The sequence below is a fragment of the Pseudomonas sp. NBRC 111139 genome (assembly GCF_001753955.1).
Lineage (GTDB): Bacteria > Pseudomonadota > Gammaproteobacteria > Pseudomonadales > Pseudomonadaceae > Aquipseudomonas > Aquipseudomonas alloputida.
Genome location: NZ_BCBP01000017.1, coordinates 114316 through 168502, shown reverse-complemented (window position 1 = coordinate 168502; position 54187 = coordinate 114316). Strand labels below are relative to the sequence as shown.

The window sequence follows — 54187 nt, the reverse complement described above, 5'->3', positions numbered from 1 at the left end:
CTCGGCGAGCTTCTCCGAAGCGCCGATGATCAGGCCGCCGACGATCGCCCCGCTGATCGAGGTGAAGCCGCCGATGATCAGCACCGGCAGGGCCTTGAGCACCACCAGCGAGAGCGAGAACTGCACCCCCAGGCGCGCGCCCCAGAGCAGCCCGGCGACCAGCCCGACGAACCCGGCCACCGCCCAGACCACCGCCCACACCCTCGGCAGGCGGATACCGACGCTCATCGCCGCGCGGGGATCGTCGGCCACCGCACGCAGCGCCAGGCCGATGCGCGTGCGGTTGAACAGCAAGGACAGTAGCACCACCAGGGCCGCCGCCGTTGCGGCGGCGAACAGGTCGAACTGCGACAGCAGCAAGCCACCCAGTTCCAGCGGCGCGTCGCTGATGGCCAGCTCCAGGCCGTGAACCTGGGCGCCCCACAGGGCCTGGGCGGCGCCCTCGATGATGTAGGCCAGGCCGAGCGTGGCCATGAACAGGGTAATCGGCGAACGCCCGACCAATGGCCGCAGTACCGCCCGTTCGATCAGCAGCGCCAGGGCAATCATCGTCGCCAAGGTGACGAGAAAGGACAGCCAGAACGGCACGCCGCGCTCCAGCAGGCTGACGAAGGTCAGCGCGGCGAACAGTACCATCGCCCCCTGGGCGAAGTTGAACACACCGCTGGCTTTGTAGATCAGTACGAAACCGATGGCCACCAGGGAGTACATCACCCCGGCCAGCAGGCCACCGATCAGCACTTCGAAAAAGAATGCCATGTCGCGCTCCTGTGTGGGAACAGCCCCGAAGCTGCCGCCGGGCGGACACCCAGATAGGCCGCGATCACGTCGGGGTTGCGGCGAACCTGCTCGGGGGAGCCGTCGCCGATCTTGCGGCCGTAATCGAGCACCACCACATGGTGGGAAATGCCCATGACCACGCCGATGTCGTGCTCGATCAGCACCACCGTCATGCCGAACTCACGGTTGATCTCGACGATGAAGCGGCTCATTTCGCGCTTCTCCTCGGCATTCATCCCGGCCATCGGCTCGTCGAGCAGCAGCAGGCGCGGCTCGGCGGCCAGCGCACGGGCCAGCTCGACCCGCTTCTGCAGGCCATAGGGCAAGGTGCCAACGATTTCGTCACGCCACGGCTGGATGCGCAGAAACTCGATGACCCGCTCGGCGGCGGCGCGTTGGCGATCGTCCTCGCCCGGCGCGCGGCCGATGCGCAACGCCTGCTCCAGCCAGGAACTGCGGCGCTTGAGGTTGCGCCCGGTGAGCACGTTGTCGAGCACGCTCATGCCCTTGAACAGCGCGATGTTCTGGAACGTGCGAGCGATGCCGTCGCGTGCCGCTGCATGTGGGTGCATCACCCGACGCTGCTGCCCGGCAAAACGAATACGCCCCTGCTGCGCCCGGTAGACGCCATTGATGATGTTCAGCAGCGAGCTCTTGCCCGCGCCATTGGGCCCGATCAGCGCACAGATCTCGCCTTCGGCGACGCTGAAGCCGATGTCGCTGATGGCCTTCACACCCTTGAACGACAGGCTGATGCCCTCCAGCTCCAGCAACGGGGAATTCGACATGAACGCTCCTCAGACGGGCTGAACCCGGCTTTGCGACCGAGCAGCGAGGGATGAACGAGGGCTGCGCACGGCCTGCCAGCGGGGCGCCTCCCGCCAGATACGCGGCGCCACCCCAAGGGCGGCGAAGAACGCCTGCACCTCGCCCGGCAGGGCCTCACCGACCAGCAGCGGCACCCGGGTGCGGCTCAGGCCCAGCACATCGCGCAAAGGCCGACGCAGCAACACGTGGCCAAAGCCGTTGCGCAGCAACCCACCGCGCGCGTCAAGCGCCCAGTCCAGCCCGCGCCGCAGCAGGCTGCCCGGCAGCGGTAGACGCTGCTGCGCCAGTGCATACAGGCGGCCGTAGCTGTCGTGGGTGCCGAGTACCAGGGTCGGGCCGAGTTCACGGCGGTCGGTGTCGCGGGTCGCCAGGCTCTCCGGAAAATTCATCCGAAAGCCTGCCAGCAGCCAAGGCGCCAGCAGGTAGCGGGCCTGGCCGCTGGTGGCGAAGTTGCGGGAGGCCAAGGCTTCCTCGGCCGCCGTCAGGCGCTCCTGTTCGACCAGCCGACGCCCCTCGCCCAGCACCTCGGCATGGCTGAGCCCGTGCTGCTGAACCTGGCCATCGGCATCCAGCCGGTGAAAGCTGAAGGCTGGGCGCTCGCTCTGCGCCTGCACCGGCAAGGCAGGATCGGGCAACTGCGCGGCCAGGCGAGCGTAATTCGGCAACCCGGAATCCGCCAGGCCACGGCCATCGGCGTAAAACAGCAATGCCGGCACATGACCGCTCGCCAGCACCCGCTCGACCTCCTCCTGACCTTCGGCAAAGACGAACCCGGCCTGCAGTTCACGCAACAGCGTCAGTTGCTCCGCGTCGGGCATCAGCGGGTCGAGCAGTGCCGCGACGCCGCCCAGCCACTGCGCCGCCAGGCTTGCCAGCAGCGCCTCAGGGCGCGGCCGGCTGACGATCAGCAGGCTGTCGCCGGCCGCGAAGCCGGCCTCGCGCAGCCCGGTGGCCAGGCTCTGCACCTCGGCCAGCAGTTGCGCCCAGCTGCGCGCCTGCCACAGGCCTAGACGCTTGTGGCGCAACGCAACGTCCGCCCCACGTTGATGTGCCCGGGCCAGCAAGCTGGCCGGCAGGTTGTCCGCGAACGCCTCATGCATGGCCGCGCACCTCAGGCCACAGCGAGGGAGGCATGCTGCTCCTGCTCCAGTTCGCGCACCAGCGGCAACACATGCTTGCCGAAGTATTCGACCTCTTCCTGGAAGTGCAGGAAGCCGGAGAGGATCAGGTCGACGCCGACCGCCTTGAGCGCGACGATGCGCTCGGCGATCTGCCGTGGCGTACCGATCAGGTTGGTCTTGAAGCCGTCGTTGTACTGCACCAGGTCTTCGAAGGTCGACTTGGCCCAGTTGCCCTCGCCTTCCGGGCTGGCCGCACCGGCGTTCTTCACTTCACTGCCAAAGCCGTTGACCGCCTCCGGGTCGGCCTTGGCGATGATCTCCGCCAGCACCGCGCGGGCCTCTTCTTCGGTGTCGCGGGCGATGATGAAAGCGTTTACCCCGACCTTCACCGAATGCCCGTTGGCCGCTGCCTTGGTGCGGATATCGTCGACCTGGGTCTTGATGCCCTCGACACTGTTGCCATTGGTGAAGTACCAGTCGGAGACCCTCGAGGCCATGTCGCGCGCGGCCCGCGAGCTCCCGCCCTGGAAGATTTCCGGGTGCGGTTGCTGCAGCGGCTTGGGCTTGAGGGTGTAGTCGTTGAAACGGTAGAAATCACCGTGGAAGCTGCAATTGTCCTGCGTCCAGATACCCTTCAGCGCACGAATGAACTCCTCGGATCGGCGATAGCGCTCATCATGGTCCAGCCATGGCTCGCCGATGGCGCGAAACTCGCCCTTGAACCAGCCGGACACCACGTTGATGGCGATGCGGCCCGCGGTGAACTGGTCGATGCTTGCCAATTGCTTGGCTGCCAATACCGGCGTCCAGGGTCCGGGCAGGATCGCGGCGATCACCTTGAGTTTTTCGGTGGCGGCCAGCAGCGCGTGGCTGATGGTTACCGACTCGTGCTGGTTGTCAGCGCCATAGCCGGCGGTGAAGCGGATCTGCGAAAGCGCGTACTCGAACCCGGAACGCTCGGCAATCTGCGCCAGCTTGCGGTTGTAATCGATGTCCCAGCTGGTGCGTTGTTCGATCTTGCTGACAACGAGGCCACCGCTGACGTTAGGAACCCAGTAGGCGAATTTGATCGGTTGGCTCATGGCGATGTCTCCTGTAACTCGGAAAGTCAGGCCGCGCGGGCGACCGGGATATGAAAGAAGGCGCCGACGGTATCGAGTACCCGCTCGATCCGTTCGAACTGCGCAGGGTCAGCCAGGCGCTGATCGTCGAAAGACTCGACACTGGCGTACAGGCCGTACGGCAGGGTGTGGGCCTGGAAGAAAGCGAATAGCGGGCGCAACTGGTGATCGATCATCAAGGCATGTCGCTCGCTACCACCGGTGGCGGCAAGCACCACGGGCACGCCCTTGAGCGACTGGTGATCGACCAGGTCGAACAGGTGCTTGAACAAACCGGTGTAGGACGCGCGATACACCGGGCTGCCGACCAGTAGCAGGTCGGCTTGCTCGATGGCCTGCAAATGCGGTTGCAGGTCAGCCGAGGCGCTATCGCGCTCCAGCGAACCGGCCAGGCTGGCGGACAGTTCGGCGATGCGCACCCAGTGCACCTCCAGCTTCGGCAACACAGCCGGCAGCCGCTCCACCAGGGCCTGCAGCAGACCATGGGTGCGTGATGGGGCCCGCAGGCTGCCGGACACCACCACGACCCTGATAACACGTGCGTTCATGCTCATCCCTCCTTGCCCAGCGGGCATTACCTGAGGAAGCTTGAGCAGCAACCGTGCCAACCCATAAAAACCTTTAAATTCAAGTACTTGAACGCTAGCGCTAGCAGCCTGAACTGTCTTTCGGCCAACAAGCTGTTGAACCACTGACCCTCGGCCAACAGTTGCCCCGGAAAACGCAATTGACCGCCCACCAACAGTCATTCAGCAAGCTGTCGGCGAGCGAACAGCCCGCCCCACCAGAATGATCACAACCCGTTGATTTAAAAGGCATTCACTGCAAGGCACGAAGTTTGCGAGAGCGTCACCGTCAGCAATCGCATCAATCGAGGAGAACTGCGATGACCGCCCAAGCCCCACTGCCCCACCTGTCTACCGGTACCCACTACGAATCCCTTGCCGCCCGCTTCCGCCCCATCTTTGCCCGCATCGCCGAATCCAGCGTGGCACGCGAGCGCAACCGCACCCTGCCCCATGAGCCCATCCAGTGGCTCAAGGAAGCCGGCTTCGGCGCCGTGCGTGTACCCGTCGAACAGGGCGGTGCCGGCGCTTCCCTGCCACAGTTGTTCCAGCTGCTGATCGAACTGGCCGAAGCCGACTCCAATGTGCCGCAGGCACTGCGCGGGCATTTTGCTTTCGTCGAGGACCGCCTCAACGCCCATGCCAGCACACCACAGGACGTCTGGTTCAAACGCTTCGTCGACGGCGATCTGGTGGGCTGCGCCTGGACGGAGGTGGGCGCAGTGAAGATCGGCGACGTCAGCACCCGGGTGTCGCGCCAGGGTGATCAGTGGGTGGTCAATGGCACCAAGTACTACAGCACCGGCAGCCTCTTCTCCGACTGGATCGACCTGTTCGCCCGCCGAGACGACACCGGTGGCGACGTGATCGCAGCGATCCGTACCCGCCAACCCGGCATCACCCAGAGCGACGACTGGGATGGTTTTGGCCAGCGCACCACCGGCAGCGGCACCTCGGTGTTCGAGAACGCGGTGGTCGAGGAAGAGAACATCATCGACTTCGCCACCCGCTTCAAATACCAGACGGCCTTCTACCAACTGGTGCTGCTCGCCGTCATCGTCGGTTCCGGCCGCGCCGCCGTGCGTGACTTCAGCCAGGAAACCAGCAAGCGCACGCGCGTGTTCAGCCATGGCAATGGCGCAGCGGTAAGCGAGGATCCACAGGTATTGCAGGTTATCGGCAAGGCCTCCGGCCTGATCTACGCCGCCGAGGCAGGCACCCTGCGCGCCAGCGAGGCCGCGCAGCAAGCCTACCTGGCGCGTTTCGGCAATGACGAGAACGCCGAGCGCAAGGCCAACATCGCCGCCGAACTGGAATCGGCCCAGGCCCAGGTGGCGGCCATCGAATGGGTGCTGCGTGCCACCAGCGACCTGTTCAACACCCTCGGCGCCTCCGGTACCAGCACCACCAAACAGCTCGATCGCCACTGGCGCAACGCCCGTACTGCCGCCTCGCACAACCCGGTGATCTACAAGGAACGCATCATCGGCGACTGGCACGTCAATGGCAGCGAACCGCCCTATGTCTGGCAGATCGGTGGCGGTGCCAAGCAGTCCTGAAAGCATGGCCTGGGGCAAACCCCCAGGCCTCGTCACGGCACTGGCGTTTCGCCCGGAACGCCAGAACTAGCCAGCGCCGAGCCGCCGACTGGCAAAACTGAACAGCAGAACCGAGAGAATCAGAACGCCGGTGGCCACCTGCTGCCAGAAGAAATTCCAGCCGATCAGCAGCAGACCGTTGGCCGTGACGTTGAGAAATAGCACACCGAGCAGTGTACCGGGTACGTTGACCCGGTTGTGCAGGCTCAGCGTGGCACCGATGAAGACCGCACCGATGGCATTCATCAGGAAGGCATTGCCGGACATCGGCGCGTAGGCGTTCACCGTGGCCGGCAGCAGGATGCCCGCCAGCGCGCTGGCAAAGGCACTGGCGATGAACACCAGGGCAGCGATACGTCGCTGCGCCAGGCCCGAATAACGCGCCACCAGTGGCTGGCTGCCAAGGACGATGATCTCCCGGCCTAAGCGGCCACGCGCCAATACCACGCCATACACCAGCGCCAACAGTGCCACCAGCAGCAAGGGTAGCGGCACGCCGAGCAAGCGCTCACTGGCCAAGCCGCTGCGCACCTGCGCCTCCAGGTAGATCGGTTGTCCGCCATCGGAAAGCAGCTTTTGCACGCTGCTGCCAATGAACAGCGTGCCAAGGGTGGCCAGAAAAGGGGAAATACGCAGCCCGGCGATCAGCCCGGCATTGAACAACCCGGCCAGGCTGCCAGCCAGCAGCCCACCGGGAATCGCGACATAGAGCCCGAAGCCGGCATTGAGCAGCAGGACGAAGGTCAGCGCCGAGAAGTCCAGCGCAGTGCCGACTGACAGGTCGATGCCACCCGCAGCGATGGCGTAGGTCATGCCGATGGCGACGATGGCCAGCAGCACGAAATTGTTCAATAACAGGCTGGACAGGTTGCCGACGGTGAGAAAGCCGGGTGCCTTCAACGCAAAGAACAGTAGAACGGCGGCGAACAGCGTCGGCATGACCAGGCGCAGCAACGCCCGGCCAGAGAGCCCGGTCAGACCGGCAGGCTGCGGGGCGGATAACGAATCGGACATCTCAGGCCTCCTTGTTGCGCAAACCGGACAGGGCCACCACCAGCAGGATCAGGACACCCTGCACGCCGTCGACCCAGAAGCTGGAAATATTCAGAAGCTGGAAGCCGTTGATCAGCACCCCGACCAGCAACGTTGCCAGCAGCGTGCCGCCGATGCTCGGCTGCAGACGCTGGGAGAAGATCACCCCAAGAAAAGCAATGGCCACCACCGACAACAGCATCTCGCCGGAACCGGTGGTGCTGCCGCTGAACCAGGCCGCCGAACAAAACGCGGCCAGGCTGCCGCACAGACCGCTGATCAGGTAGCTGGCGAACACGTAGCCACGCACCGACAGCCCAGCGGCATTAGCCGCCTCCGGGTATTCGCCGATGGCGTACAGGCGCAGGCCGAATGGCGTGTACTGCATCAACACGATCAGCACGCCACCGACCGCCAGCAGCACCCAGGCCAGGGCTGGCACGCCGAGCCAACTACCGAAGGCCAGCCCTTCCAGCAACGGCGAAGTGCTGGGCAGGACGGTGTTTTCGGTCAGCACCAGTTCCAGCCCGGCCACCAGGTTCATCGTGGCCAGGGTTGCCAGCAGCGGCGGCAAACGGAAACCGACCACCACCAGCGCATTCAGCGTGCCGATGGCCAGGCCAGTGCCAAGCGTCGCGGCGATGCTGACAACATCGCCGAAACCGGCGTTGTTCAGGCTGGCATAGACCGCAGCGGACAACCCGAGGTTGGCCGCCAGCGACAGATCAAGCCCACCGGACACCACGTTCGAGCCGCCGCCGATGATCACCGTGGTCAGGCCAAAGGCAAGGCTGCCGAGGATCGCCGACTGGGCCAGCACATTGACCAGGTTGCTCGGGGTGAGGAAGTTCGGCGCACTGAGGGCGAAGGCCAACAGGATCGCGGCGAAGGCCAGCAGCGCGCCACGGCGCAGCAGCCACTGCGCGAATCGCGGGTGGAAGGCATCAGATAGCAATGGCATAGGCATAGAAAGGTCGTTCCTCGTTCTGCGCGCGTTGCGCGCCAGTAGCCACCGCCAGCAGGCGGTCACTGTTCGCCTCGCCAGCGGCGAAACGTGCGGCGATGGCGCCGCGGTGCATGACATGAATGCGGTCGCAGAGGCCGATCAACTCCGGCAGGTCGGACGAGAGGATCAACACCCCGGCGCCCTCCTTCACCAGTTCACCGATCAGCCGATAGATCTCCACCTTGGCGCCAACATCGATGCCAACGCTGGGCTCGTCCAGCAGGTACAGGCTGGAACATCGCGCGAACCACTTGGCCAGCGCCACCTTCTGCTGATTCCCGCCGCTGAGCTGACGCACCTTGGCATGCGCGCCAGGGGCCTTGATCCTTAGGCGCTCGATCAGCTCCAGGGTGGTATGCCGCTCGCGCGCCGGCGACAGCAGCCCCAGGCGGACGAAGCGCGACAGTGCCGCCAGGGTGGTGTTCTCCTGCACGCTCAGGTCGAGCGCCACGCCTTGCCGACGGCGCTCCTCGGGCATCAGCGCGACGCCCTGGGCGACAGCCTCGCGCGGGCTGCGCAAGGACAACGGTTGCCCGTCCAGGCGCACCTCGCCGCTGTCCGGTGGCGCCAGGCCGAACAGGCTGCGTAGCAACTCCTTGGCGCCCGAGCCCACCAGCCCGGTGAGGCCGACGATCTCGCCACGGCGCACCTGCAGGTCGATGCCCTGGTAGGCCCGTGCCCGACCCAGCCCGCGCACGTCGAGCAACAGCGCACCGGCAGGCACCGCTACCTTGGGGTACAGCTCGCCGACTTCGCGGTTGACCATCAGGCGGGTGATCTGCTCCAGCGACGTGTTGCGCGGGGAGACTTCAGCGACATCGCGACCGTTGCGCAGTACCGTCACGCGGTCGCACAGGGCCTCGATTTCCTGCAGGTAATGGGAGATGTAGACGATCGCCAGGCCATCGTCACGCAGGCGCTGGACGATCCGCAGCAAACGCTCCACCTCACGCTGCACCAGGGCCACGCTGGGTTCGTCGAACACCAGCACACGCGGTTTGATCAGCAGCGCGCGGACGATCTGCACCATCTGTTGCTCGGCGCTGCTCAGTTCACCGATCAGCGCATTCGCCGGCAGTCGCAGGCCGAAGTAGTCGTCCAGCAGACGCGCGGCCTCGCGCTGCTGGGAGCGGCGATCGAGCAAGGGCCCGAATCGCCGTTCGTGGCCGAAGAACAAGGCTTCACCCACGGTGAAACGGGCCGGCAACAAGCGTTCCTGGTGGATGAAGCCAATGCCCAGGCGCTCCACCTGGCGCGGGCTGAAATGCCCGTGCGGCTGGCCGTCGAGCAGCAGGCTGCCGGCGTCCGGGCGGTGGATGCCGGCCAGCACCTTGATCAGCGTAGACTTGCCGGCGCCGTTCTCGCCCACCAGACCGTGCACGCTGCCCGCCGCCACCCGCAGGCTGGCGCCGTCGAGCGCCCGGGTGGCACCGAAGGTCTTGACGATGCCACGCAGCTCCAGCACCGGCGTACTCATGCGTCGCCTCGAATGCGTTTGACGTCATCGACGTTGCCCGCCGTGGTCAGCAGGGTCTCGACGAAGGTTTCGGGCGGCAGATCGTGCTCGCCGGCCAGGTAGCGGGCGACGTTATGCACCGCCGTCCGGCCAATCAACGCAGGCTGCTGCGCCACCACTGCAGCCACCGGGCTACCGGGCTGGCGCAGCAGTTCCAGCACCTCGGGCGTACCGTCGACGCCATAGGTGCGCACTTCATTGCGCCCGGCTTCGATCAGCGCCTGGCTGGCACCGAGCTGCGGCAGATCCCAGGCCGCCCAGATCGCGTCGAGCTCACCCTTGGGGTACTTGTTGAGCAAGGCGGCAACCTGACTGCGGGCATCCTGCACGGTGTTGGGAATCACGTCGCGCAACTCCGGCTGGATGAACTCGATCTGCGGGTAGAACTTGCTCACCAGCTTCAACTGGTCATAGCGAATGCCGCAGCTCGGCACGCCATAGAAGCCATTGAACAGCAGCACCCTGCCCTTGCCGCGCAGATCGGCCACCAACTGCTTGGCCAGCAGCAAACCCGTGCTCCAGTTGTCTGCGGAAATCGTATTGACCGCGTACTGCGACGGCACCTCGATGGTGAACAGCGGGATGCCGGCGGCGCTGATGCGCTTGAACCAGGGCTCGATGATGCTCAGCGTGCCGAGGGTGTGAATCACTGCATCGGGCTTCTGCGTCACCAGATTCTGCAACTGGGTCACCATGGCCTTGTCGTTGCGCCCGGCATCCAGGGTGATCGGCGTGCCGCCCAGGCGCTGTACCTCCTCGACCTGCACCTTGAAGGCCCGGCTGTCGAAGTAGATGCTGGTGCCCACGGTGCTGATGGCGATGCGCTTGCCCTTGAGCGAAGGCACTGTGGCACTGGCCTCGGCACCGCTGTCGGCTCCAGCCGCCATGGTGCGGGTCAATGGTGCGGCAAGCCCGAGAGCGAGCATCGCCGAAGACGCGCCGAGCAGGCCGCGCCGGGAAATGCCGGAGCAGTCGTTGTCCCTCATTGGTCACCTCGCAGGTGCTTGACCTGAGCCAGGTTGTCGCGGGTCGTCAATAGCGCGGCGACATGGGTTTCCTTCGGCAGATCACGCTGGCCGGCCAGGTAGCGGGCAACGTTGCGCACGGCGGTGCGGCCAATCAGGTCGGGCTGCTGCGCAACCACCGCGCCGATGGGCGAGTTGTCAGGGGCGAGCAGCTCCAGTACCTCCGGCGTGCCGTCCACACCATAGGTGCGGATCTCACTGCGCCCGGCGTCGATCAGCGCCTGGCTGGCGCCGAGCTGAGGGATGTCCCAGGCCGACCAGATGGCGGCGATATCGCCCTTGGGGTACTTGTTCAGGAGCGCGGCGATCTGGCTGCGGGCGTCCTGCACGGTGTTGGGAATCACATCACGCAGCTCCGGCTGGACGATCTGCAATTGCGGATGATCGGCCAGTACCTTCTTCAACTCGTCGTAGCGGATCGCACAGACCGGCACCCCGTAGAAGCCGTTGAACACCAGGATGCGGCCCTTGCCGCCGGTGTCGCGCACCAGCTGTTCGGCCAACGCGCGGCCGGCCGCGACGTTGTCCGAGGTGGTGTTGTTGAGGCTGTACTGTGATGGCACATCAATGGTGAACAGCGGGATGCCTGCTGCCTGGATGCGCTTGAGCCAGGGGTCGATCACGCTCAGGGTGCCGAGGGTCTGAATCACCGCATCGGGCTTTTGCGTGACCACCGTGTTCAGTTGTGTGACCAGATTGCGGTCGTTGCGCCCGGCGTCGAGGGTGATCGGCGTGCCGCCCAGGCGCTTGATCTCATTGACCTGCGCCTGGAACGCCTTGATGTCGAAGTAATGACTGGTGCCAGTCATGCTCACGGCAATGCGCTTGCCGGCCAGCGACGGCACGGCCTCGCCCTCCTCCTCGGCTTGTGTCAGGCCGCCCGCCAATGCCAGCACCAGGGCGGTGAGCAACGTCAGGATTCGACTCATGCTTGCACCCTTTGCTGATCTGCCAAGGCGGCGCCGTTGAGGTAGTGGTCGCCGAGCAGTCGCCGTTGAGTGGGCAGTGCCGGTTCGGCGCTGCCCGGCTGTGGACGCGGCAGACTACTGCCCACCAGTTCGAAATGCGTCTGCGCGGCCAGGCGCGCGGCCTCGGCGGCGCCCAAACGAAAAGCGATGGCGGCCGACTGCGAGGCGTCGGCGCGTGCCAGCAACGCGTCGGCGGCGTCGATACGGATGCGCAACTCGCCGACTGCAGCGATGACCAGCGCTTCATGGCGAGCACTCTGCCCGCGCAGGTAGTCAAGCAGAGCTGCCTCGACATGACGGGCGTGGGCCAGGTCACCCCGGCCTTGGGAATGGGTGTTGGACATGGCGTGACCTCAGTTCCAGGAATGACGTTGCGGCTTGATGCCGTTGAGCAGTTGATTGCCGACCAGGTGGTACTTCCAGCGCACCGGGTCATGCAGCGTGTGGGTGCGCGCATTGCGCCAGAAGCGGTCCAGCCCCTGGCTGGCCGAGACGCTGCGCGTGCCGCCCAGCTCCAGCAGGCGACTGGACGCCTCAAGGGAAATCTCGGTAGACAGCACCTTGGCCTGGCCGACCACCACTGAGGCTTCAGCAACGTGCTCTTCGCCAGGCTCGGCGACGGCGCGATCGACCGCCTCGGCAGCGCGCTGCAAGATCGCCTCGGCCGCCTGCAGGCGCCAGGCCAGCTCGCCGATTAGCGCCTGGCCAAGTGGATCCTGCCAGCCGTGCTGCAAGCCGCTGTCGACCCAGGGGCGTGCCTGACGCGCCACGCGCAGGGTTTCGGCAAAGGCGCCACGGGCGATGCCGGTGTCCACGGCGGCCTGGATGATCTGCGAGATCGGGCCATCAGCGGTTGGCTGGTCGTAGGCCTTCCAGGCCGGTATCACCTCGCTCGCTGGCACCCGCACGCCTTCGATACGCACCTGGCCGCTGGCTGTGATGCGCTGGCCGAAGCCATCCCAACTGTCGATCACCGTCAGGCCAGCTGCATCGCGTGGCACGAAGGCGATGTGCGGGCGGCCCTCCTCGTCGACACCCGCGACCGGGACGATGTGGGCGAACAGCGCCCCCGTGCAGTAGGCCTTCTCGCCATCGAGCACGGCGCTGTCGCCGTCGAAGCGGATCTGCGTCTGGAAGGTGGTGACGTACTGGCTGCGCGCTTCGGAAAAGGCGTTACCGAAACGGTAGCCTTGCAGCACCTTGGCGTAGTAGCGGCGCTTCTGCGCCTCGCTGCCGGTCAGGCCGAGGTTGCTGAGCACACCAAAGTGGTTCTGCGGCAACTGGCCGAGCGATGAATCGGCGGCGGAGATGGTCGCGATCACCTCGCTGAGGGTGACATAAGATACCCCGGCGCCGCCGTGCGCCTTGGGCACGCTGATTGCCCACAGACCGCTTTCGGAGAAGCGATCCAGTTCCTCCCAGGGCAGGCGCCGCTCGCGATCACGCCAGGCTGCCTCACGGGCAAAATCCTCGGCCAAGCGCTGCGCCACCTCGATGGCTTCGGCGTCGCTACGGATGATCTGTGCCGGGCGCCGAGGCGCCGAGCTGACCTGCTCGCGCAGATCGGCGGGTTGTGACTGAGTCATGTGTTGCTCCAAGCGTGATGGATTCTCCAGGGCTACTGCACAGCCCGTACCAACCTGGAAAATCCTTCATATTCAATGACTTGATGCGCAATCCAGATAATTGGAAAAGCACCTGTGGCGGCAAACTGTGGATTGGCTGTTGCCGGGCGGACACTTGCCTCAGACCTGTTCACGACCTGCTGCGCGTCGGCCCTCCTGCGTTAAAAAAGGCTGGAGCGCCAGCGTGGTCGGACTGCTCATTTACAGCGGATGAAGTCGAGCGCGACTCCGACCGCGCCTCGCCTGTTTTTGCGGGGCCGCCATCGGTGTTGCATGGCGTTATCTCGCGAGATCGTGAGCAGGTTCTCAGAGGCTGATATCCAGCGGGTACTGGACGATCAGGCGCAGTTCGTCGACGTTGGACTCGGCGACGTGATCGCCACCGACGCGGTGGGTGGCCTGCATCAGGTTGAACGAGAGGTCCTTGGCCGGCCCACTCTGCAGCACGTACTTCAGCCACAGGTTGCGCTCCCAGTGGCGGCCGTCCTCGGTACCATTGAAGTAGCTGTAAGCGCCCCCCGCGCGCGTACCGTCGATGTCGGTACCGCGCACGTAGCGGGCCGTCAGGCTCAGCCCAGGCACGCCAAGCGTGGCGAAGTCATAGTCGTAACGGGCTTCCCAGGCTCGCTCATTGGGGTTGTTGAAGTCGGAAACCTGCGAGGCGGCATCCAGTTGCAGGTCATAGGTGTTCCACACGTAGTCGAACGGCGTGTCGCCATCGATGCGTGTGTAGGACAGCTTGAAGCCATGAGCGCCGGCAGCCAGACCGGCATGCACGCTCCATGAGTCGTTGTCGATCTGGCCGGCCAGCGCCTGGCCGCTGTCACGGGTGCGGTAATAATTGAGGCCGGTCTTCAGGCTCAGCTCGCTACCCAGCGGCTGCACATGGTCGACGCTGAAGAACGACTGGTTCCATACGTCGTCGAGGCGGCTGCTGTGCAGGCGCAAGGTGAGCTGGTCGTTGAACAGGTAATCGCCACCCAGGTACACCACATCGTTGGCGCCCTTGATACGCCCGGCATAGACGGTGCCGAGATCACCACGGTGGTTGCTGGCGTTGCGGTCACTGCTCGACTCCAGCTTGCCGCCCTGCAGGCTCAGGCCATCCAGCGAGTTGTTGTTGAAGATGAAGCCGCGCAGAGTCTGCGGCAGCAGGCGAATGTCGCTGGCGTGCAGCACCGGGCTGGTCGGGCTGACGTCGCCATAGCGCAGTTCGGTGTCGAAGGCGCGCACCTTGAGCGCGGCGCCAACCTTGCCGTAGCTGTCCTTGGGCTCGCCATCGAAGTTGCTCCCCGAGCGCGACACGATGCCGGGCACGCCGACACCATTGCCGACTGCCCCATTGCCGCCATCGAGCTTGAGCCCGACCAGCCCCTGCACATCCACGCCGAAGCCGACAGTGCCACGGGTGAAACCGGATTGCAGATTGGCGATGATGCCGTGGCCCCATTCACGATGCAGGCTCTGCCGCTCACCCTTGTTGGGGTTGAGGGTGAAGTCGCCGTTGCGATAGTCCTGGCTGAAGAAGAAGTTGCGGTTGAGCACATGGATCTGCGTGCCGTCGATGAAGCCTTCATCATCGCTGTCGGCAAACGCGGGGCCGGCCAGCAGGATGGCCAGAGAAAGAGCTGTTCTGTAGCAAGCGGTAGAGCGCATGGCAGTGATCCTTGGAATGACGAGGTAGGCGCCTTTCCAGGCGCTGCAAATCCAGTTGTTCCAACAACCATGCCAACAGAAAAAATCATTGTTATTCAATCACTTGAACAATCTACTCAACACTATGATGCACCGTCTGCGGAGCAATCTGCACAACTGCTGTTGCCGGCGCCACAGCGCTTTCGTCAGGACAAAAAAACGCGGCCTGGGCCGCGTTGAATGGAACATCACCTACTCAGTAAAAGGCGGTATGACCACAGCGTTCCACAGCCGTCGCCACCGCTCAGTCAGCCTTGCCGCCCAGGTAGAAATGCTGAATATCTTCCCGCGCGGCCAGCTCGGCAGCACTGCCCTCACCCACCACCCGGCCGTTCTCCAGGATGTAGGCATGGCTAGCATGGCGCAGGGCAACGTTGATGTTCTGCTCGGCCACCAGAAAGCTCACGCCCTCCTGCGCATTGAGCTGGGCGACGATGGCGAAGATCTCCTCGACGAGGATCGGCGCCAAGCCCATCGAGGGCTCGTCGAGCAGCACCAGGCGCGGTTTGGTCATCAGCGCGCGGCCGATGGCGAGCATCTGCTGCTCACCGCCGGAAGTCAGCCCAGCCTGAGTCTTGCGCTTGGTCTTCAAGCGCGGGAACCAGGCATAGATGCGCTCCAGATCCTGCTCCAGTTGGCGCCGCGTCGGGTTACGCAGGAAGCCGCCACTGCGCAGGTTTTCCTCGATGGTCAGGTGGGCGAACACATGCCGTCCTTCCAGCACATGGACGATACCCTGGCGTGCCAGCAGGTTGGCCGCGACACCGGCGGTGTCCTGCCCCTGGAAGCGGATATGGCCACGGCTGACCTGCGCCCGGTCGGCCTGCACCAGGCCGGAAATAGCCTTGAGTGTGGTGCTCTTGCCAGCACCGTTGGCGCCTAGCAAGGCGACGATATCGCCCTGCCCGACCCGCAGGGATACACCGGCCACGGCGAGGATTGCGCCGTCGTAGATCACTTCGATGTCCTCCACTGCCAGCAGCTCGCTGCTGACGGCGGCTGGAAGAGTCGCACTGGTCATGGATTGTTGCCCTCTGGTCGTCGTTCAGCGGGCGGCGCCTGCCGCCCCACAGCCTTGAAATGCGTTGCCCGTGCCGGTCGCGGCTAAAGCCCCTGCCACAGGTGAAAAGCGAGCGTTCACGGCGCGTCACACGCACGGGGGGTCACGCCTTTCTCTTTCGCGTACTCGGCAGCCTTGGCGTCAATCAGGGGGCGCAGGGTGACATGATCGGCCTGCACCCAATCGGTGATCAGCTTCCACTGCTGGCCATCCCACTGCTGCACCTTGACGGCACCGCCCCCCTCGTGGTCGCTGCACGACAGCTTCAGCGGCTGCATCAGCCCCAGGAAACCGATCGCCTTGAGCCGCGCATCGTCGAGATCGAGGTGTTCCAAGCCCCAGCGACCTTCCTCGCCATTGAGCGGCCGCGCTCCGAAGTGCTTCTGCGCGGCGCGGATCGCCTCAACGGCGATGGCGGCATTCACCAGGCCGGAGTTGTAGTAGACGCTGCCGAAGCTCTTCGGATCCTTGAGGTCGCTCTTGCCCTTGTCGAGGATGTGTGCCTTGATGCGCTGGTGGATGTCGAAGTCGGCACCGCCCGGATAGGGCGTCAGGGCCAGATAACCCTTGCCCGCCTCGCCGGCCGGCAGCACGTCTTCATTGGAGCTGGCCCAGATGTCGCCAACGATGCGATCGACCGGAAAGCCGAAGCGCGCCGCAGTCTTGATCGCCACCGGGGTGGACACGCCCCAGGTCCGCAGGAATACCCAGTCCGGCTTGAGCTGGCGCACCTGGCGCCACTGCGAGGCCTGCTCGTTACCCGGGTCGGCGACGGGAATCTGGATGTTCTCGAAGCCGTACTTCTCCGCCAGCAGCTTCAGCGGCCCCTGGGTTTCCCGGCCATAGGCGGAGTCGTGGTAGACGGTGGCGATCTTCTTGCCCTTGAGCTTGTCCAGCCCACCCTCGCGCTCGGCCACGTAGTTGATGAATGCCGAAGCCTCGCTGTAGAAGGTCAGCATCACCGGGAAGTTGTAGGGAAAGACGCGGCCATCGGTGGCCTCGGTACGACCATAGCCGAGGGTGATCAGCGGGATCCGGTCGGCCTCGGCCTTGTCCGCCAGGGCATAGGCAGCCGGCGCACCATTGGGCTGGTAGACCGCTACCGGAGCGCCATTGAGGCCGTTCTTGAAGCGCTCGTAGCACTCGATGCCCTTCTCCGCCGTCCACTCGGTCTCACACTCCTGCCAGACCAGCTTGACGCCATTGATGCCGCCTTCGACGTCGTTGATGTAGCGCAGGTAGTCGATCATCCCGGCCCACACCGGAATGCCGCTGGAGGCATAGGCACCGACTCGGTAGGTGGCTAGCGGGAAGAATTGTTCATTGGCCGCCTGGGCCGCCGACGGCATCGCGGCGTAGCTCGCGAGCGCCAGGCCAAAGGCGGCGACACCGCGTTTGAGCGTTGCATGCATGGTCTTTCTCCTCAGGCGCCCGGCCCACGCGACGGTGGCCGGGCGCAGGTCATGGGGGTTTATTGCTCGTTGGCGCAATTACGCGGGGTGATGCCCTTCTCCTGGGCATAGGCGGCGGACTTGGCCTCGATCAGCGGACGCAAGGTGGTGCGGTCAGCCTGGATCCAGTCGGTCACCAGCACCCATTTCTCGCCGTCCCACTGCTGAACGCGGGCCGCACCACCGCCCTCGTGATCAGAGCAGGACAGCTGCAGCGGTGGCAGCAGCCCTTCGAAGCCACTGGCCTTGAGGCGCGCGGCGTCGATATTCAGGTGCTCGAAGCCCCAGCGCGCTTCCTCACCATTGAGCGGGCGGTTGCCAAACTTGCCCTGGGCGGTGCGCAGCGCCTCGACGGCAATCGCGGCATTGATCAGGCCGATGTTGTAGTACACCTTGCCGAAGTAGCGCTTATCCTTCAGGTCGCTCTTGCCAACATCGAGGATGTGCTGGCGCAGGCGCTGGTGAATCTCGAAACCGTCGCCACCGGGGAACGGCGCCAGGGCCTGGTAGCCCTTGGCCGCCGTGCCGGCTGGGAGCACGTCGGCCTCGGAGCCGGCCCAGACGTCGCCGATGATGCGCTCCACCGGGATGCCGAAGCGTGCGGCCGTCTTTATGCCAACCGGAGTGGACACGCCCCAGGTACGCAGGAACACCCAATCTGGCTTGATCTGCCGCACCTGGCGCCACTGCGCCGACTGCTCATTGCCCGGATCGGCCACCGGGATCTGGATGTTCTCGAAGCCGTATGTTTCCGCCAGCAGCTTCATCGGCGCTTGGGTTTCCCGGCCATACGCCGAGTCGTGGTAGACGGTGACGATCTTCTTGCCCTTGAGCTTGTCGAAGCCGCCCTCGCGCTCGGCGATGTAGTTGATGCCCACCGAGGCCTGCCCGTAGTAGTTCAGCAGCAGTGGGAAGGCATAGGGGAACACGCTGCCGTCGGTAGACTCGGTGCGCCCGCCGGCACCATCGATCAGCGGGATGCGGTCGGCCGCGCCCTTCTCCATCAGCGCATAGGAGCCCGGCGTGCTGTGGGTGAAGAAGAACGCCGTCGGCGCGCCATCCTTGCCATCTTTGTAGCGCTCGTAGCACTCGACGATACGGTCGACGTTCCACTCGGTCTCGCACTCCTGCCAGACCAGCTTGACGCCGTTGATGCCGCCTTCCACCTCGTTGATGTAACGGAAGTAGTCGATCTCTCCGGCCCACCAGGGAATCCCGCTGGAGGCATAGGCGCCGACCCGGTAGGTGGCCATGGGAATGAACTGCTGGTTGTCGGCGGCCTGGGTGACGACCGGAGACAGGGCCTGGGCGCCGAGCACAAAGAGGCTGACGAGCAGGTGACGATGCAAGGGTTTGCGCATGGTGTGAACTTCTTGTGCTGGGGTGAAAACCTCCTTTCCCGCGGTCGGGTCAAGGTTCATGGAAAGAGGCGGTCGTGCTCAGAATCGCAGCGGCCAGACCCTGATGCGTTCGCGCAGGTCGCCGAGCAGGCGCACCAGGCCTTCCGGCTCCTTGATCAGAAACCAGATGATCAGGCTGCCGAAGAGGATCTTCTGCAGGTTCTGCAATTGCCCGGCATCGACGTTGCCGCCGAACAGCCACTGCCCGGCATGGCTGAGCAGAATCGGTGTGAGGCTGATGAAAGCCGCGCCGATGAAATTGCCGGCGATGCTGCCCATGCCACCGATGATGATGATGAAGAGGATCTGGAACGAGCGGTTGATATCGAAGCTGCCGGCACTGGACGTGCCCAGGTAGGCGAAGGCCCAGAGCGCCCCGGCGATGCCCAGGTAGAAAGAGCTGACGGCAAAGGCCAGGCGTTTGTAGCGCTCCACCGGAATGCCGATCACCGAGGCGGCGGTGTCCATGTCGCGGATCGCCATCCAGTTGCGCCCGACCTGGCTGCGCACCAGGTTGACCGCGACCCAGGTCAGCAGCACCACACAGCTCAGGGTCAGCAGGTAGCGACCTACCGGCGAGGCCAGGCTGTGGCCGAACAACTCCAGGCGCGGTGCGCTGATGGTGCCGGACGAGGCATGGTTGTAGAACCAGGGAAACTTGGCGAACACCCATTCGAGGAAGAACTGCGCAGCCAGCGTGGTGACCATCAGGTAGAAACCCTTGATCCGCGAACTGGGTATGCCGAACAGCAAGCCGACCAGGCCGGCAATCAGCCCGCCGCCGATCAGCGCCAGCGGCAACGGGAGCCCAGGCACACGCAGCAGCAGGCCGTAGGTGGCGAAGGCGCCCACCGCCATAAAGCCGGCGGCACCGACCGAGGTCTGCCCGGTGTAGCCGGTCAGCAAGTTCAGCCCCAGCCCGGCCAGCGACAGCACCAGGAAGGGAATCAGGATCGCGTTGAGCCAGTAGTCGTTGCCCAGCCAGGGCAAGCCGACGAAGGCCACCAGCAGCAACAACGGCAGGCCCACTGGCCAGCGACGGCGCACCAGGGTCAGCGGCGCCTCGTCGAAGCCGGCGCCCAAGCGTGAAACGGTAGCGGTCATTGCGTCATACCCGTTCGGTGGCCCGGTCGCCGAGCAGGCCGGCCGGACGGATGTAGAGGAAGATCAGGGCAAGGAAATACGCGAACCAGGGCGTGATGCCGCCGCCGATCAGCGGGCCTATGTAGGCTTCGGCGAGGTTCTCGGCGGCGCCGACGATCAGCCCGCCGACGATGGCTCCGCCAATCGAGGTGAAGCCGCCGATGATCAGCACCGGCAGCGCCTTGAGCACGACCAGCGAGAGCGAGAACTGCACGCCCTGGCGCGCCCCCCAGAGCAGCCCGGCCACCAGCCCGACCATTCCGGCCACGGCCCAGACGATCTGCCAGATGCGGTTGAGGTTGATCCCCAGCGACAGCGCCGCGCGGGTATCGTCGGCCACCGCCCGCAAGGCCACACCGATGCGGGTCTTGTTGAACAGCAGCGCCAGCACCGCCACCAACAAGGCGGAAACGCCGGAGGCAACCAGGTCGAACTGGCTGATCATCAGTTCGCCGACGAACAGCGGGACGTCCTCGATGCCCAGATCCAGCGCGCGTACCTGGGCGCCCATCAAGCCCTGGGCCAGGCCCTCGATGATGAACGACAGGCCAAGGGTGGCCATGAACAGGGTGATCTGCGAGCGATTGACCAGGGGCCGCAGCACCAGGCGCTCGATCAGCAGCGCGCCGACGATCATCACCAGTACGGTCAGGGCCAACGCCAGGGCGAACGGCAGGCCCTGCTCGTGCAGGCTGACGAAGGTCAGCGCAGCAAACAGCAGCATCGCGCCCTGGGCGAAGTTGAACACGCCGCTGGCCTTGTAGATCAGCACGAAGCCGATGGCCACCAGCGAATACAGGGTGCCGGCGAGCAAGCCGCCGATCAAGGTTTCCAGGAAGAAGTTCATCCGTGTGGCGCTCCCAGGTAGGCGGCGATCACATCGGGATTGGCCTGCACTTCGGCCGGTGTGCCATCGCCGACCTTGCGCCCGTAGTCCAGCACCACCACGTGGCTGGACAGCCCCATGACCACCTGAATGTCGTGTTCGATGAGAATCACCGTGGTGCCGAGATCACGGTTGATATCGGCGATGAAGCGGCTCATGTCCTGTTTCTCTTCGGCGTTCATCCCCGCCATCGGCTCATCGAGCAGCAGCAGGGTCGGCTGCGCGATCAGCGCACGCCCCAGCTCCACGCGTTTCTGCAGGCCATAGGCCAGGCTGCCCACGGCAACGTCGCGCCAGGGCTGCAGCTCGAGGAACTCCAGCACCTGCTCGGCGCGCTCGGCGAAAGCCCGGGCCTCGCGCCGGGCACGTGGCAGGCCCAGCGCCTGTTCGAGAAAGAAACTGCGCTGGAAACGCGACAGACCGGTAAGCAGGTTGTCCAGCACACTCATCTTCTTGAACAGCGCATTGTTCTGGAAGGTACGGCCGATCCCCAGCCGCGCCGCCTGCAGCGGGTGCGGCCGGCGCAACGGCTCGGTGGCGAAGAACAGCTGGCCGGCATCGGCCCGGTAGACGCCATTGAGGATGTTCAGCAGCGAGCTCTTGCCGGCGCCATTCGGCCCGATCAGGGCGCAGATCTCGCCGCGCCTGACGCTGAAGGACAAGTCGGAAATCGCCTTCACGCCCTTGAACGACAGCGACACGTTGCGCACCTCCAGCAAAGCACTCATGCCGCGCGCTCCAGATATTCGTGCAGCCATGACAAGCGTGCCGGGCCTTGTAGCGCCACGCTGGCGGACGCACTTGGCACCTCGATCCGGCGCAAGCGATGGAAGCCGAGCAGACGCCGCACCCGCTGCTTCAGCCAGCGACGCAAGCCCTGGTGTGGATTTTCCAGCGTCCAGTCACACAGACGCCGTCGCCAACTGTCTGGTGGCGCCAGGCGGGCATCGATTTCGCCCGCCAGCGCCTCGACCCCCGCAGCGGACAACAACAACCCGGTCGGGGCGATTTCGCGACGGTCGCGACCAGCAGACTCGCTCGTTTCCGGGAAGGCTAGACTTTCGCCATGGTGCAACCAACGGCTCAGCAAATGCCCCAGTCCCTCACGCCATTCGGTGCCCTCATCGACCCACAGCACGTCATCTTCGGCGACCTGCGCCCAACCCTGACGCTGCGCCACCGGCGCCTCGCCGACAAACAACGTCGACAGCGGCTGCACCTGCCACAAGCCGTTGCTCACGACATTGGCCTGGGCGGAAAACAAACGCAGTGGCCACAGCTCGGCAAGGCCGCTGCCCAACCAGTGCGACACGTCTTCACGGCGTTGGACGAAGGCGAACGTCGGACGCGCCTGGCGCAGTTGCCGTTGCAGCTCATCGCCACGGCTGTCGCGGCCAATCACCAGACTCTGGCCGCCAAGCGGGTGGGCAGCCAACGCCAGAATCAGCAGGCTCGGCTCGAAGGCGCCACTCAATGCCAGGCGCTGCCCGGGGCCGAACCCCTGCTGGCGCAAGCCGTTGGCAACCCGCTCGACCTCGTGCTGCACATCGATCCAGCGCCAGGCCTTCCACACACCAAGACGGCGATGACGCAGGGCGATTTGTGTCGGCCGTTCTCTGGCCCAACGCTGCAGCGCCGTCAGGGCGCTGTCGGCCACTACGTCGGGCAACGGCAGATAGCGTTCATGAATGCTCATGCAATGACTCCTCTGCCGATTCAGGCCGGCTCGGCCAGGTTGACACCGACGTTCTCGCGCTGCTGGCTGAGGTCGCGATAGCCGGCGCCAGGATGGTTGGCGGGCAGTCGCGGGCCATCCCCGAAGAGCTTCTCGCGCAGGGTTCCGGAACGATATTCGGTCTTGTACACACCGCGTTTCTGCAACTCGGGCACCAACAGCTCGACCACATCGCGGAAGGTTTCGTGGGCCAGGACGTAAGCCAGGTTGAAGCCGTCCACGTCGGTTTCCTCGACCCAGGCCTGCAGCTCGTCGGCGACGGTCTGCGCACTGCCGACGATCAGCGGGCCGAAGCCGCCAATACCCACCCAATCGGCCAGTTCCTGCACCGTCCATTGCTTATTGGGGTCGGCGGTGGAAAAGGTTTCCACTGCCGACTGAATGGCATTGGTATGGATATGCTTGAGCACCTGGTCGGGCCGGTACTGGCCGAAGTCGATACCCGTCCATCCCGAGATCAGCGCCAGCGCACCTTCGTAGCTGGTATATGACGTGAGCTCCTGCCACTTGGCCTGAGCCTTGGCGTCGGTCTCGTCGACGATCACTGTCTGCAGGTTGAAGATCAGCACCTTGCGTGGATCACGCCCGGCCTCGGCAGCGCGACGGCGGATGTCGGCCACGGTTTTCTTCAGGATCACCTTGGACGGTGCGGCGACGAACACGCACTCGGCGTGTCCGGCTGCGAAGTCCTTGCCACGGCTCGACGCCCCCGCCTGATAGAGCACCGGCGTGCGCTGCGGCGAAGGCTCGCAGAGGTGGATGCCGGGCACCTGGAAGTGCTTGCCCTGGTGGCGGATCTCATGAACCTTGCTGGGATCGCTGAAAATGCCGCGCTCGCGATCACGCAGCACAGCGCCCTCTTCCCAGCTCCCCTCGAACAGCTTGTAGAGCACTTCAAGATATTCGTCGGCGTAGTCGTAGCGCGCATCGTGGTCGCTCAGCGCCTTCTGCCCGAGGTTGCGCGCGCCGCTGTCGAGGTACGAGGTAACGATGTTCCAGCCGATGCGCCCCTTGGTCAAGTGATCCAGGGTCGACAGGCGCCGGGCGAAAGGATACGGGTGCTCGAACGTCAGCGAGGCGGTGAGGCCAAAACCGAGGTGTTCGGTAACCAGCGCCATCGGGGTGATCAGCGCCAGCGGATCATTGACCGGAACCTGGGTCGCCTGGCGGATGGCCGCATCGCCATTGCCGCCCAGCACGTCGTAGATGCCGATCACGTCGGCGATGAAGATGCCGTCAAACTTACCGCGCTCAAGCAACTTGGCCAGATCCGTCCAGTACTCCAGATCCTTGTATTGCCAGGCGCGATCCTTGGGGTGCCTCCAGAGTCCGGGCGACTGATGGCCGACACAGTTCATCTCGAAGGCGTTCAAACGAATTTCACGTGGCATGGGGGCTCCTGATCGATAGGCTCGGCACCCTGTTTCGGCGCCTCTCAATGCTCTATCAACACAATCCATGCCAATAAATATTTTCTTTATTTACAATGACATAGAGATTGCTCGAAGCAGCTTTAATGCCTGGAGGACGACATCACTGCTGATCAGCTGTACAACAGCGAACAGTGTTGATGCGCAGCGAGAAACATGCCGAGCTCTGCGACCCGGTCATGAGTACACCGCATTCAGCCAATCTTGATAAATATCAAGGTCATCGAGCCCCACTGCGTCACGCTTGGCCTGAACCGGTGGGCCTTCATCGAGGCTGCCACCGCGGTGGAGGCCATCATGAATACTTACTCAAGACTGCTGCTGATCTGCCATCCAGACCTGCACCCTTCGCCTGCCCTGACGCGTGCTCAAGCGCTGAGCAGTGCGACAGGTGCTACCTTGCACCTGGTGGCGCTCAGTCAATTGCCCTCGCGCCTGGCAACCCTGGACCAGGTGCTACGCAAAAACGCCCGCAAGCAGGACGCCGAGCATCGCAAGGCTTGGCTCGCTGAGCAGGTCAAGGCGCTGGGCGAGCTGGGCATTACCGCCTACGCCGAGACACTGGACGATCAAGACCCGCTCAAGGACTTGATCCGGCTGGCCCAACTGCACCGGGTCGGGATGGTGATCAAGGACATCCAGCACGAAACCGCCTTGAGCCGTGCCCTGCTCACGCCATTGGACTGGCAATTGCTACGCCGCTGCCCGATCCCGCTGCACCTGGTAGCCCAGGCTGAAACGAAGCTGCCAGCGCGCATACTGGTCGCCGTTGATCTGGTCGAGCACGACCCGGTGATCGACAAGCTCAACGACCACATCCTGCAATCGGCACAGGCACTGGCACAACGCTGCAAGGCGCAGCTGCATTTGCTGCAGGCCTACGAACCCAGCGCCAGTTTCGTCGCCTATGCCGCCGCACCCGTGGCCTGGACAGACAAACTGGTCGAGGAAATGTCAGGTCGTGCGCGCGAGCGCATGGCGACGTTCGGCGGCCACTATGGCATCAAGCCAGACCACCTGCACCTGGTGCGGGGCGCTGCCCGTAACGTGGTCAGCGAGTACGCGAACCAGCAAGGCTTCGATGTGGTGGTGATGGGCACGCTCTACCACGAGGGGGTGAGCAAGGTCGTCGGCAGTACTACCGAGCAAACCCTGTACAAGGTTCACTCCAGTATTCTGGCGATTCACGGTTGAACGGTCGCCCACTGGCTATGCTCGACTGGATACTCATCAAACCGCACAGTGCCATGCAGCTCATGTCGCTGTGAACGACCTCTGGAGCGCAGGGCATGAATGACACCTCGCCGTTGCTGTTCGCCCTGCAAGGCAGCCAGGCCTATGGGAATGCCGTGGCGCAACGCCTGGGCAGGACACTGTCTGCACATGAAGAGCGCGACTACGAGGACGGAGAGCACAAGTGCTGGCCTGGCGAATCGGTGGACGGTCGATCGGTCATCGTCTTCCACTCGCTGTATGGTGACGCGCACCACAGCGCGCATGACAAGCTATGCCGGTTGTTGTTCTTCTGTGGCGCGCTCAAGGACGCTGCTGCCCGCCAGGTGACGGCAGTCACGCCTTACCTCTGTTATGGTCGCAAGGACCGCAAGGTGGAGTTTCAGGACGCTATCATCACTCGCCATGTGGCTCGGCTGATGGAAAGCTGCGGCGTGGACCGCATTGTGGCGCTGGACGTGCACAACCCCAGCGCCTTCGACAACGCCTACCGAATCCCGAGCTGGAACCTGCAATGTACCCCACTGTTCGCCCAACGCCTGGCCCCGCTCCTCGGTGAGCAGGCGGTCACGGTGGTGTCGCCGGATATCGGTGGCGTCAAACGTGCGGAGCAGTTTCGCCAGGTCCTGGCGCACCTGCTGGCGCGCCCGGTCTCGGTGGCCATGATGGAAAAACACCGCCAGCAGGCAGGCCTGAGCGGCGAACACCTGGTCGGTAACGTGGCAGGCAGCACCGTCATCGTGTTCGATGACCTGATCAGCACGGGGCAGACGCTGCTACGCGCTGCCCAGGCCTGCCGGCAGGCCGGAGCCAGCCGCCTACTGGCTGCGGCCACCCACGGCCTGTTCACCACCGGTGGCGAGCTGTTCGACAGCGGCGCGTTCGAACGGGTACTGGTGGCCGACAGCATCGCCCCCTTTCGCCTGCCCGTGCGATGCCTGGCGCAACTGGATATCGTCGATACCAGCGCCTTGGTCGCCGAGTTGCTTGCCGACCGCCCGGGCACTGGCGCATGACCCCAGTGCAGGTGGCGCCGGCGGAGCGTCCCTACTCCTGAAATCGGTCGGGCCATGAGGCGTGTCGCAGGCCATGCTGATGGTGTTCGCGCAGAGCATCATGGGAACCGCTATAACCGTCTACCCTGCCTCCCTGCCAAAGGCGTAGCCCTTGAAAACTGACCCCCGGCACCATGGGAGCACTGTGCATGCCTATCGACTTCAGACCCGCTCAAGTCTCGGACGCGCATGATATTGCGCGCTTCTTTCAACTGACATCGGAGGGCATGGCCGATTACATATGGAGCAAGCTCGCCGCACCTGGAGAAGCCTTGCTGAGTGTCGGTGCGTCTCGCTATGCCAGAGAACAGGGCGACTTTTCATACAAGAACTGCCTGATGGCCACTTTTGAAGGGCGCGTCATCGGCATGATGCATAGCTATGCCTTGCGCGCAACGCCTGACAGGCCAGTCGAGACCGACCCCGTCCTCGCGCCTTATTCCGACATGGAAATACCCGATACCTTGTACATATCCAGCCTGGCGCTGGATGAGGACTGGCGGAGCCAGGGGCTGGGCGCCCAGTTTCTTCACCACGCCCAGCAGCGCGCTGACGACGCGGGCCTTGATGGGTTGTGCCTGATCGATTACGCAGAAAACCACGGTGCACGCCGCTTCTACGAACGTCATGGTTTTCAAATTGTTAAAACCTGCCAGATCGTTCCGCACCCGATGCTGGGCGTCACCGGTGAAGCCTATTTAATGTATCGCCCTACTCACAACGTGCTCGAGAAACAGCCATGAACCAGAAACTGACCGTGTTCCGCGAACTGGATATCCAACCGCTGCGCGACCTTCCGTTCTTTGAAGAAGTCCTGGAAGGCAGCCCTCACACGCTGACGTCCAAGTACTATCACGATGAACAGCAAGGTCGCATTTCCGGAGAATGGGAAGCCAGCACCGGGGCGTGGCGCATTGACTACAAAGTCTGGGAGTTCTGCCATGTCCTGAGTGGATGCTGCGTCATCGAGCTTGAGGGTTGCGCCCCGGTCACACTGGCCGCTGGCGACACGTTCATTATCGAACCGGGCGCCAAGGGCAAATGGACCGTAGTGGAAGACATGAAGAAGAACTTCGTGATCCTCGTGCCCGCGAACTAAGCCACTGAATGCTGGCTGAAGCCGACTATGCTGGTAGCAATCCACACGCCGGCACAGGGGCTGTTAAATGGGCAACAAGCGCAGGTTCGGACGGGCTGCTGGGCTGATGCTACTGATCCACTTGCTGTTCTCGCCCCTGCTCCATGCGGACACCCCTCAGTCCGGGCCAGAGATAGAGGGTGTGATTGCCGAACCCGCGCCGCTGACCGTCATCAACCGCACGGTGCTGGTCTTTCGTGCGACGCTGCTGGGCGAAACACCCACGGTGCGTGCCCAGCGCGCCAAGAAGGTCATCGAGGATACGCTTCAGGAAACAAACGATCTGGAGGTTCGCGTCGACCCTATCCTGCACAGCTACCTGGTGCTGCTGGGCGGGCGCCGGGCATTCATCGTGACGCCACTGGATGCTGCGGCCGATACCATTACAACAGGCGAAGCCGCCGAGCAGGCCGCCGAGAACCTGCGCCTTGTCGTCGAGGAAACCCGCCAGGCGCGAAGCCTGCGGTTCTTGCTCACCGCGGTAGGCTACAGCGCTGCGGCAACCTTGGTCTTTTTCATGCTGGTAAAGGCCGCAGGCTACTGTCGACGCAAGCTCCTGGGACTGCTGCCTAAACTGATGGGCAAACACTCCGAGCGCCTCAAGGTCGGCCACACGCAACTGTTCGACCTGCAGAACCTGTACTACCTGATCGACCGCTCTCTCTGGCTGCTGTACTGGTTGCTCGTGTTGTTGTTCTGCTACCAGTGGCTGGGCTTCGTGCTGTCTCAGTTCCCCTACACAAGGTCTTGGGGGGAAAGCCTCAATATCCACCTGATGGCGCTGCTCAACTACCTGATCAGCGGTATTTTGCGTGCCATGCCCGGCCTGGCCGTTGCACTGTCGATCTTCTTCATCGCCCGGGGCATCAGCGCTTTCTCCAAACGTGTGCTAAGGCGCATGGCACGCCCAGGCACATTGAAATGGCTGACCGCCGAAACCTTGCAACCGACCATGCGCCTGACGTCGCTGGCGATCTGGCTATTTGCCCTGGTGATGGCCTACCCCTATCTACCCGGCTCGGGTACCGATGCCTTCAAGGGGTTGTCAGTGTTGCTCGGTCTGATGGTTTCACTGGGGGCGACCAGTGTCATCGGCCAAGGCGCCGCCGGACTGATTCTCACCTACACGCGCACGCTGCGCGTCGGTGAATTTGTACGTGTGGGTGATTACGAGGGCACGGTGACCGAGGTGGGCATGTTCACCACGACCATTCGCACCGGGCTTGGCGAAGTGCTGACACTTCCCAACTCGATGATTACCGGCTCGGTGACCAAGAACTACTCACGAATCGTGCAAGGGCCAGGCTATGTGGTCGACACCGTGGTGACCATTGGCTACGACACCCCGTGGCGTCAGGTCGAGGCGATGTTGCTGGAAGCGGCTCGGCGCACCGACGGCGTGCTGCAAACGCCCATGCCCCAGGTATTCCAGACGGCACTGTCGGACTTCTACCCCGAGTATCGATTAGTGGCCCAGGCCATTCCGTCAGAGCCCAGGCCACGCGCGCAGCTTTTGAGCCTGTTGCACGCCAATATCCAGGACGTGTTCAACGAGTATGGGGTGCAAATCATGTCGCCTCACTACCTGGGCGATCCCGAGCAACCCAAATGGGTGCCCAAGGAGCAGTGGCACACGGCCCCGTCCAAACCTGAAAACACCGCGTGAGCAATGAGGCCTCAGGTGCCGGTCAGCGCAATGATCACCGGCCCGCAGACTGCCAACAGGACATTGGAAACGGCGTAGCAGACGGAAGCCGATGACCGGCGTGTTGCTCCCCGACTGCTTGAGGATCTTGTTCATCGACGCCGATAAGGGCCAAAAGCATGCCGAGCAACGACCCAACCACCCTGAGCATCGCGCAGGGCCAGGCTCAAACGTCCAGCGCCCCCCTGAGCAAGGCGTCAAGCACACGCGCGACGTCAGCACCCTGCTCGTCCAGCAGGCACACCGGCAGCCCGTGCAAGGCCGCTTGCACACCGGCCAGCCCCTCGCCCGTCAAGGCCAGCGGACAAGCAATGTCCATCTGCAGCGAGCGCAGGCGCTTGGCCAAGGCAGGGCTAACCGGTGGCTGCAGCGCGATCACCAGTGCCGCAGGCTGCACCGCTGCACACAGCAGCGGGAGCTCTTCCAGCGGCTGCCCGCAGCCGAGCACGTCGATGCGTTGTCGCTCGCTGCTCAACAGCAGCCCGGCGCACAACACCTGGCACTCGGCTTGGCCCTCGGTACCCGCCAGCAGCACCCGCGGCGCATCGACCTGGTTCATCTGCAAGCGCAGCAGCAGCCGAGCGCGCAAGAACGTATCGAGAAACAGCCATTGGCTACGCTGGCCTGGCGCAGTGCCTGAAGCCAGCTCATGCCAAACCGGCATCAGCACGTCCCGCAGCACCGTGGCCTTTGGCAAGAGTGTGAACAGCTGCCCATGGATAGCTTCCAGCGCCTGCGCATCGAATGCCCTGGAGGCGCGTGCAACGGCGGCGCGCCAATCGTCAAAGGCCGAGGGCTGCTGCACAGGCACCTCAGGCTGGCCGGCGAGCCTGTCGCTAACCTTGCTGATGGGCAGGCCGTTGGCGGTCCAGCGCAAGATGTCGCGTATGCGCTGCACATCCTGGGCCGTGTACAAGCGATGGCCGCCCTCGGTGCGCTGCGGGCGTATCAACCCATGACGCCGCTCCCAGGCACGCAAGGTCACCGGATTGATGCCGGTCAGGCTGACCACATCGCGCATGGGTAGCAATTCGGGTGGGGTGGCGTCGGTCATAACGAGGTGTCATCCAAGGGGTGATACATTCTAAACCCAGATGCACCTTCTGCGGCGAGCCTCCTTGGTTCATCATGCAACAAACGGCGCCAAAAGCTTCTGCACGGAAGCCTTCGGCGCACATCGCATACGAAGTGTCTGTAGGTGAGCCCCATGATCAACGCAAAACTCCTGCAACTGATGGTCGAACATTCAAACGATGGCATCGTCGTCGCCGAGCAGGAAGGCAATGAGAGCATCCTTATCTACGTCAACCCGGCCTTCGAGCGCCTGACCGGCTATTGCGCCGACGATATCCTCTATCAGGACTGCCGTTTTCTTCAGGGAGAGGATCACGACCAGCCGGGCATCGCAACCATCCGCGAGGCGATCCGCGAAGGCCGCCCCTGCTGCCAGGTGCTGCGCAACTACCGCAAAGACGGCAGCCTGTTCTGGAACGAGTTGTCCATCACACCCGTGCACAACGAGGCGGACCAGCTAACCTACTACATCGGCATCCAGCGCGATGTCACAGCGCAGATATTCGCCGAGGAAAGGGTTCGCGAGCTGGAGGCTGAAGTGGCGGAACTGCGCCGGCAGCAGGGCCAGGCCAAGCGCTGACAAAAAACCTATACAAGGACGTTGACTTGTATAGATAAAAGCTTAGGCTTCAGTTATACCTGTACAACAATTCAATGTTGTACAGGATTGCCTGGAGCCCAGTATGTCAGCGTACCTACAGCAGTTCGCCGAGCGCTTCGCCCGCCTTGATGGGGCGAGCCTCGACACGCTGGATAAACTGTACAGCGACGATGTCACCTTCCGTGATCCCCTGCACCAGATACAGGGGCTGCAGGCCCTGCGCGCCTACTTCGAGCAGTTGTACGCCAACGCCACCGATATCCGCTACGCCTTCACCAGCGCCGACGAGGTAAAGCCCGGGCAAGGTTACCTGCGTTGGACACTGCAGTTTTGCCACCCGCGCCTGGCGGGGGGCCAGCCGATCACGTTGCAAGGGTGCAGCTGCCTGCATTGGCGCGACCGTGTGCATTTTCACCAGGACTATTTCGACGCCGGTGCCCTGCTTTATGAGCACCTTCCCGTCATGGGCACCGCGATCCGCTGGCTCAAAGGCAGGCTGGCATGAGCCGCTGTTGGCTGACCGGCGCCAGCAGCGGTATCGGTGCCGCGCTCGCGCAAATCCTCCTGGAACAAGGCCACCAGGTCGCCTTGGGCGGGCGCCACGCCGACCGCCTTGCCCCGCTGGCCGAACGGTTTCCTGGGCAGGTATTGCTGGCCATTGGCGATCTTGACAACCCGGAGCAGGTCGCCGGCATCGCTGCGCATATCGAGCAGGCCTGGGGGGGCCTGGACATGGCCATTTTCAATGCCGGCACCTGCGAATACCTGGAGCCGGGGCATTTCGATCCGGCGTTGGTCGAGCGCGTCATGCGCACCAACCTGCTGGGCGTCAGCTACTGCCTGGCGGCGGCACTGCCCTTGCTTCGCGCAGGCCAACACCCCCACCTGGTGGTCATGGGCAGTTCGGTGACCTGGCTGGCCTTGCCCCGCGCTGGCGCCTATGGCGCGTCCAAGGCTGCAGTGCGCTATCTGGTGGAATCACAGCGAATCGACCTGGCTCGCGAAGGCATCGCGGTCACCTTGGTGAGCCCAGGTTTCGTGGACACGCCACTGACCCGTCGCAACGATTTCCCCATGCCACAGCTGTGGTCTGCGCAGCGTGCCGCCCGGCATATCGCCAGGCGCCTGCCCGGCCGCCCCCTGGAAATCAACTTCCCCGGTCTTTTCACCTGGGTGTTGCGCCTGCTCGGGGCGCTGCCCGCGCGCTTGCGCCTGGCGCTGGGCCAACGCCTCGCCCGTCATGAACAGGAATGATGATCCATGCGTATAGCAATCATCGGCAGTGGCATCGCGGGGCTGACCTGCGCCCATTTGCTGTCACGCAAGCACGAAGTCACGGTTTTCGAGGCCGAGCAATGGGTCGGGGGCCACACCCACACCCTTGATGTGGTCTGGAAAGGCCAGCGGCATGCGATAGATACCGGTTTTATCGTCTTCAACGACTGGACGTACCCGAACTTCATCCGCTTGCTCGACCAGCTCAAGGTCCCTTCACAGCCGACCGAGATGAGTTTTTCCGTGCATGACCCGATGACGGGCCTGGAATATAACGGCCACGACCTGAACACCCTGTTCGCCCAACGCAGCAACCTGGTGTCCCCAGGGTTCTGGGGGATGATCCGGGACATTCTGCGTTTCAACCGTCAGGCACTGGCCGACCTGGACAACCAGCGTATCGATGCCAGCACCACGCTGGGCGACTACCTTCAAGCGAACCGCTATGGGCAACGCTTCATCGATCATTACATCGTGCCAATGGGGTCGGCGATCTGGTCGATGTCTCGCGCAGACATGCTCCACTTCCCGCTTGAGTTCTTCGTGCGCTTCTGTCGCAACCACGGCTTGCTGTCGGTCAACCAACGCCCACAGTGGCGGGTGATCAAAGGCGGCTCGCGCAGCTATGTCGCGCCGCTGTGCCGACCGTTTGCTGAGCGCATCCGCCTCAACTGCAAGGTTTACCGCGTCAGCCGCGACGAAGGTGGCGTGACCCTCGTGAGCGCGGCCGGCACCGAACGCTTCGACAATGTGGTGTTCGCTTGCCACAGCGATCAGGCCCTGGCGCTGCTGGAAAGCCCCAGCAACCAGGAGCGCGCCGTACTCAGCGCCATCGATTACGCCAGCAACGACGTGGTGCTGCACACCGATACCCGCCTGCTGCCACGCCGCCAGCGCGCCTGGGCCAGTTGGAACTACCGCCTGGGCGGCCCTGAGCGGGCGCCCGCCGCGCTGACCTACAACATGAACATTCTGCAGGGTATCCAGGCACCGACAACCTTCTGTGTGAGCCTCAACCAGACCGCACTGATAGACCCGGCGCAGGTCATCGCCCGCTTCCAGTACGCCCATCCCCAGTACAGCGTTGCAGCGTCCGCCGCGCAAGCGTGCCAAGAGCAACTGCAAGGGCAACAGCACAGTTACTTCTGCGGCGCCTACTGGGGCAATGGCTTTCATGAAGACGGGGTGGTCAGCGCACTGAAGGTGGCCGCGCACTTCGGAGAGCAACTGTGAACAGCAGCCTCTGCCTGGGCTGGATCAGCCACCGTCGGCTGACGCCGCGGGCCCACGCGTTCCGCTACCGGATCGGCATGTTCTACCTGGACCTGGACGAACAATCCTGGCTGATGGGCCTGTCACGCTGGCTGGGACGCTGGCGCCTGGCGCCGTTGTGCTGGCGCGAAACCGACTACCTGCCCGCCCTGACCCGCCAAGGCGAATCGCTGGCCCAGGCTGCACGCTTGCTGGTCGGGCAGGCGACGGGGCACCTGCCCGAAGGCCGGGTACAGCTGCTCACGCAACTGCGGTGCTGGGGGCTGTCGTTCAACCCGGTGAGCTTCTATTTCTGCCATGACCGCGACGGGTGCCTGACCGCGATCCTGATGGAAGTGCGCAACACGCCCTGGCGTGAACGCTTTCATTACGTGCTCCCGGTGCAAGGCAACCTTGCCAGGCCCTTCAGCGTCGGCAAGGCCTTCCATGTGTCACCGTTCATGCCGCTGGACATGGACTATCGCCTGCGCTTTTTCCTGGATACGGACCATGTACGCATTCAGATGCAGAACTGGCAAGACGGCACAAAGGTGTTCGAGGCCGACCTCGCCCTGCGCCGCACGCCACTGGATGGAGCAGCGCTACGTCGGTATGTCCTGAACTTCCCATGGATGAGCCTGCGCACTGTCTCGGCCATCTACTGGCAAGCGCTTCGCCTGTTACTCAAACGCACCCCCGTGCATGACCACACCACCTGCCAGGGTGACCTGGCACTCGGCCAACCTTGCGAGGACCTTGATGATGTCAAATCCCACCCTGAGCGTTAGCAAGTTCGCAGGCCTTGCGCCCCTGCTCGGCGGGCTGGCACGAAGCGCCGTGCTCGCCCAGTTGGGCAAGCTGCGTCACGGCCACCTGCGCCTGCTCAGCCACGGGCAGCAGTGGAGTTTCGGTGATGCCGACAGCCCGTTGCAGGCCGAGGTGGAGATCCTCGATGACGCCACCTGGAGCCTGATCGCCGGCAATGGCTCGATCGGTGCTGGCGAAGCCTACATTCACGGCTATTGGCGCAGCCCCGACCTGGCGCTGGTGACCCGCCTGTTCGTCGCCAACCTCGAAGTGCTCGACGCGCTCGAGGGCGGCCTGGCCCGCCTGGGCCGCCCTGCCCTGCGCCTGCTGCACCGGCTCAACCGCAACGACAAGCGCGGCGCCCGGCGCAACATTCTGGCCCACTACGACCTGGGCAATGCCCTGTTCGAGCGGCTGCTGGACCCCACCATGATGTATTCGGCTGCGCAATTCGAACACCCGGGGCAAACACTGGAGCAGGCCCAGTTGCACAAGCTGGAGCGCATCTGCCAGAAGCTCGAACTGAGCCCTGACGATCACCTGCTGGAAATTGGCAGCGGCTGGGGCAGCCTCGCTATCCACGCAGCCACCCGTTACGGCTGCAGGGTCACCACCACGACGCTCTCCGAGGCGCAGTACAGCCATACCCTGGAGCGCGTCAAGGCCTTGGGGCTGGGGCAGCGCGTGCAAGTACTCCGCGAAGACTACCGCGACCTTCAAGGCACGTTCGACAAACTGGTTTCGATCGAGATGATCGAAGCGGTTGGCCATCGCTACCTGCCGGTGTATTTCCGCCAGTGTGCTTCGCTCATCAAACCTGAAGGCCTGATGCTATTGCAGGCAATCACCATCCGCGACCAGCGCTATGCCCAGGCGCAGCGCTCGGTCGACTTTATCCAGCGCTACATCTTCCCCGGGGGCGCCCTGCCTTCGCTGAGCGTGTTGCTCGACACCGCCAGCCGGCACACTGGCCTGAACCTTGTGCACATGGAAGATTTTGGCCTGGACTACGCCCACACCCTGCGACACTGGCGCGAAAACCTGCGTCAGGCACGCACTGCGCTGACGGACCTTGGCTACGATGACATGTTCCAGCGCTTGTGGGAGTTTTACCTCTGCTACTGCCAAGGCGGTTTCGAGGAACGCGCCATCGGTGTTGCGCACCTGCTCTGGGCAGCACCCCAGGCACGCCGCGCGCCCTTGCCTGGCAGTGCCTGATGCGCAGCCGCTGGCTGATCGCCAATGCCCTCTGGCTACAAGCCGGCTGGTGGGTCTGCGTGCTGGGGGCCGAGCGGCCTTTGCTGTTGCTACTGGTGATTCCGGGCGTGGCAGTGCACCTGCGCCTGTGCCCGGACATCCATGCCGAGGTCAAGGCGCTGTTGCGCGTCACCTTTATCGGCTGTGTGCTCGACAGCGTGCTGGGAGCACTGGGGGTGTTCGGTTTCGACGCCTGGCCCCTGCCACTGTGGCTAGCGCTGCTGTGGGTGGTGCTGGCCAGCGGAATGCGTCACAGCCTGGCATGGGCCGGCAGGCACTGGCGAAGCGGCGCACTGCTGGGGGCGATTGGCGGCCCTCTGGCCTACGTAGGCGGTGCCAGGCTGGCAGGTGTCGCCTTGCCATTGGGCGCGCTGGAAACCGGCCTGCTACTGATGCCGATATGGGCTTTGGCCCTGCCCCTGCTGGCGCGCATCGCGGCGCGGCGCTGACCGGCGACATCGCTCGGAACAGTAGCGCACCTGCTCCCAACAGCGTGCCCAGCGCTTGCGCCAGGTGAACGGCCGGCCACACACCACGCAAACCTTGCTGGGCAGAAGGCTCTTTTTCATAACGCCTGCCCCGCATCGAGCCGCGCCAGCAATGACTGGCCACGTTGCCACACAGCATCGCGACGGCCAGCGGGCATGCCATCGAGGCTGCGATAGACCAGGGCCAGGCGCGGGTTAGCCGAGAGCTGGGGGCGATGGCGAATGAGAAAATGCCAATACAAGGCATTGAACGGGCAGGCCTCCTCTTCGGTCACCTGGTCGACCCTGTAACTGCAAGCCTTGCAATGATCGGACATGCGCTGGATATAACGACCACTGGCGCAGTACGGCTTGGACCCCAGGTAGCCGCCATCGGCGTGCATCACCATGCCAAGCGTGTTGGGCAGTTCGACCCACTCGAAGGCATCCATGTAGACCGCCAGGTACCACTCACAAATTGCGGTTGGCACGATACCGGCCAGCAAGGCGAAGTTGCCGGTAACCATCAACCGCTGGATATGGTGAGCGTAGCCCAACCGCAGGGTCTGCCCGATGGCTTGGGCCATGCAGCGCATGCGGGTGTGCCCGGTCCAGTAGAATTCTGGCAGCGCCCGGTCGTTGTTCAGGTGATTGAGCCCGGCATACGCCGGCATGCGCTGCCAATAGATGCCACGCACATACTCACGCCAGCCGATCAACTGGCGAATGAAGCCTTCGGCTGCATTGAGCGGCACCCGCCCCTCGCGCCAGGCTTTGTCGACGTCGTCGCACAGACGACGCACATCCAGAAGCCCGATGTTGAGCGCCGCACTGATGCGCGCATGAAACAGGTACGGCTCGCCTTCGGCCATCGCATCCTGGTAGTCACCGAAAGCCGCCAGGCCGAAATCCAGAAAATGCTGCCACAGCTGTTGTGCCTCGGCGTGGGTCACGGGGTAGTCGAAACCGTCGACGCCCCCGTAGTGGTCGCTGAAGCGCTGACGCACCAAGGCCACCACCGCTGCCGTGATGTCGTCTTGCGCGAAATGCGCAGCGAACGGGCCACGCAGCTGCCGTGGCAATGGCTTGCGATTGTCGCCATCGAAATTCCAGGCCCCACCTGCCGGGCTGCCGTCAGGCTCCATGAGCAGGCCGGTTCGCTTGCGCATGCCACGGTAGAAGTGCTCCATACGCAGCTGGCGACGTTCTGTGGCCCAGCGCCCGAAGGCTTCACGGGAGCACAGAAAACGCGTGTCGCGAAACCACACAAGCGGCAGTGCGGCATCACGCAAGGCCTGCTCCAGGCGCCACTCACCGCACTCGGTCAAGTGAATGTGGGTAGCGCCCAAGGCTTGTTGCCATCGACGCAACTCCCCCACGATGCTGCCGCTGTTACCCTCGGCATCCAGCTCGACATAGTGCACCTGCCAACCCCGTTCACGCAGGGCCTGGGCAAAATGCCGCATGGCGCTGAAGATGAGAATGATCTTCAGCGGATGATGCGGTACGTATCGGGCCTCCCCCTCCACTTCCGCCATCAGGACCGCATCGCGAGCAGGGTCAAGGGACGCCAGACTTGCCAGGTCGAACGACAGTTGGTCACCCAGCACCAGGCCCAGGCGCATCGTCCGGGCTACCACTGGCTGGTGAGCGTTACCGGTACGCGCAGCGGCGCGATGGGGCCGTCGCGTTGCCCGCACATCTCATCGTGCACCACCTGCTGCACCAGCATGCAGGGCACCGGCGGCAGGTCGGCCAGCAACTGCCGCAGTTCGGTCGTGGAGCGCACGCGCACGGGCTGCCCCTGGGCATCGCTCAATGTCACAGGGCCGGCGTCGGTCAGGGCGCGCAGGAGGTAGAAGCCCCCCTCCAGCGACAGCAGTTCAAGTTCCTTGGCTTCGCCGGTCGAAACCAGCTGAGTCAGCGCGATCAGGTTCATGGTGTGCCCTCTGGCAGGCGGCGGAAGAACAAGGTGATCTGGCCAATCTCAACGCCCAGCTTGCTCATGCTCGAGCGGTTGATCAGGGTGTCGTCATCCATGAGGTACATCCAGTCGTCCAGGTCTACCTGCCAGTGCCGCCCATCGACCGGCAGGTCCAGTTGGTAACGCCATCGCAGCGCGTTGCCCGCCACTTCGCCACGCGCCTCGCCGATCACGTCCCCCGCGGTTCCCCGCCAGCGCCCGGGGCCGTCCGGCACCAGCGTCCAGGTACGTTGCTGGCGTGTGCCATCGCTATAAAGAAAATGTTCGTCGAGGATCAGCCGCTCACCCTCGCGGCGGCTGTCGATGCGCACATGGAAGCGCTTGACCACCTCACCGGAGCGCTTCTGGAACATCCCCCACGCCTGAACCGGGCGCGAGAAGAACGCCGCCAGGTCCAGCTTCGGCTGCTCCTGGGCATAGTGCTCGACACCGACATTGCCACAACTGCCCAGAAGCAGGCAGGCAGCCAGCAACAGCGCTTTGTACATGTTCAGGCTCCTCGGTCATCGCCAGCCAGCCCAAGCAGCCGCTGACGCAATTGGGGGTCTCTGGCCCGCGGGTCAAGCCAGATGGCGAAGAAGGCCCGGGCGAACACCGGATCGTCGATCGCGTGGCTCAGTTTGCCGTCGACGTAAAAGCGGCAACCCTGCCCCGGCAGGTACAAGCCCGTGATGCGCATGCCAGGGCTCACGTCCACGAATGCCTGCTCAATCGCCCTGGTCCATGCCGCGCGTTGCTGTGCCGTCATGCTGCCGCCACCCAGGCGTTGCATTTCCTCGAGGCTGGCATTGACCAGCGTGTCCCTGGACAATGAACGGTGATAAAGCAGCTCAAGGGCGAACGGCTGGCTCCAGTCCTGAACCGGGCCAACTGCCCATAACCGGGCGGTATACAGCCGCAGGCCGAACCAGGTGAAATCACCGGCGCCCAGCCGTTGCGCCGCAGGCAGCTCCGCTCGCCAGTCTGCCGCCGACGACATGGCGGCTAGCAGCAGGCACAGACAGGTCCAACGTGCAGGGTGCGCCATTCTGACCTCGAGCACTTTGCTAAATACTATACAATAGTAGACGCTTGTACAGATATTTGACGAGCCATGTATAGTTTTTAATGCCCAGCATGCATATTTCTGCAAGCCTCGCGCCCCGTTATCGAACACCCATGAAAGTCGAGATAGAAGGAATTGCTCATGCTGTACGTCGTCATGCTCGGTGGACGCCACCCACGGGCCAATATCGAGGTCCACGATGTGTTGTTCGCCCAGGCGGACTCACTTGAACAGGCCTACCCACATTTGCGCCAAGCCTGGTTCGGGAGCCGAACGGGCTTGCACATCGACGCATGGATGGAAGTCGACGGTATTGACCACTACCGCCTCGAATTCAGTCAGGTAGCGCCTGGCCCACACGATCCCAGGTTGTTCTTCATCAACCTGGGCGGCTACGAGCCCGGGGTGTTTGGCGAGGCACACCGCTACCTGCTGGTGGTGGCCAGGGACAAGGCCGAGGCCAAGCAACTGGCCAAGCAGCGCCTGCAGGCAGACTGGCTCAAGCCGCATACCGATGCGGTACTGGACGTCGACGATTGCCTGCCGATCGACTGGGTGAACGGCCGTTACGTGCACTTGATCGAAGGGCCCCATGACGGCTTACGGCAGTACAGCGACTATATCCTGCTGTGAGCTCACCCCTGCCATGTGCAAGAACGTTGGCAGGCATCACAGGACGAGGCGCCAGCGCCCGGCCAAGAGGACACGCCAATGAGCCTGATAAACGACCTTCACACACCCGCCAACGTGCTGGTCTGCGGGGCCAGCCAAGGGATTGGCCTGGCATTGTGCACGCAGTTGCTGGCGCGTGATGACATCGGGCTGGTGTTCGCCGTTTCGCGACGCGCCACCACCAGCCCTGCGCTGGATACCTTGTTCACAGAGCACGGGCGACGGTTGGTTCGCCTCGACTGCGACGCCCGATCCGAGCAGGCACTGCAAACACTGGCCGCGCAGGTGGGCGCCTGCTGCGACCAACTGAACCTGGTCTTCAGCACGCTTGGCGTGCTGCAAGAAGGCCCGGCGAGGGCTGAAAAAGCACTGACCCAGCTAGACATGGCGGGGTTGCTGAGCACTTTCACAACCAACTGTTTCGCCCCTGTTCTGCTGCTCAAGCATTTGCTGCCGCTGCTGCGTCGGCAACCGATGGCCTTCGTCGCCTTGTCGGCGCGGGTCGGGTCGATCGGCGACAATCACCTGGGTGGGTGGTACAGCTACCGTGCCAGCAAAGCCGCGCTCAATCAGCTTCTGCGCACTGCAAGCATCGAGCTGAAGCGACTGAACCCCGCGTCAACGGTACTTGCATTGCATCCCGGCACCACCGACACCCAGCTTTCCCGCCCCTTTCAGGGCAATGTGCCGCCGGGCAAACTGTTCTCGCCCGCGTTTGCCGCCACCTGCATCCTGGCGCTTGTGAGCCGTCACGGCCCGGCGCAGAGCGGAACGTTCTGGGCGTGGGATGGCACGCCGATTCCCTGGTGACGCGGGCGGAGAGCTCCAGGCCAAGTCGATGAACCAGCCTTGAGCGAGAACGGTCAACCCTTTATCTGACAACGGCAGAAGGAAGGGTGCAGCGAATGGTTTCGTTTGATCTGCAACGGATGCTGATAGGCGACTTTCCTTTTACCTTTCTTCTGGAAGTCGATGGCAACCTCATCACCAGCCGCCAGCCGGACGATATCCCCGCCGTCAATGAGCAGTTGATCAAGGCACTGGCAGACTGACCCTGCTTCTGTTCAGCGCGTGCTCGTCGCCCATGGCACCGACCAGCGCGCACTGATCACGCCAACTGGATGAAAACCGAATAGCTGCCCAGCAACACCCAGAAGTACAGGAAAATCCAGGGCGTGCGCAAGGAAAACAGCAGCGATTTGCGGTGCCCCGCCTGAGAGGTTTCGGCCTCGCAGAACAGCGGCGACTCGTCATAGGCCAGCCCCATCATCGGCTCGCTGCGCAGCAGGTGGCTCTGCTTCATCTGCCAGTGCTCGATAATCCGGAAGGCCGCGCGGATGCCAGGCCAGGCATTCAGTGTACTGAGCACGCCGAGCAATGCGAGAAAAGCCGGGACCATCAAGGTGAACATCTCGCCCCAGCTTTGGTTCAGGTTACCCATCGATGACACGTAGGCGATCACCAGGAACGACTGGGCCGCAAGATAAGCGTCGGTACGGTTGGCCAGGATGGTGGTCTCATACTGAATTTCGCGTCGATAGAAATCCAGCCGCTCTTTGGGCGTACCGAACATCCTCTCGTTCGTCTGATCGATCTCATGTTCCGGCGTGGAAGGCGTGATGATTCGAGGCACTGCAGACTCCTTGATAGCGTGGGCCTCACCCATGCCAGCAAGCCCCGTCAGCGGTAGAGCCATGCGGTGGGTAAAAATTCACTGGGAATGGATGCATCAACCGCTCGTCGCTCAGCACGAAGATCCGCTTCAACACTGGCTTGGAGCACCTTTCGAACGGGAATGAGCGTTCCAAACCTGCAGGAGCTTCCAGCATGAGCGACTACCCTACCCCTCCATTCCCATCCCAACCGCAAAGCGTTCCCGGTTCCCAGCGCGAGATGGATCCTTATCCGGACTGCGGTGAGCAGAGCTACACCGGCAACAATCGCCTCGCAGGCAAGATCGCCTTGATAACCGGTGCTGACAGCGGCATCGGGCGTGCGGTGGCCATTGCCTATGCCCGAGAAGGCGCTGACGTTGCCATTGGCTATCTGAATGAACACGACGATGCGCAGGAAACCGCGCGCTGGGTCAAAGCGGCGGGCCGCCAGTGCCTGCTGCTGCCCGGCGACCTGGCACAGAAACAGCACTGCCATGACATCGTCGACAAGACCGTGGCGCAGTTTGGTCGCATCGATATCCTGGTCAACAACGCCGCGTTCCAGATGGCCCATGAGAGCCTGGACGACATTGACGACGATGAATGGGTAAAGACCTTCGATACCAACATCACCGCCATTTTCCGCATTTGCAAGCGCGCTCTGCCCTCGATGCCAAAAGGCGGCTCGATCATCAACACCAGCTCGGTCAACTCTGACGACCCGTCACCCAGCTTGTTGGCCTATGCGGCCACCAAAGGGGCCATTGCCAATTTCACTGCAGGCCTTGCGCAATTGCTGGGCAAGCAGGGCATTCGCGTCAACAGCGTCGCACCCGGCCCGATCTGGACCCCGCTGATCCCGGCCACCATGCCTGATGAGGCGGTGAGAAACTTCGGTTCCGGTTACCCGATGGGGCGGCCGGGTCAACCTGTGGAGGTGGCGCCAATCTATGTCTTGCTGGGGTCCGATGAAGCCAGCTACATCTCGGGTTCGCGGTACGCCGTGACGGGGGGCAAACCTATCCTTTGAATGTGCTGCCGAGGCCTGCATACGCGGGCCTTGGCGCTTCTGGCAGCGCGTAATCGCACCGAGACCTCGAAGCGCGCTTTGCCAGCCATCATCGACGTTGAACCCTGCCGCCCACTGTCACTCAATTCCATGCAAGCCATTGTTCATTCGCCCGCGACGAGGTGACACCATGAATGCTATCGATTTGCTGATTCAAGACCATGCGTTGGTCAAGAAACTGCTGGAAGAGCTCTGCGCGACCACCCAGGTTCAGCAGTGAAGACGCGCAGGCACCCCGCTACGCTGTTCAAGCTTCATCGGTCCAACGAGCGTCACCGAACGCTCGCGGGGCTTTCAACAACAATGTGAAGCTGCCGGTCAGTTGCTGACGCAGCTCTTTGGGCATGGAGAACGCGAAATGCACAAGCCATGAACCATCACCTAAATGGAACGTTTCACGGCGGTACAACGTGACTTGCTGTTCGGAAATACCGATGCACACGGCTACCGAAAAATCGCTTGGTTCTTCGTCCACGGGAGAGCCCCTGGCAAGCAAGCGCGCGCGGCGCTCTGATGGTGTGGCCCCTACTGGCAGATAAACACTGCCGACATCCTCAAGGCTTGGCCGTTCGCTCTTTTTTCCACTGCGCCCTGGAGACACCATCAGCGTAGCCGGTGACACCGATCGCTACCTGCTGAATGCGGCCGCCATGCTGAAGGAAAGCTTCGACCTGCTCGCAGATGCGCACATGGGCTTTTTGGGCCGCGCTGGGGTACGTCTGGGACATGTTGGCCTCTCGGTTATGAGCCACTGAACGACAGTCACCCGAGCAGGCACTATACACCCTGCAGTGCCATCAGCGTCTGAAGCCTGCCAAAACCCTGCTTTTGTCGACCGAAGGGCGTGGCCATGGTGAGCTGCAAGCGCACCAGCCCAGGAATGCTTGCTCGAACATATGGAAATACGTATATTCGGCTTTCCGCATGTACAGGCACCCCCATGATCACACCGCCCGATGTCTTCAAGAGCCTCTCTGACGAAACCCGCGCTCGCGCCACGCTGCTTATCGCCAGCCTGGGCGAACTGTGCGTCTGCGAACTGATGTGCGCGCTGGACGACAGCCAACCCAAGATCAGTCGCCATCTGGCACAACTGCGCAGCACTGGCATGCTGCTGGACCGCCGTCAGGGCCAATGGGTGTATTACCGCCTGAATCCGGAACTGCCTTCCTGGGTTCACGAAATGCTTCAGGTCACCTTGCACGCCAATTCGCAATGGCTGGCTGACAATGCCCTTCGGCTGAAGAACATGGACGGTCGCCCCGTGCGTGATTCCGTCTGCTGCTGATCATCACCAAGCGAGATTTTCATGCTGCCCGCCATTGCTGTCTTCGTGTTCACCCTCATACTCGTCATCTGGCAGCCCAAGGGGCTCGGTGTTGGCTGGAGCGCCGCGCTAGGCGCCATCATCGCCCTGGCTACAGGCGCCGTTTCACTGCATGACATCCCTGCCGTATGGGCCATTGTCTGGAACGCCACCGCCACGTTCATCGCGGTCATCATCATCAGCTTGCTGCTGGATGAGGCCGGTTTCTTCGAATGGGCCGCATTGCATGTGGCGCGTTGGGCAAACGGCAGCGGCTACCGCCTGTTCGCCTTCTGCGTACTGCTCGGCGCCGCTGTATCGGCGCTGTTCGCCAACGACGGTGCGGCGCTGATCCTCACCCCCATCGTCATGTCGATGCTGCTCGCGCTGCGCTTCTCACCTGCAGCGACACTGGCCTTTGTCATGGCCGCAGGCTTCATTGCCGACACGGCCAGCCTGCCGCTGGTGGTCTCCAACCTGGTCAATATCGTCTCGGCCGACTACTTCGGCCTGGGCTTCGCCGAATACGCATCGGTGATGGTGCCGGTGAATATCGCCAGCGTGGCGGCCACCCTGCTGGTGCTGTTTCTGTACTTCCGTCGTGATATCCCCAGGCAGTACGCGCTCGATGCGCTGAAGGCGCCAAGCGAGGCAATTCATGACAACGCCACCTTCAAAGTCGGTGGGTGGGTGCTGCTAGTGTTGCTTGCAGGCCTGTTCGTACTGGAACCTCTGGGCATCCCGATCAGTGCGGTGGCCGCCGTCTGTGCCGCAATCCTCTTTGCCGTGGCCGCTCGCGGTCACCGCATCTCAACCCGTCGCGTGCTGCGGGAAGCGCCGTGGCAGGTGGTGATTTTTTCTCTGGGCATGTATCTGGTGGTGTACGGCCTGAAGAACGCCGGCCTCACGGACATGCTCACCCACCTGCTGGACAGGCTTGCCGAGCAGGGCCTGTGGAGCGCGGCCATTGGCACCGGGTTGATCTCCGCGCTGCTGTCCTCAGTCATGAACAACATGCCCAGCGTGCTGATCGGCGCCTTGTCGATCCAGGCCAGCGGCGCAGAGGGCGTGGTACGTGAGGCGATGATCTACGCCAACGTCATCGGCTGCGACCTCGGCCCGAAGATCACCCCGATTGGCAGCCTCGCCACACTACTTTGGCTGCATGTGCTGGCGCGTAAAGGCATGCGCATCACCTGGGGTTACTACTTCAAGGTCGGCCTGCTGCTCACCGTACCGGTTTTGCTGATCACCCTTTCTGCTCTGGCACTGCGCCTGAGCCTCTGACGTTCGCCCCCAGCGGAGGAGCCCTCCATGCGAGTCCTGTTCATGTGCACGGCCAACAGCTGCCGCAGCATCCTTTCCGAAGCAATGTTCAACCACCTGGCACCGCCCGGTTTCGAGGCAGTCAGCGCTGGCAGTTTCCCCAAGGGCCAGGTGTTGCCACGCAGCCTGAGCACGTTGCAGCAGGCCAATATTTCGACAAAGGGCCTGAGCAGCAAAGGCAACGATGCATTCGAGGGCAACCCACCCGACATCGTCATCACCGTCTGCGACAAGGCCGCGGGCGAAGCCTGCCCGGTGTATTTCGGCCCTGCGCTGAAGTCGCATTGGGGGCTGGAAGACCCCTCCGATGTCGTGGGTGACGAAGCATCGGTCGATGCGGCGTTCCGCGCCACACTGGCCCGCATCGAGTCTCGCTGCCAGGCCTTCTTCGCACTGCCGTTCGATCAACTCGACCGCGAGCAGCTCAAGCACGCGCTGGATCGCATCGGCTCGCATTGAACAGGAAGAAATCATGTCCGAGCAACTGCCTAACCTCGACCTCACGCTGTTCGACCTGCCGCCTTCGGCAACCCCGACCAGCGAACACAAACCACGCATCCTGCTGCTGTACGGGTCTACCCGAGAACGCGCCTTCAGTCGCTTGCTGGTAGAAGAAGCCGCGCGCCTCCTGGAGCACTTCGGTGCCGAAACCCGCACCTTCGACCCGTCGGGCCTGCCGCTGCCTGACGATGTCCCCGTGGAGCATCCCAAGGTGCAGGAGCTGCGAGAACTGGTGCAATGGTCAGAAGGCCAGGTGTGGTGCTCGCCGGAGCGCCATGGGGCGATGTCTGCGGTGTTCAAGGCACAGATCGACTGGATTCCGTTGGCGCTGGGGGCATTGCGCCCCACCCAAGGCAAGACCCTGGCCGTGATGCAGGTGTGCGGCGGATCGCAGTCGTTCAACGTGGTCAACCAGTTGCGTGTGCTGGGCCGCTGGATGCGGATGTTCACCATCCCGAACCAGTCTTCGGTACCCAAGGCTTATCTGGAGTTCGACGACACCGGGCGGATGAAGCCATCGCCGTACTACGATCGCGTGGTTGATGTCATGGAGGAGCTGGTGAAGTTCACCGTGCTGCTGCGCGACCGCCAGGCATTCCTGGTGGATCGCTATTCGGAGCGCAAGGAAAGCGCCGAGCAGCTGTCTGAGCGGGTCAATCAGCGATCCATCTGACGCAAACGTGATTCAAGACAGTGGAAACGACAGGGTAGCGGCCAGCCCGCCACCCGCTCTGTTTTCAAGGCGTACCTGCCCCCCCATACGGTCGATGATGGTCGCGACGATGGAGAGCCCGAGGCCAGCACCATTTGGGCTGTTTCGGCTATAGAAGCGTTCGAATACACGGGATAGGCTCTCCTCGTCGATACCCGTCCCTTCATCCTCGACGACCAGTTCGATACGGCTGGCCAGGCGCCTCAGTGACACGGCGATGCGCCCCCCAGGCGGTGAGTGTTCTACCGCGTTGGACACCAGGTTCTGTAGCGCAATGCCCAGCGCGCCGGCGTCGATCTGCAGGTGGTGGCCCCCTTCGTCGATGTCCAGCGAGGGTTCCAGGCCACGGTCCAGTATCCATGGGGTCAATTCAGCCAGCGTTTCGGTGACGACCTCGGCCAGGTCGATCCGGGCGCTGGCTCGCTGCCCCAGTTTTGGCTCAACGCGGGCCAATGTCAGCAACTGGTTGACCACCCGTGTCAGCCGATCGACCCCGCCCACAAGAAAGCCCAGGGCTTTCTCGCGCTCGGCATCATTGCTGGCGGCCAGCGCGTTCTGCGCGTGCAGCCGCAGTACGGCCAGAGGCGTACGCATTTCGTGGGCAGCATCGGCAATGAAGCGATGCTCACGCCGCAGCAGATCGTCGATCTGCGCCAGCAAGCGATTGATGGCCGCCTGCATGGGCTCCAGTTCAGTGGGAAGCGGTACCAGTTGCAGCGGCTCCAGCGAATCGGCATGGCGCCTGCGGATGACATTGGCCATGTTCTGCAGTGGCCGTAGCCCCCAGCCGATCGCAGCCCACACCAGCAGTGCCAACGCCAGGCTGCCAAGCAGGAACGGGAACAGCGTGTGGCGAACGATGCGGTCGATCAGGTCGTAGCGCACATCATCACGCTCACCCACCCAGATAAGCCAGTGCTTTTCTGGCACCGGCAAAACGAAACCGCGCCATTGCTCACCGCCACTGGAAAAGTCGTAGAACCCTGGAGCAGTGGGTGGTGGGTCAATGGGCGGCGCACTGGGTGTATGCACCAGCAACGCCATGCCTTCACCCCAGACCTGGAATGCCAGCTTGCTTTCGTAAGGGTGGCCCACCTGGTGCCGCCCCGCTTTGCCCAAGGCATCGTTGAAGGCCTCATACAGCGCCTCACGCGAGCCCTCTTGTACCGGCATGCTCATGACGCCTTGCAGCAAACGCGCGTTCTGGGCCAGGTGCGCGTCATACACCTCGTTAATTTCGTGGCTGCTGTCATGGTAGTTATAGAGCGCGAGCAGGCCGGTGCCCAGTAGCAGCAAGAGCATCACGCGCCACAGCGTACGCTGGCGTAGCGAGCTCATGCCTTGACCTCGACCAGATAGCCAATGCCGCGCACCGTGCGAATCAGGCCGTTGAACAGCTTCTTGCGCAGGTGGTAGATGTTCACCTCCAGCGTGTTGCTCTCCGGTTCTTCATCCCAGCCATACAGCAGTTGAGTGAGGCGCTCACGTGTGAATACCTTGCCGGGATGTGCCAGCAACTCATGCAACAGCACATACTCTTTGGGGGTGAGCACAACTTCGACGCCGTTGTAATGCACTTGTTGGGTGGTCGGGTCCAGGCTGACCCCTGCATGCTCGATCAGTACCTTGGCGCGCCCGACGCTGCGCCGCAGCAAGGCGCGCAAGCGCGCCTTGAGCTCGTTGAGGTCGAAAGGCTTGACCAGATAATCATCGGCGCCGGCATCCAGGCCGGCAATGCGATCATCAAGGGCATCCCGCGCGGTGAGGATCAGCACCGGCAAGCTGTCGCCGCCGGCGCGTAATCGCCTGAGTAGCTCGAGGCCATCCATACGGGGCAATCCAAGATCCAGGATCAGCAGGTCGAAGGTCTCGTGTTGCAGCGCATGCAAGCCACTGACACCGTCCCGCAACCAGTCGAGGGTGTACCCCTCCTGGCGCAAGCCGTCGCAGATCCCTTCCCCCAGTGCAATGTCATCCTCAACCAGCAACAGCCGCATGTTCAGTCCTGTTTGTCCTTGATGGCCTTGAGTAAAGCATCGATATCGGCACGCCGGCCCTGGTCAGCCAACTCACGCCCCGGCCGGGGCGGTGCCTGCAAGGCTTTCTGCAGGGCTGCGGTAGCTTCAGGGTAGCGCTTTTGCCGATACAGATGATCAGCCCAGAAATAGTTGCTGTCGATACCGTTGGGGTTGATCTGCAAGGCTTTGCGCAGCATCTTGTCGGCCATTTCGGCATCACCGAAACCGATAGGCCAGCCGGGCACCTGATCATACAGCGTGCCCAGGCTGGTGTAGGCCGAACCTTGCAGGGCGTTGGGGTCCAGCTTCATGGCCTGCTCCAGGCTGGCTTTCGCCGCCTTGACCTTGCCCAGTGCACCGAGGCCACCCGTCGCCCCCGCCCAACTGCTGTTGATGATGCCCTCCCAGATCAAGGGTTCAGGTGTGCCCGGATACTGATGAACAAACGTTGCTGCATCGCCTGCCAGCTTTTCGAAGGCGTCGGCACGCGTGTCCTTGGGCATTTGGTACTGAATCTGCGCCCAGCGCTGCTGCAGATCACTCAGGCGCTGGCTGCCTGCCTGGTCCAATGCCCAGGTGAAGGGTGCAAATGCCAGCAAGCTGGCAATGAACAGACGCTTCATTTGTTCGACTCCTTGGAATGGCTGCCGATATAGCGGCGAATGACTGGCAGTTGCTTGCGCAGTGCGCGATCGACTATGCCCGGCAACATCCCGTTGATACGCACGAAGAGCTTTTCCGGCCACCCCAGATAAAGCTCGGTGCGCTCGGATTGCACCGCCTCGAGCACAGCACGGGCGACGTCCGCAGGGTCGTCCATGCCAACTTTCAGCGCTTGATTGAGCGCAGTCGCAGCACTGCTGTTCATCGTTGTGCGGGTCGCCCGGGGGGCGGCATACAGCACGTTCACCGTGGTGTCGGCCAACTCGCGGCGCAGCGCTTCCGAAAAACCACGCAGCGCAAACTTGCTGGCGCAGTAGGTGGCGTAGCCGGGGTAGCCGATCGAGCCATAGGTCGACCCGACATTGACCACCAACGCCTTGGGCTGAGCACGCAGCAACGGCAGGCAGGCCCGGGTCAGTTGCAAGGGTGCCTTCAGGTTGATGTCCAATAGCTCGTCCAGCGCATACTCATCCAGCTGGTCGAGCAGAGCGAAGCGATTCACGCCAGCCGCGTTGATCAGCACATTGACAGCCCCCATCTCGCGTGCCCGCTCGATGACATGTTCGCGCCCTGACGGGCTGCGCAGGTCGGCCTCCTGCCAGCGCAGACGATCAGGGTACCGGTTCATCAGGCCAGCCAGCTTGCCCATATGCCGACTGACGGCCAACACCTGGGCACCGGCAGCGCAGAGCTGTTCAGCCAATTCCAGGCCTATGCCCCCACTGGCGCCGGTGAGGATTACCACGGACTCAGCCAAACGCATGGTGCACCTCTTGCTGCCCGGCACGCGGCAAGCCCTGGAACATCTCGGTGTACAAGCGGTAGACGACCTTGGCCGCGTGGAGGACGGCCTGCTGGTCACCGGCATCGTCGAGGCGGTCCATCAACTGTTTGTAGGTCACCATGTGCTCCTGGTCGAGCGCACCGTGCGAGCTGAGGTAGCTGAACGCCTGGTCAGGCAGTGCCAATGTGTTCTGGATAACGCCTGCCGCCTGGGTGGCCAGGGCAATGCTGGTGCCTTCGAGCACGTTGACCATGCCGAACAACCCGACTGGGTTGCCACGGGCGATCAGGTCGTACAGGTAGGCGACCATCAGCTCGATGGATTGCACCGGCTGGCCATCGCGCACGGCCTCCCAGTCACCGCCGCACGCTTTGATGTCGTTGAGGATCCACTGCTCGTGGCCGTATTCCTCTTCAATGTATTCGCAGACCGCGCCGCGCAGCCACTCCAGCCGCAGCGGCAATCGAGCCCCACAGGCCATCATCAGCGGCACGGTATGGCGCACGTGGTAATAGGCCTGGGTCAGGAAGGCGACGTAGCTGTCCAGGCTGACCTGGCCGGCCAGCGCTTCGCGGATCACCGGTACGGCGAACAGCGCCTGACGCTCTTGGGCGGTTTGTACTTGCAGGGTGTCGAAAAAGGACATTGTGAACCTCACAACGAGATGTCGGACAATAGGGTGTGGTAACGCTGCAAGATCGCCTCACGTCGCGGGCGGCCATTGGCAGTCAGGGTTTCGTCAAGCGTGCTAAGAGGCACTGGCAAGCGGCGCCAGGCGTGCACCCTGGCGTAATCGGGCAATCGCGCGTTGCATTGCTGTACGGCCTGTTCGATGGCCTCGTCGCTGATGCCGGGATCCAGCGGCCAGAGCAAGGCAAGGTTGCGTGGCAAGGCCTCGCCATGCACGAAAGCCTGGGCGATCACGCCACTTTGGCTCAGCTCGGCTTCCACCCACTCCGGGTTGACGTTGCGCCCGAAGCTGGTGATGAACTGATGCTTCTTGCGGCCATCCAGGTAGAGGTAGCCCTCCTCATCGAGGTGCCCTACATCGCCTGTTGCCCACCACTGCCCGGTTACAGGCGGCTCTCCCAGATAGCCCAGCAATGTCGAGCCGGCCACCAGGACTTCGCCATCCTCGGCGATGCGCACCTGCACATGCGGCAATGGCTTGCCGACGCTCCCGGGGCGCACAGCCCCTGTGCGGTTGAGCGCCACTACCGAGGCGCACTCAGACAAGCCGTAACCTTCGAACACCGGCAAACCGACCGCCTCGGCCCGCGCGAGCAGGCTTGGCGATACCCGAGCGCCGCCTACCGCCACCAGACGCAGAGGGCCGACCCGCATCAGCCCGCGTTCGATCGCTGTCACCAGCCCCATCAGCAGTTGCGGCACAAGGATCAGGCTCTGCGCACCACTGAGGGCGATTGCGCCCAGCAGGCGCTTGAAATCGACCTGGCTTGCGCCTCCCATCCCCAACTGCTGCTGCGGATAGAGCTGCACACAAGCGCCAGCCATGAGCGCGGCGTAGACGCCCAGGTTTTCCAGCAGAACACCCAGTGGCAGTACCGCCAGGTATCGCTGCGGCTCGGTTGGGCGGCTGGCGGCCTCCAGCTCATGCGCCACACGCAGCAGGGTTTCAGCGCTCAGGCACACGCCTTTGGGCGTGCCGGTGCTACCGGAGGTGTAAGTGATCTTGGCTGTGCCCTCAGGCAGCGCCGGGGCGACAAAACTGTCACGCTGCCACACGCCAGCTGGCGCCTGCCGGGCAAAGCCAAGCGCAACGAGCTGTTCGGCCCACTGCGCCTCGCACACGACCGCCGTGACTCCGCTTTGCTGCAAGCAGTGCTGGAACTGGGTCGCGCTGAAAAACGACGGCACTGTCACAGTGGCGCGTTCGGCGAACAGCGCCGCCAAATCCCAGAATAGCGCCTCGGGCCCGTTATCCAGCACCACGGCGAAGGTTCCTGGTGGTTGGCTACGCAGGCAGCCCGCCCGAGATTCGACTTCGTCGAGCAGTTGCCGGTAGGTGTAACGCTGCGCATCGCCCTGGACGGCCACGGCGTCAGGATGTTCCAGCGCGTGCTGGCGCAACAGTGCCTGAAAGGCAGTCAGTTCATGCCGCATGGCCGGTCTCCAGGGTTAGCATGGGAAACCCAAGCCGCTCGAACATGCCCGCCTGCTTCAGGGCATCGAAGCCAAAGCCTATGTTGCCGGCAAATACCTGGGGTCGCTGGTCGTAGTAGGTCCCCCATTGGTCCACTTGGCCCTGCAAGCGCGCAGGATCCGCTGAGGCCAGAACAGTGGGCACCAGCCCCAGTCGCTGGAAACTGTTGAACAGTGTCGCGGCGCCCGTGAATGCGACCCACTCCAAACCGCGCATGGCCAGCAACCACGTCACGGCAATGATCATTATTCGAGCGCTGCCGGCGCTGAGCGAGGCCAGGTTGCCTACTTCTACCATGCAGTTGCGATCCGGTGAGGCACCGGTTACCCGTGAAACAGCGGACTCAAGAGGCTCGTCCAGGTACCGCTCAAGAAAGAGCGGCCCTTCGCTGGCCGGTCGCATGCCCGCCGCCGCAATCAGGCGACCGTGGCTACCCTGCAAGGCAAGCAGTTCCGGCAGGTAATGCTGCACATCCGCCTGGTGCACGCAGGCAAAGCGCTCGTGTATGAAGTGCTCCAGCTCGCCTCGCCCATGTTCGCCGCTGAGGTGAAGAGAAAGATGCGCCTGATGATCGGCATGGCTACCGATGGGTAACGGAAGCAAACTGTGCCATTGATGAGTCTGAGTCATGAAATTTCCCCGCCTGGGTGCGACGGAGGGAATTATCGGGGCCGAATCTGAATGCAATCTGAAGTCGGCTACTGTCGGAGCGCCTCAGCCCGGTGCTCGTTCATGTGCTGAATTGATTATGACCGGGCACGACGCGTGCCCAGCTCGATCCAGACGGGTGCATGGTCGCTGGCCTTGGCCTGGTTACGCACCCACGCATCGACACCCGCCCGCTTCAGATAAGGCGCAAGCTCGGGGTTGAGCAACAGATGATCGATCCGCAACCCGGCATTGCGGGCCCAGTGGTTACGGAAATAGTCCCAGAAGGTGTAGACACGCTCGTCCGGGTACAGATGGCGTATGGCATCGAGCCAGCCCTGATCAAGCAGTCGTCGGTAACACGCTCGCGACTCAGGCTGCAGCAGTGCGTCCTTCAGCCAGGAACGCGGGTTATAGATGTCCATGTCGGTGGGCACGACATTGAAATCCCCTGCCAGCAGCGTGGGGTGGCCACTTCCATAGAGGCTGCGTGCATGCTGGATCAGGCATTCGAACCAGTGCAGCTTGTAATCGAACTTGGGCCCGGGCTGCGGGTTGCCGTTCGGCAGGTAGAGGCAAGCGACCAACACCCCGTGTGCCGCAGCTTCCAGATAGCGGCTCTGGCTGTCCTCTTCCAGGCCGGGCAAGCCGCGGCGAACCTCGAGCGGATCGCTGCCCCGCACCAGAATGGCCACGCCGTTCCATGACGGTTGCCCATGATGAAGGCTGCCATAGCCTGCTGCCTCCAGCTCCGCGCGAGGGAACTGCTGATCGGCCGCCTTCAGCTCCTGCAGGCAGGCAATGTCGGGCTGCTCCCGCTCCAGCCAGGCCAGCAGCGCCGGCAAACGGCTGCGGATGCCATTGATGTTGAAGGTGGCAATCTTCAGCGCTTTCATGCGTCCGGGTCGCTCACATGGGCCTGCACGGCATCTTCCAGCGCGCGGATATGCGCCTCATCGGCCAGCGCCTTGAGCGCCAACCAGTCATCCCAGTCGATGGCACCGTCGTCGCGCAGGGCCTCGGCTGTGCGAAGCAGTTCATGGTGGTAGGCATCCGGTGACGCGCGCCGGTAACTGATGTCGTCGTACTGGGCGTACCAGGCTTCAAGCTCGGGAATGTTGCGTTCGATGCTCATGAAAGCGTCCTCGCTGTACCCTTTGCTTGTCAGAACCCGGGCACAGCGCGACGTTCAATCAGGCGTCACTGAAAGTAATGGGGATACCGTGCCATGTCGCTCTCCAGCTTGTCCGCATCCGCTGCCCTCTTGCGCACTTCGGCATAAAACAGCTGGCACTGGTTCTGAAACCTGGTGAAATCGCGGTTGGCGGTTTCAATGGCACTGCTCCGGTCGCTGCCCGCGAGGCCTTCGACAAGCCGCTGTGACGAGGTATACGCCTGCCAGCAGGCTTCAACCTGCTGCAGCCCCTTTGCAAGGTTCTCGGTGTCGATAGTCGCCATTGCAGCACCCTCTTTGGACCGAGCCTGGTCCGTCGGTGTGAATCGCCAGAGCGACGATAACGGGATGAAGCCTGTAACGACGCGCTTCGGCTGAGAGCGTAGACCATTCCAACGCAGATGACGCAGTGTCAACGCAGATAGTCCTGAACCCACTTCACCCAACAATCAGCGCCAATTTTCACCAACGCATCATTGAAATCGTAGTGGGGGTTATGCACCGAGCACCCATGGAACTCGCCGGTGCCATTGCCCAGCATGAAGTAACAGCCCGGCCGCGCCTGCAACATGTAGGCAAAGTCTTCGGTGCCCATGACCTTCTTCGGCATCTTGTCC

The 54187-nt window shown here is 63.3% G+C and carries 61 protein-coding genes and 2 pseudogenes (2 of these 63 running past the window's edge); 22 read left to right on the top strand and 41 right to left on the bottom strand.

Annotation, left to right across the window (positions count from 1 at the left end; all coding sequences use genetic code 11):
* The 5 genes in view from BJQ17_RS03515 to msuE are tightly spaced (at most 26 nt apart) and all read right to left on the bottom strand, a layout consistent with a single transcriptional unit that may run on beyond the window.
* On the bottom strand, positions 1 to 759 hold the 5' portion of the coding sequence (locus BJQ17_RS03515) for a branched-chain amino acid ABC transporter permease (RefSeq protein WP_012052698.1). Its footprint begins 123 nt before the window's first position; 759 of the gene's 882 nt are visible here — the first part of the coding sequence; the start codon lies at positions 757 to 759; its stop codon lies beyond the left edge, outside the window.
* Positions 735 to 1568 (bottom strand): ABC transporter ATP-binding protein, encoded by an 834-nt coding sequence (locus BJQ17_RS03510; protein ID WP_017147679.1) that lies wholly within the window; start codon positions 1566 to 1568, stop codon positions 735 to 737. Before BJQ17_RS03510 ends, BJQ17_RS03515 begins: the two co-directional genes overlap by 25 nt.
* Before the next feature lie 9 nt (positions 1569 to 1577).
* Positions 1578 to 2708: an AMP-binding protein gene (locus BJQ17_RS03505; protein ID WP_070095531.1), complete on the bottom strand. Its 1131-nt coding sequence runs from the start codon at positions 2706 to 2708 to the stop codon at positions 1578 to 1580.
* Between the two features lie 11 nt (positions 2709 to 2719).
* Complete coding sequence (gene sfnG, locus BJQ17_RS03500; RefSeq protein WP_070095530.1) at positions 2720 to 3811, bottom strand: dimethylsulfone monooxygenase SfnG; 1092 nt, start codon at positions 3809 to 3811, stop codon at positions 2720 to 2722.
* Between the two features lie 26 nt (positions 3812 to 3837).
* On the bottom strand, positions 3838 to 4398 hold the full coding sequence (gene msuE / locus BJQ17_RS03495) for an FMN reductase (RefSeq protein ID WP_004576525.1): 561 nt from the start codon (positions 4396 to 4398) through the stop codon (positions 3838 to 3840).
* Positions 4399 to 4736: 338 nt separating this feature from the next.
* Here msuE and BJQ17_RS03490 point away from each other — a divergent pair, with 338 nt between their 5' ends.
* The gene (locus BJQ17_RS03490; RefSeq protein ID WP_054888236.1) at positions 4737 to 5975 is read left to right on the top strand and encodes an acyl-CoA dehydrogenase family protein; all 1239 of its coding nucleotides are present in this window, start codon (positions 4737 to 4739) and stop codon (positions 5973 to 5975) included.
* A 66-nt stretch (positions 5976 to 6041) separates the two neighbouring features.
* Here BJQ17_RS03490 and BJQ17_RS03485 read toward each other — a convergent pair whose 3' ends face one another.
* The 16 genes from BJQ17_RS03485 to BJQ17_RS03410 all read right to left on the bottom strand — a co-directional run bounded on the left by BJQ17_RS03485 (position 6042) and on the right by BJQ17_RS03410 (position 23947).
* Complete coding sequence (locus tag BJQ17_RS03485; protein ID WP_003253977.1) at positions 6042 to 7028, bottom strand: ABC transporter permease; 987 nt, start codon at positions 7026 to 7028, stop codon at positions 6042 to 6044.
* Between the two features lies 1 nt (position 7029).
* Positions 7030 to 8007 (bottom strand): ABC transporter permease, encoded by a 978-nt coding sequence (locus BJQ17_RS03480; protein WP_060538308.1) that lies wholly within the window; start codon positions 8005 to 8007, stop codon positions 7030 to 7032.
* The gene (locus BJQ17_RS03475; RefSeq protein ID WP_003253979.1) at positions 7991 to 9529 is read right to left on the bottom strand and encodes a sugar ABC transporter ATP-binding protein; all 1539 of its coding nucleotides are present in this window, start codon (positions 9527 to 9529) and stop codon (positions 7991 to 7993) included. Before BJQ17_RS03475 ends, BJQ17_RS03480 begins: the two co-directional genes overlap by 17 nt.
* Positions 9526 to 10554: a sugar ABC transporter substrate-binding protein gene (locus BJQ17_RS03470; RefSeq protein WP_070095529.1), complete on the bottom strand. Its 1029-nt coding sequence runs from the start codon at positions 10552 to 10554 to the stop codon at positions 9526 to 9528. The genes BJQ17_RS03475 and BJQ17_RS03470 overlap by 4 nt, the downstream gene beginning before the upstream one ends.
* A complete protein-coding gene (locus tag BJQ17_RS03465) occupies positions 10551 to 11522 on the bottom strand; it encodes a sugar ABC transporter substrate-binding protein (RefSeq protein ID WP_003253981.1) in 972 nt (323 codons plus the stop codon). Before BJQ17_RS03465 ends, BJQ17_RS03470 begins: the two co-directional genes overlap by 4 nt.
* Positions 11519 to 11905 carry a hypothetical protein gene (locus BJQ17_RS03460; RefSeq protein WP_003253982.1) on the bottom strand — a complete coding sequence of 129 codons (387 nt, stop codon included), beginning with the start codon at positions 11903 to 11905 and terminating at the stop codon, positions 11519 to 11521. Before BJQ17_RS03460 ends, BJQ17_RS03465 begins: the two co-directional genes overlap by 4 nt.
* A 9-nt stretch (positions 11906 to 11914) precedes the next feature.
* The gene (locus BJQ17_RS03455) at positions 11915 to 13147 is read right to left on the bottom strand and encodes an SfnB family sulfur acquisition oxidoreductase (RefSeq protein ID WP_003253983.1); all 1233 of its coding nucleotides are present in this window, start codon (positions 13145 to 13147) and stop codon (positions 11915 to 11917) included.
* 345 nt (positions 13148 to 13492) lie between these two features.
* On the bottom strand, positions 13493 to 14842 hold the full coding sequence (locus tag BJQ17_RS03450; RefSeq protein WP_064614761.1) for an OprD family porin: 1350 nt from the start codon (positions 14840 to 14842) through the stop codon (positions 13493 to 13495).
* Between the two features lie 283 nt (positions 14843 to 15125).
* Positions 15126 to 15902, bottom strand: coding sequence for an ABC transporter ATP-binding protein (locus tag BJQ17_RS03445; protein WP_003253986.1), 777 nt, complete (start codon positions 15900 to 15902; stop codon positions 15126 to 15128).
* Between the two features lie 116 nt (positions 15903 to 16018).
* On the bottom strand, positions 16019 to 17353 hold the full coding sequence (locus tag BJQ17_RS03440) for an ABC transporter substrate-binding protein (RefSeq protein ID WP_003253987.1): 1335 nt from the start codon (positions 17351 to 17353) through the stop codon (positions 16019 to 16021).
* 59 nt (positions 17354 to 17412) lie between these two features.
* A complete protein-coding gene (locus tag BJQ17_RS03435) occupies positions 17413 to 18753 on the bottom strand; it encodes an ABC transporter substrate-binding protein (RefSeq protein WP_060538311.1) in 1341 nt (446 codons plus the stop codon).
* 78 nt (positions 18754 to 18831) lie between these two features.
* Positions 18832 to 19896 (bottom strand): branched-chain amino acid ABC transporter permease, encoded by a 1065-nt coding sequence (locus BJQ17_RS03430; protein ID WP_003253989.1) that lies wholly within the window; start codon positions 19894 to 19896, stop codon positions 18832 to 18834.
* A 4-nt stretch (positions 19897 to 19900) separates the two neighbouring features.
* Positions 19901 to 20782 carry a branched-chain amino acid ABC transporter permease gene (locus BJQ17_RS03425; RefSeq protein ID WP_070095528.1) on the bottom strand — a complete coding sequence of 294 codons (882 nt, stop codon included), beginning with the start codon at positions 20780 to 20782 and terminating at the stop codon, positions 19901 to 19903.
* Positions 20779 to 21549, bottom strand: coding sequence for an ABC transporter ATP-binding protein (locus tag BJQ17_RS03420; protein WP_003253991.1), 771 nt, complete (start codon positions 21547 to 21549; stop codon positions 20779 to 20781). Before BJQ17_RS03420 ends, BJQ17_RS03425 begins: the two co-directional genes overlap by 4 nt.
* Positions 21546 to 22517, bottom strand: coding sequence for an AMP-binding protein (locus BJQ17_RS03415; RefSeq protein WP_019751199.1), 972 nt, complete (start codon positions 22515 to 22517; stop codon positions 21546 to 21548). The genes BJQ17_RS03420 and BJQ17_RS03415 overlap by 4 nt, the downstream gene beginning before the upstream one ends.
* Positions 22518 to 22537: 20 nt before the next feature.
* Positions 22538 to 23947, bottom strand: a complete 1410-nt coding sequence (locus BJQ17_RS03410) for an LLM class flavin-dependent oxidoreductase (protein WP_004576517.1) — start codon at positions 23945 to 23947, stop codon at positions 22538 to 22540.
* Between the two features lie 243 nt (positions 23948 to 24190).
* Between BJQ17_RS03410 and BJQ17_RS03405 the strand changes: the two genes are divergently transcribed.
* The 5 genes from BJQ17_RS03405 (at position 24191) to BJQ17_RS03385 (ending at position 29078) form a co-directional block, all read left to right on the top strand.
* Complete coding sequence (locus BJQ17_RS03405) at positions 24191 to 25180, top strand: universal stress protein (RefSeq protein ID WP_004576516.1); 990 nt, start codon at positions 24191 to 24193, stop codon at positions 25178 to 25180.
* A gap of 95 nt (positions 25181 to 25275) precedes the next feature.
* A complete protein-coding gene (locus BJQ17_RS03400) occupies positions 25276 to 26235 on the top strand; it encodes a ribose-phosphate pyrophosphokinase (RefSeq protein WP_070095527.1) in 960 nt (319 codons plus the stop codon).
* A gap of 188 nt (positions 26236 to 26423) precedes the next feature.
* Complete coding sequence (locus tag BJQ17_RS03395) at positions 26424 to 27017, top strand: GNAT family N-acetyltransferase (protein WP_175442705.1); 594 nt, start codon at positions 26424 to 26426, stop codon at positions 27015 to 27017.
* Entirely contained in the window at positions 27014 to 27373 is a 360-nt protein-coding gene (locus BJQ17_RS03390) for a cupin domain-containing protein (protein WP_014860486.1), read from the top strand. The genes BJQ17_RS03395 and BJQ17_RS03390 overlap by 4 nt, the downstream gene beginning before the upstream one ends.
* 67 nt (positions 27374 to 27440) lie before the next feature.
* Positions 27441 to 29078 (top strand): mechanosensitive ion channel family protein, encoded by a 1638-nt coding sequence (locus BJQ17_RS03385; protein WP_070095525.1) that lies wholly within the window; start codon positions 27441 to 27443, stop codon positions 29076 to 29078.
* Positions 29079 to 29283: 205 nt separating this feature from the next.
* Here BJQ17_RS03385 and BJQ17_RS03380 read toward each other — a convergent pair whose 3' ends face one another.
* Positions 29284 to 30171, bottom strand: a complete 888-nt coding sequence (locus BJQ17_RS03380; RefSeq protein ID WP_070095524.1) for a MerR family transcriptional regulator — start codon at positions 30169 to 30171, stop codon at positions 29284 to 29286.
* A 153-nt stretch (positions 30172 to 30324) separates the two neighbouring features.
* Here BJQ17_RS03380 and BJQ17_RS03375 point away from each other — a divergent pair, with 153 nt between their 5' ends.
* The 7 genes from BJQ17_RS03375 (at position 30325) to BJQ17_RS03345 (ending at position 35831) form a co-directional block, all read left to right on the top strand.
* Positions 30325 to 30771 (top strand): PAS domain-containing protein, encoded by a 447-nt coding sequence (locus BJQ17_RS03375; protein ID WP_003254000.1) that lies wholly within the window; start codon positions 30325 to 30327, stop codon positions 30769 to 30771.
* A 103-nt stretch (positions 30772 to 30874) separates the two neighbouring features.
* Complete coding sequence (locus BJQ17_RS03370) at positions 30875 to 31297, top strand: nuclear transport factor 2 family protein (RefSeq protein ID WP_003254001.1); 423 nt, start codon at positions 30875 to 30877, stop codon at positions 31295 to 31297.
* A complete protein-coding gene (locus BJQ17_RS03365; RefSeq protein WP_004576513.1) occupies positions 31294 to 32046 on the top strand; it encodes an SDR family oxidoreductase in 753 nt (250 codons plus the stop codon). Before BJQ17_RS03370 ends, BJQ17_RS03365 begins: the two co-directional genes overlap by 4 nt.
* A gap of 6 nt (positions 32047 to 32052) precedes the next feature.
* A complete protein-coding gene (locus BJQ17_RS03360; RefSeq protein ID WP_070095523.1) occupies positions 32053 to 33300 on the top strand; it encodes an NAD(P)/FAD-dependent oxidoreductase in 1248 nt (415 codons plus the stop codon).
* The gene (locus BJQ17_RS03355; protein ID WP_070095522.1) at positions 33297 to 34106 is read left to right on the top strand and encodes a DUF1365 domain-containing protein; all 810 of its coding nucleotides are present in this window, start codon (positions 33297 to 33299) and stop codon (positions 34104 to 34106) included. The genes BJQ17_RS03360 and BJQ17_RS03355 overlap by 4 nt, the downstream gene beginning before the upstream one ends.
* Positions 34081 to 35343 carry a cyclopropane-fatty-acyl-phospholipid synthase family protein gene (locus BJQ17_RS03350; protein WP_003254005.1) on the top strand — a complete coding sequence of 421 codons (1263 nt, stop codon included), beginning with the start codon at positions 34081 to 34083 and terminating at the stop codon, positions 35341 to 35343. The genes BJQ17_RS03355 and BJQ17_RS03350 overlap by 26 nt, the downstream gene beginning before the upstream one ends.
* Entirely contained in the window at positions 35343 to 35831 is a 489-nt protein-coding gene (locus BJQ17_RS03345; RefSeq protein ID WP_070095521.1) for a DUF2878 domain-containing protein, read from the top strand. Before BJQ17_RS03350 ends, BJQ17_RS03345 begins: the two co-directional genes overlap by 1 nt.
* On the opposite strand, the gene BJQ17_RS29615 is transcribed toward BJQ17_RS03345, so the two are convergent.
* The 5 genes from BJQ17_RS29615 to BJQ17_RS03325 are packed head-to-tail and all read right to left on the bottom strand — an operon-like array spanning position 35769 to position 38860.
* Positions 35769 to 35951 carry a DUF2256 domain-containing protein gene (locus tag BJQ17_RS29615; protein ID WP_080574912.1) on the bottom strand — a complete coding sequence of 61 codons (183 nt, stop codon included), beginning with the start codon at positions 35949 to 35951 and terminating at the stop codon, positions 35769 to 35771. The two genes, BJQ17_RS03345 and BJQ17_RS29615, sit on opposite strands and share 63 nt — an antisense overlap.
* A complete protein-coding gene (locus BJQ17_RS03340) occupies positions 35948 to 37474 on the bottom strand; it encodes a cryptochrome/photolyase family protein (protein ID WP_004576509.1) in 1527 nt (508 codons plus the stop codon). Before BJQ17_RS03340 ends, BJQ17_RS29615 begins: the two co-directional genes overlap by 4 nt.
* A gap of 8 nt (positions 37475 to 37482) precedes the next feature.
* Positions 37483 to 37788 carry a DUF6482 family protein gene (locus BJQ17_RS03335; RefSeq protein WP_003254009.1) on the bottom strand — a complete coding sequence of 102 codons (306 nt, stop codon included), beginning with the start codon at positions 37786 to 37788 and terminating at the stop codon, positions 37483 to 37485.
* Positions 37785 to 38321, bottom strand: coding sequence for a DUF3833 domain-containing protein (locus BJQ17_RS03330; protein WP_019751189.1), 537 nt, complete (start codon positions 38319 to 38321; stop codon positions 37785 to 37787). The genes BJQ17_RS03335 and BJQ17_RS03330 overlap by 4 nt, the downstream gene beginning before the upstream one ends.
* A gap of 2 nt (positions 38322 to 38323) precedes the next feature.
* Positions 38324 to 38860, bottom strand: coding sequence for a chalcone isomerase family protein (locus BJQ17_RS03325; RefSeq protein ID WP_014860478.1), 537 nt, complete (start codon positions 38858 to 38860; stop codon positions 38324 to 38326).
* 159 nt (positions 38861 to 39019) lie between these two features.
* Here BJQ17_RS03325 and BJQ17_RS03320 point away from each other — a divergent pair, with 159 nt between their 5' ends.
* The 3 genes and pseudogenes from BJQ17_RS03320 to BJQ17_RS32455 form a co-directional block, all read left to right on the top strand.
* On the top strand, positions 39020 to 39511 hold the full coding sequence (locus tag BJQ17_RS03320) for a DUF1543 domain-containing protein (RefSeq protein ID WP_070095520.1): 492 nt from the start codon (positions 39020 to 39022) through the stop codon (positions 39509 to 39511).
* Between the two features lie 78 nt (positions 39512 to 39589).
* Entirely contained in the window at positions 39590 to 40360 is a 771-nt protein-coding gene (locus tag BJQ17_RS03315) for an SDR family NAD(P)-dependent oxidoreductase (RefSeq protein ID WP_070095519.1), read from the top strand.
* A 158-nt stretch (positions 40361 to 40518) separates the two neighbouring features.
* Positions 40519 to 40602 (top strand): annotated as a pseudogene (locus tag BJQ17_RS32455) (protease); the annotation flags it as partial.
* A 56-nt stretch (positions 40603 to 40658) separates the two neighbouring features.
* On the opposite strand, the gene BJQ17_RS03310 reads toward BJQ17_RS32455, so the two are convergent.
* Positions 40659 to 41183: a hypothetical protein gene (locus BJQ17_RS03310; RefSeq protein ID WP_070095518.1), complete on the bottom strand. Its 525-nt coding sequence runs from the start codon at positions 41181 to 41183 to the stop codon at positions 40659 to 40661.
* A gap of 194 nt (positions 41184 to 41377) precedes the next feature.
* Here BJQ17_RS03310 and BJQ17_RS03305 point away from each other — a divergent pair, with 194 nt between their 5' ends.
* Positions 41378 to 42235, top strand: a complete 858-nt coding sequence (locus BJQ17_RS03305) for an SDR family oxidoreductase (protein WP_070095517.1) — start codon at positions 41378 to 41380, stop codon at positions 42233 to 42235.
* Between the two features lie 169 nt (positions 42236 to 42404).
* Positions 42405 to 42482, top strand: a pseudogene (locus BJQ17_RS30820) (hemerythrin domain-containing protein); the annotation flags it as partial.
* A 39-nt stretch (positions 42483 to 42521) separates the two neighbouring features.
* Here BJQ17_RS30820 and BJQ17_RS03300 read toward each other — a convergent pair.
* Positions 42522 to 42749, bottom strand: a complete 228-nt coding sequence (locus tag BJQ17_RS03300) for a hypothetical protein (protein WP_003254020.1) — start codon at positions 42747 to 42749, stop codon at positions 42522 to 42524.
* Between the two features lie 79 nt (positions 42750 to 42828).
* A complete protein-coding gene (locus tag BJQ17_RS31555) occupies positions 42829 to 43002 on the bottom strand; it encodes a hypothetical protein (RefSeq protein WP_019751183.1) in 174 nt (57 codons plus the stop codon).
* A 212-nt stretch (positions 43003 to 43214) separates the two neighbouring features.
* Between BJQ17_RS31555 and BJQ17_RS03295 the strand changes: the two genes are divergently transcribed.
* From BJQ17_RS03295 to arsH, 4 genes are read left to right on the top strand one after another with little or no spacing between them, the layout of a single operon-like run.
* Complete coding sequence (locus BJQ17_RS03295; RefSeq protein WP_003254021.1) at positions 43215 to 43562, top strand: metalloregulator ArsR/SmtB family transcription factor; 348 nt, start codon at positions 43215 to 43217, stop codon at positions 43560 to 43562.
* Positions 43563 to 43583: 21 nt separating this feature from the next.
* On the top strand, positions 43584 to 44867 hold the full coding sequence (locus tag BJQ17_RS03290; protein WP_070095516.1) for an arsenic transporter: 1284 nt from the start codon (positions 43584 to 43586) through the stop codon (positions 44865 to 44867).
* A gap of 27 nt (positions 44868 to 44894) precedes the next feature.
* Complete coding sequence (locus BJQ17_RS03285; RefSeq protein ID WP_054888223.1) at positions 44895 to 45365, top strand: arsenate reductase ArsC; 471 nt, start codon at positions 44895 to 44897, stop codon at positions 45363 to 45365.
* Between the two features lie 13 nt (positions 45366 to 45378).
* Complete coding sequence (gene arsH, locus BJQ17_RS03280; protein ID WP_004576503.1) at positions 45379 to 46080, top strand: arsenical resistance protein ArsH; 702 nt, start codon at positions 45379 to 45381, stop codon at positions 46078 to 46080.
* Between the two features lie 12 nt (positions 46081 to 46092).
* Here the strand turns inward: arsH and BJQ17_RS03275 are convergent, their stop codons facing one another.
* The 11 genes from BJQ17_RS03275 to BJQ17_RS03225 all read right to left on the bottom strand — a co-directional run.
* A complete protein-coding gene (locus BJQ17_RS03275; RefSeq protein ID WP_054888221.1) occupies positions 46093 to 47457 on the bottom strand; it encodes a HAMP domain-containing sensor histidine kinase in 1365 nt (454 codons plus the stop codon).
* Positions 47454 to 48116 (bottom strand): response regulator, encoded by a 663-nt coding sequence (locus BJQ17_RS03270; RefSeq protein WP_004576502.1) that lies wholly within the window; start codon positions 48114 to 48116, stop codon positions 47454 to 47456. Before BJQ17_RS03270 ends, BJQ17_RS03275 begins: the two co-directional genes overlap by 4 nt.
* A gap of 2 nt (positions 48117 to 48118) precedes the next feature.
* Positions 48119 to 48760 (bottom strand): hypothetical protein, encoded by a 642-nt coding sequence (locus BJQ17_RS03265; protein ID WP_003254032.1) that lies wholly within the window; start codon positions 48758 to 48760, stop codon positions 48119 to 48121.
* A complete protein-coding gene (locus BJQ17_RS03260) occupies positions 48757 to 49563 on the bottom strand; it encodes an SDR family oxidoreductase (RefSeq protein WP_004576501.1) in 807 nt (268 codons plus the stop codon). Before BJQ17_RS03260 ends, BJQ17_RS03265 begins: the two co-directional genes overlap by 4 nt.
* A complete protein-coding gene (locus tag BJQ17_RS03255) occupies positions 49550 to 50230 on the bottom strand; it encodes a TenA family transcriptional regulator (RefSeq protein WP_003254035.1) in 681 nt (226 codons plus the stop codon). Before BJQ17_RS03255 ends, BJQ17_RS03260 begins: the two co-directional genes overlap by 14 nt.
* Positions 50231 to 50238: 8 nt before the next feature.
* On the bottom strand, positions 50239 to 51708 hold the full coding sequence (locus BJQ17_RS03250; protein ID WP_003254036.1) for an AMP-binding protein: 1470 nt from the start codon (positions 51706 to 51708) through the stop codon (positions 50239 to 50241).
* A complete protein-coding gene (locus tag BJQ17_RS03245) occupies positions 51698 to 52378 on the bottom strand; it encodes a thermostable hemolysin (protein ID WP_070095515.1) in 681 nt (226 codons plus the stop codon). Before BJQ17_RS03245 ends, BJQ17_RS03250 begins: the two co-directional genes overlap by 11 nt.
* 116 nt (positions 52379 to 52494) lie before the next feature.
* A complete protein-coding gene (gene xth / locus BJQ17_RS03240; RefSeq protein WP_070095514.1) occupies positions 52495 to 53292 on the bottom strand; it encodes an exodeoxyribonuclease III in 798 nt (265 codons plus the stop codon).
* A complete protein-coding gene (locus BJQ17_RS03235) occupies positions 53289 to 53531 on the bottom strand; it encodes a hypothetical protein (RefSeq protein ID WP_003254042.1) in 243 nt (80 codons plus the stop codon). The genes xth and BJQ17_RS03235 overlap by 4 nt, the downstream gene beginning before the upstream one ends.
* Positions 53532 to 53596: 65 nt before the next feature.
* Complete coding sequence (locus tag BJQ17_RS03230; RefSeq protein WP_003254043.1) at positions 53597 to 53854, bottom strand: hypothetical protein; 258 nt, start codon at positions 53852 to 53854, stop codon at positions 53597 to 53599.
* Between the two features lie 128 nt (positions 53855 to 53982).
* A protein-coding gene (locus tag BJQ17_RS03225; protein WP_070095513.1) for a M20 aminoacylase family protein crosses the window boundary here: on the bottom strand, positions 53983 to 54187 show its final stretch. Its footprint extends 980 nt past the window's final position; only the last 205 of its 1185 coding nucleotides appear in the window; its start codon lies beyond the right edge, outside the window — the gene reads right to left on this strand; it ends in the stop codon at positions 53983 to 53985.

Coding starts and splice junctions, on each gene's coding strand:
- BJQ17_RS03510 (WP_017147679.1), bottom strand. CDS start 1,568: ATGTCGAATTCCCCGTTGCTGGAGCTGGAGGGCATCAGCCTGTCGTTC.
- BJQ17_RS03505 (WP_070095531.1), bottom strand. CDS start 2,708: ATGCATGAGGCGTTCGCGGACAACCTGCCGGCCAGCTTGCTGGCCCGG.
- sfnG (WP_070095530.1), bottom strand. CDS start 3,811: ATGAGCCAACCGATCAAATTCGCCTACTGGGTTCCTAACGTCAGCGGT.
- msuE (WP_004576525.1), bottom strand. CDS start 4,398: ATGAACGCACGTGTTATCAGGGTCGTGGTGGTGTCCGGCAGCCTGCGG.
- BJQ17_RS03490 (WP_054888236.1), top strand. CDS start 4,737: ATGACCGCCCAAGCCCCACTGCCCCACCTGTCTACCGGTACCCACTAC.
- BJQ17_RS03485 (WP_003253977.1), bottom strand. CDS start 7,028: ATGTCCGATTCGTTATCCGCCCCGCAGCCTGCCGGTCTGACCGGGCTC.
- BJQ17_RS03480 (WP_060538308.1), bottom strand. CDS start 8,007: ATGCCATTGCTATCTGATGCCTTCCACCCGCGATTCGCGCAGTGGCTG.
- BJQ17_RS03475 (WP_003253979.1), bottom strand. CDS start 9,529: ATGAGTACGCCGGTGCTGGAGCTGCGTGGCATCGTCAAGACCTTCGGT.
- BJQ17_RS03470 (WP_070095529.1), bottom strand. CDS start 10,554: ATGAGGGACAACGACTGCTCCGGCATTTCCCGGCGCGGCCTGCTCGGC.
- BJQ17_RS03465 (WP_003253981.1), bottom strand. CDS start 11,522: ATGAGTCGAATCCTGACGTTGCTCACCGCCCTGGTGCTGGCATTGGCG.
- BJQ17_RS03460 (WP_003253982.1), bottom strand. CDS start 11,905: ATGTCCAACACCCATTCCCAAGGCCGGGGTGACCTGGCCCACGCCCGT.
- BJQ17_RS03455 (WP_003253983.1), bottom strand. CDS start 13,147: ATGACTCAGTCACAACCCGCCGATCTGCGCGAGCAGGTCAGCTCGGCG.
- BJQ17_RS03450 (WP_064614761.1), bottom strand. CDS start 14,842: ATGCGCTCTACCGCTTGCTACAGAACAGCTCTTTCTCTGGCCATCCTG.
- BJQ17_RS03445 (WP_003253986.1), bottom strand. CDS start 15,902: ATGACCAGTGCGACTCTTCCAGCCGCCGTCAGCAGCGAGCTGCTGGCA.
- BJQ17_RS03440 (WP_003253987.1), bottom strand. CDS start 17,353: ATGCATGCAACGCTCAAACGCGGTGTCGCCGCCTTTGGCCTGGCGCTC.
- BJQ17_RS03435 (WP_060538311.1), bottom strand. CDS start 18,753: ATGCGCAAACCCTTGCATCGTCACCTGCTCGTCAGCCTCTTTGTGCTC.
- BJQ17_RS03430 (WP_003253989.1), bottom strand. CDS start 19,896: ATGACCGCTACCGTTTCACGCTTGGGCGCCGGCTTCGACGAGGCGCCG.
- BJQ17_RS03425 (WP_070095528.1), bottom strand. CDS start 20,782: ATGAACTTCTTCCTGGAAACCTTGATCGGCGGCTTGCTCGCCGGCACC.
- BJQ17_RS03420 (WP_003253991.1), bottom strand. CDS start 21,549: ATGAGTGCTTTGCTGGAGGTGCGCAACGTGTCGCTGTCGTTCAAGGGC.
- BJQ17_RS03415 (WP_019751199.1), bottom strand. CDS start 22,517: ATGAGCATTCATGAACGCTATCTGCCGTTGCCCGACGTAGTGGCCGAC.
- BJQ17_RS03410 (WP_004576517.1), bottom strand. CDS start 23,947: ATGCCACGTGAAATTCGTTTGAACGCCTTCGAGATGAACTGTGTCGGC.
- BJQ17_RS03400 (WP_070095527.1), top strand. CDS start 25,276: ATGAATGACACCTCGCCGTTGCTGTTCGCCCTGCAAGGCAGCCAGGCC.
- BJQ17_RS03395 (WP_175442705.1), top strand. CDS start 26,424: ATGCCTATCGACTTCAGACCCGCTCAAGTCTCGGACGCGCATGATATT.
- BJQ17_RS03390 (WP_014860486.1), top strand. CDS start 27,014: ATGAACCAGAAACTGACCGTGTTCCGCGAACTGGATATCCAACCGCTG.
- BJQ17_RS03385 (WP_070095525.1), top strand. CDS start 27,441: ATGGGCAACAAGCGCAGGTTCGGACGGGCTGCTGGGCTGATGCTACTG.
- BJQ17_RS03380 (WP_070095524.1), bottom strand. CDS start 30,171: ATGACCGACGCCACCCCACCCGAATTGCTACCCATGCGCGATGTGGTC.
- BJQ17_RS03375 (WP_003254000.1), top strand. CDS start 30,325: ATGATCAACGCAAAACTCCTGCAACTGATGGTCGAACATTCAAACGAT.
- BJQ17_RS03370 (WP_003254001.1), top strand. CDS start 30,875: ATGTCAGCGTACCTACAGCAGTTCGCCGAGCGCTTCGCCCGCCTTGAT.
- BJQ17_RS03365 (WP_004576513.1), top strand. CDS start 31,294: ATGAGCCGCTGTTGGCTGACCGGCGCCAGCAGCGGTATCGGTGCCGCG.
- BJQ17_RS03360 (WP_070095523.1), top strand. CDS start 32,053: ATGCGTATAGCAATCATCGGCAGTGGCATCGCGGGGCTGACCTGCGCC.
- BJQ17_RS03350 (WP_003254005.1), top strand. CDS start 34,081: ATGTCAAATCCCACCCTGAGCGTTAGCAAGTTCGCAGGCCTTGCGCCC.
- BJQ17_RS03345 (WP_070095521.1), top strand. CDS start 35,343: ATGCGCAGCCGCTGGCTGATCGCCAATGCCCTCTGGCTACAAGCCGGC.
- BJQ17_RS29615 (WP_080574912.1), bottom strand. CDS start 35,951: ATGAAAAAGAGCCTTCTGCCCAGCAAGGTTTGCGTGGTGTGTGGCCGG.
- BJQ17_RS03340 (WP_004576509.1), bottom strand. CDS start 37,474: ATGCGCCTGGGCCTGGTGCTGGGTGACCAACTGTCGTTCGACCTGGCA.
- BJQ17_RS03335 (WP_003254009.1), bottom strand. CDS start 37,788: ATGAACCTGATCGCGCTGACTCAGCTGGTTTCGACCGGCGAAGCCAAG.
- BJQ17_RS03330 (WP_019751189.1), bottom strand. CDS start 38,321: ATGTACAAAGCGCTGTTGCTGGCTGCCTGCCTGCTTCTGGGCAGTTGT.
- BJQ17_RS03325 (WP_014860478.1), bottom strand. CDS start 38,860: ATGGCGCACCCTGCACGTTGGACCTGTCTGTGCCTGCTGCTAGCCGCC.
- BJQ17_RS03320 (WP_070095520.1), top strand. CDS start 39,020: ATGCTGTACGTCGTCATGCTCGGTGGACGCCACCCACGGGCCAATATC.
- BJQ17_RS03315 (WP_070095519.1), top strand. CDS start 39,590: ATGAGCCTGATAAACGACCTTCACACACCCGCCAACGTGCTGGTCTGC.
- BJQ17_RS03305 (WP_070095517.1), top strand. CDS start 41,378: ATGAGCGACTACCCTACCCCTCCATTCCCATCCCAACCGCAAAGCGTT.
- BJQ17_RS31555 (WP_019751183.1), bottom strand. CDS start 43,002: ATGTCCCAGACGTACCCCAGCGCGGCCCAAAAAGCCCATGTGCGCATC.
- BJQ17_RS03295 (WP_003254021.1), top strand. CDS start 43,215: ATGATCACACCGCCCGATGTCTTCAAGAGCCTCTCTGACGAAACCCGC.
- BJQ17_RS03290 (WP_070095516.1), top strand. CDS start 43,584: ATGCTGCCCGCCATTGCTGTCTTCGTGTTCACCCTCATACTCGTCATC.
- BJQ17_RS03285 (WP_054888223.1), top strand. CDS start 44,895: ATGCGAGTCCTGTTCATGTGCACGGCCAACAGCTGCCGCAGCATCCTT.
- arsH (WP_004576503.1), top strand. CDS start 45,379: ATGTCCGAGCAACTGCCTAACCTCGACCTCACGCTGTTCGACCTGCCG.
- BJQ17_RS03275 (WP_054888221.1), bottom strand. CDS start 47,457: ATGAGCTCGCTACGCCAGCGTACGCTGTGGCGCGTGATGCTCTTGCTG.
- BJQ17_RS03270 (WP_004576502.1), bottom strand. CDS start 48,116: ATGCGGCTGTTGCTGGTTGAGGATGACATTGCACTGGGGGAAGGGATC.
- BJQ17_RS03265 (WP_003254032.1), bottom strand. CDS start 48,760: ATGAAGCGTCTGTTCATTGCCAGCTTGCTGGCATTTGCACCCTTCACC.
- BJQ17_RS03260 (WP_004576501.1), bottom strand. CDS start 49,563: ATGCGTTTGGCTGAGTCCGTGGTAATCCTCACCGGCGCCAGTGGGGGC.
- BJQ17_RS03255 (WP_003254035.1), bottom strand. CDS start 50,230: ATGTCCTTTTTCGACACCCTGCAAGTACAAACCGCCCAAGAGCGTCAG.
- BJQ17_RS03250 (WP_003254036.1), bottom strand. CDS start 51,708: ATGCGGCATGAACTGACTGCCTTTCAGGCACTGTTGCGCCAGCACGCG.
- BJQ17_RS03245 (WP_070095515.1), bottom strand. CDS start 52,378: ATGACTCAGACTCATCAATGGCACAGTTTGCTTCCGTTACCCATCGGT.
- xth (WP_070095514.1), bottom strand. CDS start 53,292: ATGAAAGCGCTGAAGATTGCCACCTTCAACATCAATGGCATCCGCAGC.
- BJQ17_RS03235 (WP_003254042.1), bottom strand. CDS start 53,531: ATGAGCATCGAACGCAACATTCCCGAGCTTGAAGCCTGGTACGCCCAG.
- BJQ17_RS03230 (WP_003254043.1), bottom strand. CDS start 53,854: ATGGCGACTATCGACACCGAGAACCTTGCAAAGGGGCTGCAGCAGGTT.